This window comes from Paraburkholderia antibiotica, from assembly GCF_012927125.1.
Taxonomy (GTDB): domain Bacteria; phylum Pseudomonadota; class Gammaproteobacteria; order Burkholderiales; family Burkholderiaceae; genus Paraburkholderia; species Paraburkholderia antibiotica.
Map to the genome: position 1 here is coordinate 1 of NZ_JABBFZ010000015.1, position 57223 is coordinate 57223.

The following is a 57223-nucleotide window of genomic DNA, read 5'->3' on the forward strand; positions in this document are numbered from 1 at the left end:
CGACTTCGTTCGGGTTGATGAAGTGCGTCATGCCGAACTTCTTCGCGAGTTCGACGCGGCCCGGGTTCAGATCGACACCGATGATCTTGTCCGCGCCGACCATCTTCGCGCCCTGGATCACGTTCAGCCCGATGCCGCCGAGACCGAACACGACCACGTTCGCACCCGCCTCGACCTTCGCCGAATACACCACCGCGCCGACGCCAGTCGTCACGCCACAGCCGATGTAGCAGATCTTGTCGAACGGTGCGTCTTCACGGACCTTCGCGACCGCGATCTCCGGCACGACGATGTAGTTCGAGAACGTCGAGGTGCCCATGTAATGGAACAGCGGCTTGCCGTCGAGCGAGAAGCGCGAGGTCGCGTCGGGCATCAGACCCTTGCCTTGCGTCGAGCGGATCGCCTGACACAGGTTGGTCTTGCGCGACAGGCAGAACTTGCACTGACGGCACTCGGGCGTGTAGAGCGGAATCACGTGGTCGCCCTTCTTCAGCGTGCCGACGCCGGGACCGGTATCGACGATCACGCCCGCGCCTTCGTGGCCGAGAATCGCCGGGAAGATGCCTTCGGGATCCGCGCCCGATAGCGTGTAGTAGTCGGTGTGGCAGATGCCCGTCGCCTTCACTTCGATCAGGACTTCACCGGCGCGCGGGCCTTCGAGATCGACTTCCTCGATCGTCAACGGGGCGCCGGCTTTCCATGCGATTGCTGCTTTGGTCTTCATCGTCAATGCTCCTGTGAATCGGTGAGTCTGGGTGATTGCGTGATGCGCGTCGCGGTTCGATGGGCCGCGGCGCGCGCGTGTTCGGGTTGCCGATCGATGCCGGCGATGACTGCGGTGCTATCGATGCTGCGTGGTCTCGCGGCATCGATAGCATCGCGGCCGCGTCATGCTCGCTCGTGTCATATGCGTGTCATGCGTGCCATTCGCGCCACGCGCGTGGGCGGCAAGTTGTAGCGTCGCGCGCCGCAGAGGGCTGTGGCGCGCGGGAAGCGTAATGGTATTGCAAAGCACGGCGCGGCATTGTCTGAAACTGATAAAAGCTTGGCTAGCGCCGCGGCGCGCCGCCGAACCACGGCTCGACGCGTCCATACAGATCGACGAAGCGCGCATAGCGTTCGGCCAGCGCCGCGTCGCCGCGCGGAGCCGCGACGCGCGTCGCGCCCGGCGCGAGCGTGGCGAGATCGCGCGTCTGCCAATGACCGCACGCGAGACCGCCGAGTATCGCCGCACCGCGCGGCGCCGCGTTCGGACAATCGACCGCGTGCAGTTCGACGTCGAGCGCATCGGCGAGCAGTTGACGCCAGCGGGCATCGACGGAACCGCCGCCCGCGAGCTTGAGCGCCGTCACCGGCGCACCGCTCGCGCGAATCGCATCGAGCCCGGCGCGCAGCGAAAACGCGACGCCTTCGAATGCGGCACGCATCATCGCGCCGCGCGTGTGTTCGAGCGACAGGCCAAGCCAGCCGCCACGCGCCTGCGGGTTCAGCCACGGCGTGCGCTCGCCGGTCAGGTACGGCAGGAAGGTGAGGCTCGGCGGTGTTGGGGGTGCGGCTTGTGGTGCAGCGTCAACTCCCGCACGCGCCGGTGCACTGAACGACGCGCCAGGCACTGCCCCCATCGCTACGTTGTCCGGAATATCGAACGCTTGCCGATAAGCGTCCGCCCACTCGTACGACAGCCAGCCGCGCACCCGCTCCAACGCGATGCCGACGTTCTGCATCGCCGCCATCCGATACCAGTGATCGCTCGCCGCGCGATAGCAATGCAGGCCTTTCAGCGGCGCGGGTTCGTCGCTGGCGAGCACGACGATCTGTCCGCCCGTGCCGGTGGTCAGGAGCGCGTCGCCGGCGCGCACGAGTCCGCTGCCGAGCGCCGCGCACGGCGTGTCCGCCGCGCCGGTCGCGAGCACGATGCCGGCGCGCAGGCCGAGTGCCTGCGCGGCCTGCGCCGACAACGTGCCGGCCGCCGCATACGACGGCATCGACGGCGCGAACCAGTCGCGCGGAATCTCGAGTCGCGCAAGCAGCGCCGCGTCCCACTCGCCGGCGGGATTGGCGAGCGCGGTCGCGCAGGCATCGGACGCATCGGTGACGTACGCGCCGCCGAGCGCGACGCGCAGCCAGTCCTTCGGCTGCAATGCCCAACGCGTGCGGTGCGCGCTGCCCGGTTCGTGCAGCACGATCCAGCGCAACAGCGGGCCGGCCATGCCGGGCGAGACCGGATTCGGCTGCGGCTCGGGCCATGCGTCGAGCAGATCGACGGCGCGCGAGTCCGGCCACAGCATCGCGGGACGCACGGCCGCGCCGCTCGCGTCGAGCAGCACGACGCCGTGCATCTGGCCGGAAAAACCGATCGCGCGCACGCCGTCGCGCAACGCTTGCGGCAGCCGCGCCATCGCGTCGGCGAGCGCGGACCACCAGGTTTTCACGTCGATCTCGGCCCAGCCCGCGTGCGGCGTATCGAGCGCATAAGCGACGCTCGATACCGCCTGCTCGCGTCCCTGTTCGTCGACGATTGCCGCTTTCAGGGAGCCGGTGCCGAGGTCGATGCCGAGAAAACTCATGGGCGTTGGGTGTCGGATAAGACGTTGAAAAGAGGATGAAGAATGGCACCGGAAACGGCGCCGATCGAAACACCGCGCGAACGGCCGACGCTTTTCGCCAAACCTCGGGCTCGCGCCCGTTTCGCGGGTTAACCCCGCCCCGCCGCGCGCCGCTGCAAAACAGGACTATGTGCGAGGCCTGATACACGTCATTGATTCTCACACATATCCCCACGCGTCACGTAGCGGCGGCCTGCACGCAACGACCTGCCCGGATTCGCCGCCGCGCCGGGCTCCGCGCCGATCCACGCGCGATCGGCCGCTCACGCGCCTTGAATTCGCCTTTCAAATCGGGCACGCGCATATCGTCGCCGGGAATGCCGGAATAGCCGCGCGTGGTCTTGTTGCGCTTTTTCGTCCCCGATACCTTGGAGTCATTCCAAACGAGATGGTGGAGAGAGACGATATGCAAGCGAACGCGGTTCACCCGTGCGACGAACGCCTGCCCGCGGGCCAGTTGCTCACCCTCGGTATCCAGCACGTCCTGGTCATGTACGCCGGCGCGGTCGCGGTGCCGCTGATCATCGGCGCGGCGCTGAAGCTGCCGAAAGATCAGATCGCGTTCCTGATCAGCGCCGATCTGTTTTCCTGCGGCATCGCCACGTTGATCCAGACGCTCGGGCTGTGGATCTTCGGCATCCGGCTGCCGGTCATCATGGGCTGCACGTTCGCCGCGGTCGGGCCGATGGTCGCGATCGGCACCAATCCGTCGCTGGGCATCCTCGATATCTTCGGCTCGACGATCGCGGCCGGCGTGATCGGCATCCTGCTCGCGCCGATGGTCGGCAAGCTGTTGCGCTTCTTCCCGCCGGTCGTGATCGGCGTGGTGATCTCGGTGATCGGGCTCTCGCTGATGGAAGTCGGCATCAACTGGGCAGCCGGTGGTGTCGGTAATCCCGACTACGGCAATCCGGTCTACCTGGGCCTGTCGCTGCTCGTGCTGACCTTGATCCTGCTCATCAACAAGTTCGCCAAAGGTTTCATCGCCAATATCTCGGTGCTGCTCGGCATCGTCGCGGGCTTCGTGATCGCGCTGCTGCTCGGCCGCGTCAACATGGACGGCGTCACGCACGCACCGTGGGTCGGCATCGTGATGCCGTTCCACTTCGGCCTGCCGCACTTCGATCCGCTCGCCATCGCGACGATGGTCACCGTGATGTTCGTCACCTTCATCGAATCGACCGGGATGTTTCTCGCGGTCGGCGACATGGTAGACCGGCCGGTCGATCAGAAGACGCTGGTGCGCGGTCTGCGCGTCGACGGGCTCGGCACGCTGATCGGCGGCATCTTCAACTCGTTTCCGCATACGTCGTTTTCGCAGAACGTCGGGCTGATCGGTGTGACCGGCGTGAAGAGCCGCTTCGTCTGCGCGATGGGCGGCGTGATTCTCGTGCTGCTCGGCCTGTTTCCGAAGATGGCGCAGGTGGTCGCGTCGGTGCCGGCGTTCGTGCTCGGCGGCGCGGGCATCGTGATGTTCGGGATGGTCGCGGCGAACGGGATCAAGGTGCTGTCGCGGGTCGACTTCGTGAGAAATCACCACAACCTGTTCATCGTCGCGGTCAGCATCGGGCTCGGGCTCGTGCCGGTCGTGTCGCCGCGCTTCTTCGCGCAACTGCCGCCGGCGCTGTCGCCGCTGCTGCATAGCGGGATTCTGCTGGCGTCGGTATCGGCGGTCGTGCTGAACCTGATCTTCAACGGCGTCAAAAGCGAGAAGAAAGCCAAGTGCGAGATTCGCCGCGCCGGCCACGATCTCGATGCGCGCGCGGGCGGCGAGCCGCAACACAACGAGATGCTGCGGGCGGCGGATTTGCATTGAGTCGCGGGGGGTGTTGTTAATGCTTTGCGATGCGGCGGGCGGGCTGCGTTGATCGGGTGGCGCAGGGGCTTGGACGAGCAGAATGACGAAGCCGAAGCCGAAGCCGAAGCCGAAGCCGAAGCCGCTGCGAAGTTTGCTCGGGTTTCGATGCGACGAGCGGGCTTCGTTAAACAGCTGGCGCAGGGGCTTAGACGAACACCAGGACGAAGACGAAGACGCCGCGAAGTCTGTCTGGGCTCTGTCCGACTGAGTTCGGCGCGACTCACCTCGATTCGCACGACACCGAACGCCACGCCTAAAAAAACGCCACGGCATGCCGTGGCGTTTTCATTTGCTTCAACGCTTTGCGCTAGCGAGACAAGCTTGCGTGTACGACACCAGCCGTCGCAAGCCCGTCACACCAGCGCGTCGCTCAGCGCTCGATCAACGACTCGAAGCTCACCCCGCCGTCGCCGCCGAAGCCGCGACCGGCGCGCTCGCCGCACCGTAGTCGACCGGCGCGTCGGCGGGACGCGGCTGGTCGCCGGTGTGCTCGATCCAGCCGCCGCCGAGCGCCTGGTACAGCGTGACCAGGTTCTGCAGGCGCTGCATGCGCGCGGTGATCAGCGACTGCTGCGACGAGTACAGATCGGTCTGCGCGGTCAGCACCGCCAGATAGCTGTCGACGCCGTTCTTGTAGCGCAGGTTCGACAGATCGAGACGACGCTGCTCGGCCGACGTGTTGCGCTCGAGCGCCTGGATCTGCTGATCGTAGGTGCCGCGCGCCGCGAGACCGTCCGCCACTTCGCGGAAGGCCGTCTGGATCGCCTTTTCGTACGTGGCGATCTGCTCCTTCTTCTGGATGTTGGCCAGATTCAGGTTCGCGATGTTCTGCCCGCCCTCGAAGATCGGCAACGTGATCGACGGCGCGAAGCTCCACGCCGCCGAACCCGGCTTGAACAGGCCGCCGAGCGTCGGGCTCAGCGTGCCGAAGCTGCCGGTCAGCGAGACCTTCGGGAAGAACGCCGCGCGCGCCGCGCCGATGTTCGCGTTGGCCGCGAGCAGGTTCTGCTCGGCCTCCATGATGTCGGGACGACGCGTCAGCAGGTCGGACGGCAGACCCGCCGGAATGTCGGTGAGCAGGTTCTGGTCGTTCAGCGGCAGGCCGCTCGGCAGATCGTCGGGCAGCGGCTCGCCGATCAGCAGCACCAGCGCATTCACCGCCTGCGCGCGCAGACGCGCCTGCGCCTGCAGGTTGGCGTTCGCGGTTTCGACCACCGTTTGCGCCTGCCGCAGATCGAGTTCCGAACCGGTGCCGTTGTCGAACTGCAGCTTCGTGATCCGGTACGACTCCTGCGCGTTCGTCAACGTGTCCTGCGTCACCTTCAGCAGGTCGTCGAGTTCGAGCAACGTCAGATACTGGTTCGCGACCTGCGAGACCAGCGAGATTTCCGCCGCCTTGCGCGCCTGGGTCGTGCCGAGGTAAGTCGCCAACGCCTGATCCTTCAGGCTTTGAATACGCCCGAAGAAGTCGATTTCCCACGACGCGTTCAAGCCCACCGAATACGTCGTGGAAATGGTCGGCGCGACGGGCGACACCAGCAGGTCGCGCGGCGTGCGCTGCCGGCTTTCCGAAGCAGCCGCGTCGAGCGTCGGGAACAGCCCCGCGCGCACGATCCGGTACTGCGCCGCCGACGCCTGCATGTTCAGCACCGACACACGCAGATCGCGGTTGTTCTTCAGCGCGATTTCGATCAGCTGCTGCAGACGCTGATCGACGAAGAAGTCGCGCCAGCCGATGTCGGCGGCGGCCTGACCGTTCGCGCTATGCGCGCCGGGCGCGCCCGGCTGCTGGTCATACACGCCGCCCGTCGGGAAGGTGGCCGTCACGGGCTCGGCCGGGCGCTCGTAATGCGGCGCCAGCGTGCAACCCGTGGCGAGCAATGTCACCGCCACTGCAATCAAAGAGTGTTTTTGCATCTCAATGCCCATCCTTGCCCGAGCCATTGCTATCCGACCCGCTGGCCGAGTCACCCGCCGCACCACCTTGCGGATCGTGCGGATGGTGCTGTTCGTAGTGGCGCAGCGCCTCATCCGGGTCTTCCTTCTCGCCGCCGAACTTCGCGCGGATCACGACGAAGAACATCGGGATCATGAAGATCGCGAGGAAGGTCGCCGTCAACATCCCGCCGATCACGCCGGTACCGATCGCGTGCTGGCTTGCCGAGCCCGCGCCGTTACTGATCGCGAGCGGCAGCACGCCGAGAATGAACGCGAGCGACGTCATCAGAATCGGCCGCAAGCGCAGACGGGCGGCTTCGAGCGCGGCCTCGATCGGCCCCATCCCTTCGCTCTGCTGCAACTCGCGTGCGAATTCGACGATCAGAATCGCGTTCTTCGCCGACAGACCCACCGTGGTCAACAGACCCACCTGGAAGAACACGTCGTTCTCGAGCCCGCGCAGCGTGGCCGCCAGCAGCGCGCCGATCACGCCGAGCGGCACCACCATGATCACCGAGAACGGGATCGACCAGCTTTCATACAGCGCTGCCAGACACAGGAACACGACGAGGATCGAGATGCCGTACAGAATCGGCGCCTGCGAACCCGACTGACGTTCCTGCAGCGACAGACCGGTCCACTCGTAGCCGACACCGGCCGGCAGCTTGGTGACGAGCGCTTCCATCGCCGCCATCGCCTGACCGGTCGACTTGCCCGGCGCGGCCGCCCCCTGGATTTCCACCGACGAGATACCGTTGTAACGCTCGAGCTTCGGCGAACCGTAAATCCACTCGGTGTTCGCGAAGGCCGAGAACGGCACCATCGCGCCCGCGCTGTTACGCACGAACCAGGCACTCACGTCTTCCGGTTTCATCCGGAACGGCGCATCGCCCTGCAGGTACACCTTCTTGATCCGGCCGTCGGTATCGAGGAAGTTGTTCACGTATGCCGACGCCCACGCGACCGAGAAGGTCGTGTTGATATCGGACACGGACACGCCGAGCGCCTGGGCCTTCTCACGATCGATATTCACCTTGAACTGCGGCGTATCGTTCAGGCCGTTCGGACGCACCTGTGCGAGCGTCGGGTCCTTCGCGGCGAGACCGAGCAGCATGTTGCGCGCTTCCATCAACTTCGCGTGGCCGAGACCCGCACGATCCTGCAACTGGAAGTCGAAACCCGCGGCGGTGCCGAGTTCAGGAATGGACGGCGGATTGACCGGGAACACCGTCGCGTTCTTGTAGCCCGCGAAGTGCATGTACAACCGGCCAACCAGCGCCTGCACCTTCTGGTCCGCATGCTGGCGTTGCCCGTAGTCCTTCATCCGCACGAACACGAGACCCGCGTTCTGACCACGACCGGCGAAGCTGAAACCGTTCACCGTGAAGGTCGACTCGACGATCGCCTTCTCGTCGTTGAGCAGGTAATCGGACACGTCCTTCAGGGCGCGCGCGGTGGTTTCCTGAGTGGAACCCGACGGCGTCTGCACCAGCACGAACATCGTGCCCTGATCTTCGTCAGGCAGGAACGACTTCGGCAGTTTGACGAACAGCAGCCCCACCGCGAAGATCACCACCATATAGATGATCAGCCAGCGGCCCGAGCGCTTGATCACGTGGTGCACGCCCGAGTGATATTTGTCGCGGCTCGAATTGAAGGTGCGGTTGAACCAGCCGAAAAAGCCGGTGGCCTTTTCGTGATGCCCCTTCGGAATCGGCTTGAGGATCGTCGCGCACAAGGCCGGCGTCAGAATCAATGCGACCAGCACGGACAGCACCATCGCCGCAACGATCGTCAACGAGAACTGCCGGTAAATCGCGCCGACCGAGCCGCCCGAGAACGCCACCGGCACGAACACCGCCGACAGCACGAGCGCGACGCCGATCAGCGCGCCGGTGATCTGGTCCATCGCCTTGCGGGTCGCTTCGCGAGGCGATAAACCCTCCTCCTGCATCACCCGCTCGACGTTTTCCACCACCACGATCGCATCGTCCACCAGCAGACCGATCGCGAGCACGAGACCGAACATCGACAGCACGTTGATCGAGAAGCCGACCACGCTCATGACCGCGAACGTGCCGAGCAGCACCACCGGCACCGCGATCGTCGGGATCAGCGTGGCGCGCAGGTTCTGCAGGAACAGGTACATGACCAGGAACACCAGCACGATACCTTCGAGCAGCGTCTTGACCACTTCTTCGATCGACAGACGCACGAACGGCGTGGTGTCGTACGGATACTGGACCACCAGACCGTGCGGGAAATACTTCGACAGTTCGGCGATCTTCGCGCGCACCGCCTTCGCGGTAGCGAGCGCGTTCGCGCCGGTGGCCAGCTGGATACCGAAGCCGGCGGTCGGCTGACCGTTGTACTTGGTGTCGAAGTTGTAGTTTTCGCCGCCGAGCTCGATGTGCGCGACATCGCGCAGACGCACCTGCGAGCCGTCCTGGTTGACCTTCAGCAGAATGTTGCCGAACTGCTCGGGCGTGTTGAGCAGCGTGGCCTGCGTGATGGTGGCCTGCAGCACCTGACCCGGCACCGACGGCGTGCCGCCGAGCGCGCCGCCCGCGATCTGCACGTTCTGCGACTGCAGCGCGGCTTCGACGTCGACCGGCGTGAGGCTGAAGTTATTCAGCTTGTTCGCGTCGAGCCAGATTCGCATCGCGTACTGCGAGCCGAACAGCGTCACCGTACCCACGCCGTCGATACGGCTGACCGGATCCTGAATGTTCGACGCCACGTAGTTCGCGAGGTCGTACTTGCTCATGCTGCCGTCTTCGGACACGAACGCCATCACCAGCAGGAAGCTGCTGCTCGACTTCGTGACCTTGGTACCGAGCTGCTGCACGACCTGCGGCAGCAGCGGCGTGGCGAGCTGCAGCTTGTTCTGCACCTGCACCTGCGCGATGTCAGGATTGGTGCCGGCCGCGAACGTCAGCGTGATGGTTGCCGTGCCCGAGTCGTCCGAAGTCGACGCGAGGTACAGCAGGTGGTCGAGACCACTCATCTGTTGCTCGATCACCTGCGTGACGGTGTTTTCCACCGTCTTCGCCGATGCGCCCGGGTACGATGCGCTGATCTGCACGGCCGGCGGCGCGATGGTCGGATACTGCGCGATCGGCAACGTGAACACCGACGCGAGACCCGCGAGCATCAGGATGATGGCGATCACCCATGCAAAAATCGGGCGATCAATAAAGAACTTTGCCATGAGGCGGGCTCCCTGTTATTACGCGCCCGACGCGGCGGAGGCAGGTTGAGCCGCGGGTTGAGCCGTCTGTGCGCCGCTCCCGGCCGGCGCGCCTTGCGCGGCCGCGTCGGAAGCCGGCGGGGCCGGCAACTGCGCCGGTACCGGCTTGACCTGCTGACCCGGGCGCGCTTTATCGGTGCCCTGCACGATCACGCGGTCGCCCGCCTTCAGGCCGTCCGAGACCACCCAGTACGAACCGAACGTGCCCGTGGTGACGAGCTGACGCAGCGCGACCTTGTTGTCGTTATCGACGACGAGCGCGGTGGGCTGACCCTTCTGGTCGTGCGTGACGCCGACCTGCGGCACGATCAGCGCGTTCTGGTTGACGCCCTCTTCGATCTTCGCGCGCACGAACATGCCCGGCAGCAGCACCCGGTTCGGGTTCTTGAAGATCGCGCGCACCGTAACCGAGCCGGTGCCCTGGTCGACGGTCACGTCGGTAAACTGCAGCTTGCCTTTCTCGGCATAGGTGCGGCCGTCTTCGAGCACGAGCGACACCTGCGCCGCGCCCGGACCGCTCGTCTTCAGACGCCCTTCCTGGATGTCGCGACGCAGCTTCAGACCGTCGAGGCTCGATTGCGTGAGGTCGACGTAGACCGGGTCGAGCTGCTGGACGGTCGCCATCAGCGTCGCCGCGCTCGCCTGCACGTACGCGCCCGGCGTGACCTGCGACACACCGATCTGGCCGGTCACGGGCGAAGTCACGTCGGTATAGCCGAGGTTGATCTGCGCGGTGTCGACCGCGGCTTTGCCAGCGGCGACGTCGGCGGCGGCCTGGCCTTGCGCGGCGACCGCGTTGTCGTAGTCCTGCTTGCTGACCGCGTTGCCCGCGACCAGCACCTTGTAGCGATTCGCCTGCGCGGTGGTCGACGCGAGGTTCGCCTGCGCCTTGGCAAGTGTCGCCTTCGCGTTGTTCAGCGACGCGATGTACGGCGCCGGATCGATCTTGTAGAGACGCTGGCCGGCCTTGACCTCGCTACCCTCGGTGAATTCGCGGCGCAGCACGATGCCGTCGACCCGCGCGCGCACTTGCGCGACGAGGAAGGCACTGGTACGGCCAGGGAGTTCGGTGACGACGGGTACCGTCGTCGGCTGGAGGGTGACGACGCCAACTTCGGGTGTTTGTGGCGGCGGGGCAGATTGTTTTGGTCCGCATGCCGCCAGCAAGATGGCAGCCGTCGCGGCACTGATTAAGCGGAATGGAACCCGTTCGACGCGCATGGAGCGACCTCTGTCAAAGACTGAGAATGAAAAAGTGCGCGCATCCCTACCCCGGGGACGACAGCGCACACAGGCGTCTTGCGACGCTCAACCGGAAACCCATCGATGCAAACCGCGCTGCAAGGGCACCCTGCTGCGAATGCGCCAACCCGGAAATGCCGCACGGCGCCGCCCTTCTGGCGGGCGCGAGAGCGTTCTGAAAGGCAACAGTGACGGATATTAACTGGTCGTCACGGCTTGGGCTATCCGATCGTGGGGTGCTATTATATATACATTCATGAATGCATGTAAAAGTGCATTTACATCTCGTGTGGCGCGGGGACTCGCAAGATTACTTCGCAATTCGCTTAAAACGCAGTCGGATTGTCATCGGGCTGACTTAATACAGCCCGGGAAAACCCCGCAATCGGCGCAGGTCATACCTATATGGTCAGAAGAACCAAAGAAGAGGCATTGGAGACGCGCAACCGGATTCTCGACGCGGCCGAACTGGTCTTCTTCGAGAAAGGCGTATCGCGCACATCGCTGGCCGACATCGCCCAGGCCGCGGGCGTGACGCGCGGCGCCATCTACTGGCACTTCGAGCACAAAAGCGATCTTTTCACCGAAATGTTCGATCGCGTGCTGCTGCCGCTCGACGAACTGAAGGCCGCCTCGCTCGATCCGAACGAAGCCGATCCGCTGGGTCGGCTGATCGAAGTCTGCGTGGTGTGCCTGCGCGATACCGTCAACGACCCGCGTCGCCGGCGCGTGTTCGACATCCTGTTTCTGAAATGCGAGCTGGTCGAGGACATGGGCCCGATGGTCGAACGCTACCAGACCAATATGCGCGAGGGGCTCACGAAGATCGAAGGCGGTCTGCGCAACGCGATCTCCAAAGGACAGATGCCCACCGATCTCGACACCCGGCTCGCGGCGGCGATGGTGCATGCGTTTGTCGGCGGCTCGCTGCGCGACATGCTGTTCCTGCCCGACGCGACCGACTTCGGCGCGCACGCGGAGCAGATGGTGGCGGGGATGTTCGACGCGCTGCGTCTGAGTCCGGCGCTGCGCAGGAAGACGGCGTCGTAGCGGTCGGAAAGGATTGGCTGGGTTCGGGAAACGGACGGCTCGGGTGAGTCGCCCGTTTTTTGTTTGTCGTTTGTCGGCTTGCGAGGGTCGCTTGATGGACTGCCTCCCGGCAGCTTCAAGCGCGATGTCGCCTACAGGCTTAAGTGGATTCAGGCGGACTTATGCGAACTCATGCGGATTCGTTCTGATTCACGCCACCGCGCGGCGCGCCCGCGCCGTCTGGTTCGACACATAGATGTTGCTGCGCTCGAGCGCCGCCCCGCTTTGCAGCGACGCAATCCATTGCGCGGTACTCGCGACCGCCGCGAAGCGCGAGTGCAGCACCACACTGAACACGCGATGAATCTCCTCCGCGCTCGCGAAGCCCGCGCTGTTCTCGTACGGTACCGAACCGGTCGCGTCGTGCAGGAACTCGACCGCCAGGCCCGCATGCACCGCGTGATTGATCGTCGACGCATCGCAGTTGTGCGTCATGTAGCCGACGACGGTCAGCGTATCGATCTGGCGCGCGGCGAGCCAGTCGGCCAGATCGGTGCCGGTGAAAGCGCTCGGCAGCGATTTCTCGACGAAGTGATCGTGCGCGCGCGAGCTCACCACCGTATGCAGCTCCGCCCCCACGCTACCGCGCGCGAACAGCGGCGAGCTGGCCGGCGCGACGTTCTGCACGACCACGACCGGCACGTTCGCGGCGCGCGCGGCGTCGATCGCGCGGCCGATGTTGGCCAGCGAAGTCTGCACGTCCGGAAATTCGATCGGCAGATCGCCGCTCACGTATTCGTTCTGCATCTGCGGCGCGCGGACCGCCAACTACGTCGCGCGCCGGCTCGTCGTGTCGCCGCACCGGCAAGGCGGCCAGGCGCAATACGTGCAGCAGCCGATGCCGCCGAATCCGCGCGGCGATCGCCTGTCCGGCCTGCTCGACTGGGTGAGCGGCAATCTCGCTGCGTCGCACACGCTCGACACCCTCGCCGCGCGCGCATTGATGAGCCGCCGCACCTTCACGCGCCGCTTCCGGCTCGCGACCGGCACGACGGTCGGCGCGTGGCTGCTCGCGCAGCGGCTGGCGCGCGCGCAGCAGCTACTGGAGAGCACCGACGAATCGGTCGAAGGGATCGCGGCGAGCGCGGGGTTCGGCTCGGCGGCATCGCTGCGTCAGCATTTCGCGGACGCGTTTCGCACGTCGCCGTCGGCGTGGCGAAGGGGGTTTCGTGGGGATTGACTGGCCGCTCGAACACGCACGTCGACGCGGCAAGGACCTGAAGTGGAAAAACGCGGGGAAAGGGAAAACGACATGCCGCGAAAGCGGGACGGCCGCGCCTGCACAAAACGAAGCGCCTTCCGACAGCAAAACCCGGAACAACCGCAACGCGCATCGCCGCCCGAATCACCGCCATCTCGTAGTGCGTCACCGAAATTTCGTAGTCGCGCGCGCACGACAATCGCAGCTCCCGATCAAGCCACGCACCTCGCTCGACGCGTCACGGTCACTGCTCGCTGATCCAGCGCACGAGGTACAACAGCAGCGCGACCACGAAAATCATCCCGGCCCACGCCCAGTACGGCACCACGTGCTGACCGGGCTGGTGGTGCGACACCCCGTGCGACCAGCTGTGCGACGCACTCGCCGCGCGCCCCGGCAACGCGTTGCCATGCTCGACGCGGGTGCGTCGTGCGATGCCGCCGAGCGTGATCGGCCGTAGAAAGACATGCTGGCGACGCGGCGCCGAGCCGCGCGCGCGGTTCGGCCCCTTGCCATGCTTGGCGCGCACGACCGCGTCGAATTCGGCGAAGAAATCGTCGGCCAGTTGACGCAGCGCGTTTTCGAGCTGACGCGTCGGCAGTTCCGCGAGCGGCCCCGACGAGGTCGCCCAGATCGTGTAATCGATGCGCGTGCCACGCTCCCGCCCGCCGCTATAGGCGCCCTCGTCCGCGCGCAGGCGCACTTCGAGCTGGCCGCGCAACGCGCCGATGCCCTCGGCGCGCGCCTTGAAGTTGATGGTGCGGCGTTGCGCGTCCGCGGGTCCGGAATCCTGACCCGCGACGTGGGCGCGCGCTTCGTAATGCGCGCGCAACGGCCCGAGCGGCACCGTCATGGTCAGCGCATATTCGCCGTGGGCGAGCTGCGTGAACGACTCGCAATTGTCGAGGCTGGCACGCAGCAACGCGAGATCCTGCAACGCGTCCCAGACTTCGGACGGTGCCAGCGGAATCCGTAACGCGTCGTTCAATTCCATGACAACCTCCCCCGATGAACGCGCCGGCTGCGAGATCAGGACGTCTGATCGATGCGGTCGACGCGCGACGTATAAAACGCGAGGTAACCCCTGATCTGCCCAACCTGCTCGAACGGCTCCTCGTAGCTCCACACCGCGTTTTCGATCAGACCGGCTTCGGTACGCAGATGGAAATACGATGCGTCGCCCTTGAACGGGCAATGCGACGTGTGAGCCGAGCGTTCGAGGCGCGCCATGTTCACGTGCTCGCGCGGGAAATAGACCACGTCGGGCAAGCCGGTTTCGGACAGCGTCAGCGCGGCCTGGGTGTCGGCCATCGTCACGCCGCCGTGGATCACGCGCACGCGGTGACCGTTGGCGCGAATCACGATGGTGTGGCCACCGGGCTTTTTCTCGGATGTCGACGCGTCGCTCATGTCCGGGCTCCATGATGGGATGGGCGCGATTCCCGCCGGCGATGACCGTATGAACGGCAAAGCCACGGGACGGGCCCGTGGCTTCATTATCGGCGAAACTCCAGCTGATTGCGCGAGCTTCCTGCGCGGGCCGCCCGGGGCGTTACTTCGCCCGTTACTTCGCGCTCCAGATAAACGCCGATTTGACGTTACCGCGCGCCGGCACCGTCACCGCGCGAGTCTGCTCGTTGTCGTTGTACTTCGCGTGCACGGTGTAGCGACCCGGGCGCAGCCGGACCAGCATGAACGGCCCGCGCGACGTAGTGTTCAGCACCTCGCCGTTTTGCGAATCGACGATCCGCACGTGCACGTCGGCGAGAAATTCGGCGTTGCGGCCGGTAAAGCGCAGCGACAGCGGCCACTGGCTTTGCGCCGCCTGCAACGCCCGCGATTCGTCGAGACCGACCCCGCCCGACACGTACGACACGTCGCCCTGCTGCTGGACTTGCGGCAGACCGCCGCCGTTGGTGTTGCCGGCGCTGGTGGTGTCCGTGGTGGAGCCGCCGGTCACGCCCGCCTGCTGCGCGTACGCACCGCCCGCCAGTCCGAGCGTGAGCGCCGCGCACAGCGCAGCGGCTACGATCTTTTGCTGATTGCGTTGGGTTTTCATCGGTTCGCTCTCCTTGTTAAAGTCCTCACCCGGTCCGTCGATGGGCCGAATCAGGAACGACGCAACCTGCGTGCCAACCGTCCGGTTGCGTCGACGGAAAAGCGCGCCCGTCGTGACCTCAAGGGCGCGGCGCGCCTCAAGCTTATCCGTTTTGTCCGCGTAGCCCGCAAGCGGGCAGGCGAAAAAAAAGCCGGTCCTTGCAGTAACTGCAAAGAACCGGCAATCGCTACTACAGCTCTCGCTGGGTTGGGCGATTCATCGTCGAATCACCCGGATACTGGATCAGCCGAGATCAACAGGCACGAAAATCTGTGCGTTGTCCCGCTGGATCAGGAGCGCAATGCTATTGCCCGCGCCCGAAATCATCTGTTTGAGCTGGTCGATGTTCGTGACCGGACGGCCGTTGACCGCCAGAATCACGTCGCCCGGCTGGATCCCGGCGCTGGCCGCCGCACCGCCTGCCTGCTGCACGAGCAGACCGTGCGACACCGACGCGCTGCTCTTCTCGTCCGGCGTGAGCGGACGCACCGCCACGCCGAGACGGCCTTGCAGCTGGGTCTGCTGATCGGCCTTGTCCGTCGAGGCGACCTTCGCGTCCGAGAACGAACCGATCGTCACCTTCACGTCCTTGCTGGCCTTGTCGCGCCACACCTTCAGCGTTGCCGTGCTGCCCGGCGTGATGCCCGCGATCTTCGCCGGCAGATCCGACGAGTCGCTGACGTCGTCACCGTTCACCGACAGAATCACGTCGCCCGGCTGCAGACCGGCCTTGGCGGCCGGACCGTTGGCGTCGACCGAGCTGACCAGCGCGCCTTGCGGCTTCTGCATGCCGAACGAATTGGCGAGCGTCTGGTTCAGGCCTTGCACCGCGACGCCGAGACGGCCGCGACTGACGTGACCGGTCTTGACGAGCTGATCCTTGACCTTGATCGCTTCATTGATCGGAATCGCGAACGACAGGCCCTGGAAGCCGCCCGTCTGCGAGTAGATCATCGAGTTGATGCCGATCACTTCGCCTTGCAGGTTGAAGAGCGGACCACCCGAGTTGCCCGGGTTCACCGGCACGTCGGTCTGGATGAACGGCGTATAGTTCTCGTGCGGCAGCGAGCGCGACTTCGCGCTGATGATGCCCGAGGTCACGGTGTTGTCGAAGCCGTACGGCGAACCGATCGCGACGACCCATTGACCGACCTTGCTCTGACGCGGATCGCCGATCTTCACGGTCGGCAGGCTGCTCGCGTCGATCTTCAGCACCGCGACGTCGGACTGCTTGTCGGCGCCGACCACCTTCGCCTTGAATTCGCGCTTGTCGGTGAGCTTCACGGTGACGACGTTCGCGCCGTCGACCACGTGCGCATTGGTCAGGATGTAACCGTCACTGCTGATGATGAAGCCGGAGCCCAGGCTCGCGCTCGGCTGATCGGGCGCATCGCCACCACCGCCGCCGTCGCCGCCCTGCATACCGGGCATGCCGCCGAAGAAACGTTTGTAGAACTGAAAGAACGGATCGTTGGGATCGATCGGCAACTGGTTGCCGTTCAGGTTGCCGCGATTGCCGCGCAGCGCGGTCTGCTTGACCACATGCTTCGCGCTGATATTGACGACGGCCGGGCCGTAGGTTTCGACCAGGCCCGAGAAATCGGGAACGCCGGTTTTGGCGGCGGCTTCGGCCGGCATCAGCGCGGCCGCTTCAGCCGGCGAGATGATCTGCGGTGCGGGCACGTCGCGATGGCCCGCCACGTAGCCAGCGGACAGCGCAACGGCAACCGCCACACCAATGGCACCGCGGGACAAGATTTTCGCGTTCATCATGAACTCCTGGCTGGAGAAGAACTTAGGATGCCGAGGAGCGTACGTGGCGTCGCTTAAACGAGTCTTAAGCAGCGCCAGATCACGGGAACCTTTATGGGATAGGCCTTCGAGGCCGATGGGACGGCGCTTGCAACCCTTTCGACAAGGCCGCGAAGCGCCGTTTTCAGAAGCGCACGGTGACCTGCAAACCGCCCGCGGGTGACTCGTCGAGCGACACATCCGCATGGTGTTGCATCGCGATGCGGCGCACGATCGCGAGCCCGAGGCCGCTGCCCGCGACATCGGTACGCGCGCGATCCGCGCCTGCATCCGCGCGATAGAAGCGGTCGAACACGCGCTCGCGATCGGCGGGATCGATACCCGGACCGCTATCGGCGATGCGCACGACCGGATGGCCGCTCTCGACGCACAGGCTAACGTCGACGCGGCCGCCGTGCGGCGTGTACTTGGTCGCGTTGTCGACGAGATTGTTGAACATCACCCGCAACGCTTCGGCGTCGCCGGTCACGCTGGCGGGCTCGCTCGCCTCGATGCCGAGATCGACGCCGCGATTCATCGCGAGCGGCGCGTAGGTCGCCACGCACTCATACAGCAACTCGCGCAGATCGAGCGTTCCGTTGACCGCCCGGTCGTCCGGCTCGGCGCGCGCGAGCGCGAGCAACTGCTCGGCGAGACGCGTCGCGCGCGTGACGCCCGCCTGCAGATCGGCGATGGCCTCGCTGCGCGCGCCGTCGTCCTTCGCGCGCGCGACCAGTTGCGCCTGGATCTGCACCGCCGCGAGCGGCGTGCGCAATTCGTGCGCGGCATCGGCGACGAACGCCTTCTGGATATCGAGCGCGGTCGCAAGCCGTTCGAGCAGGCCGTTCAGCGCACGCACGAGCGGCTGCACTTCGAGCGGCAGACGCTGATCCGGCAGCGGATCGAGCGCCTCGGGACGTCGCGTGTCGAGCGCGCTCGTCACGCGGCGCAGCGGCCGCAGCCCGCGCCCGACGATCACCCACACCGCCAGCCCGAGCAGCGGCAGCAGCACGATCAGCGGCCACAGCGTGCGCAGCGCGACGTTCGCCGCCAGCCGGTTGCGCACCGACAGCGGCTGCGCGAGCTGCACCACGTTATCGCCGACGATCGCCCCATACACGCGCCATTCGCCGCGATCCGTGCGCTCCGTCGAAAAGCCGAGCTCGGCGCGCGGCGCGAGCGGCGCGCGCGGGCGCGAGTAGTACATCAGCATGCCGTTGCGGTTCCAGATCTGCAGCACGATGCCTTCGTCGCCGGTATCGCGGCCGAGCACCTGCGAGAACGGCTCGGCCGGCAGCGCCGCGGCGATCTGCTCGAGCTGGTAGTCGAACAGTTCGTTGGCTTCGGCAAGCGCCTGCCGGTAGATCAGCCAGCCCGCGATGCCGACGCCGAGCAGCACCAGCGCGAGCAGCCAGAACAGCAACTGGCGACGAATCGAGCGCATCGGCTCAGGCGTCCTTCGCGATCATGTAGCCCAGCCCGCGCACATTGCGGATCAGATCGGCGCCGAGCTTCTTGCGCAGCGCGTGGATATAGACCTCGACGGTATTGCTGCCGATTTCCTCGCCCCAGCCATACATCTTTTCCTCGAGCTGGCTCTTCGACAGCACCGCGCCGGGCCGCGCGAGCAACGCCTCGAGCAGCGCGAATTCGCGCGCGGACAGCGCGACCGGCGCGCCATCGAGCGTGACCTGATGCGAGGCCGGATCGAGGGTCAGACTGCCGTGGCGAATCGTCGAATCGCTGCGGCCGGAATGGCGGCGGATCAGCGCGCGCATCCGCGCGCCGAGTTCGTCGAGATCGAAAGGTTTGACCAGATAATCGTCGGCGCCGGCGTCGAGACCCTTGACGCGATCGGCGATCGCGTCGCGCGCGGTGACGATCAGCACCGGCAGCGCATAGCCACGCGCGCGCAGTGTGCGCAGCACCTCGAGGCCGTCGCGCTTGGGCAGGCCGAGGTCGAGCAGCGCCAGATCGTAGGGCTGGCCGGCCACCGCGCGCAGCGCCGCTTCGCCGTCCTCGACCCAGTCGACGGCAAAGCCCTCGCCGCGCAGCGCCTTGCGCACGCCCTCGGCGATCATCTGGTCATCTTCGACTAGCAAGATGCGCATGGTTGTCCGTTCCGAAACGTTTGATTGATGCTGCATTCTAGCGCCCGCCCCTCGCCTGCGCGTCGAGCGATGCTTTTTTCAACGCAGCGCCATGGCATGTCACTACAATGGGCGCTTTGCGTCGCGCGACGGCGTTCGGGTCGTGCGCGGCGTCTACGTGGGCCGGATTCGATTGCCGCTCACGTCTCCGTCACGCGCCGCACGCCCTCAAATTTTGTTCGCTCGTTTGCTTTTTCGCCTGTTCATGACGCACGCCTTCCTGTCTTCCGTCGCCCGCCGTGTGGCGTCGCGGCCGCGCCGCCTGTCTGTGCGCGCCGCCTTCCTGTCCGACCGGCTCGCGCCGCGTCTCGCTGTCTGCCTGCTTGCCGCCGCGCTCGGCGCGGGCACGCTGCTGCCGCAACCGGCGCAGGCACGCGCGAAGGCCGCGCATCCGAGCGTCAACGTCACGACGGTGCTGCCGCAGCCGGTGATGCTCGGACTGCAACGCGCGCATGTGCCGCTGTCGTCGGTCAGCGTGGTCGTCGAGAAAGTCGGCGACCGTACACCGATCCTCGCGCTGAACGCCGGCAAGCCGATGATGCCCGCCTCGACGATGAAGCTCGTCACCACCTATTCGGGCCTCTCGATCCTCGGCCCCGACTACCGCTGGCGCACCACCGCCTACACGGACGGCACCGTCGACGCAAGCGGCGTGCTGCACGGCAACCTGTACATCCAGGGCACCGGCGACCCGAAGCTCGTCCCCGAAGAGCTGATCGATCTGGTGCAGAAGATCCGCAAGGCGGGCATCAACGGCATCGACGGCGCGCTGGTGCTCGACAAGCGCTATTTCGACCCGTCGACGCGCGACCTCCCCGCCTTCGACGACGACGTCACCGCGCCATACAACGTCGGCCCCGATCCGCTGCTGTACGCGTTCAAGTCGCTATCGTTCACGCTGACGCCATCGCCGGACGGCACGGTCGCGATCGACGTGCTGCCCGCGCTCGCGCAACTGCGCATCGACAACCAGCTGCACGCGACCAACGGCCCGTGCCGCGGCGAAACGCCGACGCCGAGCGTTACGCCGCAGCCGGACGGCACGCTCGTCGCGTCGTTCGTCGGCGACTTCCCGGCGCGCTGCGACGCACGCACGGTCAACGTCGCGGTGCTCGATCACTCGACGTTCTTCGCGGGCGGCTTCCTCGCGCTGTGGCAGCAGACCGGCGGCACCTTCCACGGCACGACCCGCGAGGGCGCGGTGCCGGCCGGCGCGAAGCTGGTCGCGACACACGAAGGGCCGGTGCTGTCCGACGTCGTGCGCGACATCAACAAGTTCAGCAACAACACGATGGCGCGCAACCTGTTCCTGACGATCGGCGCCGTCGAAGAAAAGGCCCCGGCAACGACCGCCAAAGCCGCGCGCGCGGTCCAGGATTTTCTGCGCCGCGACAGCCTGAACATGGAATACCTGACGCTCGAAAACGGCTCCGGCCTGTCGCGCGACGAGCACATCACCGCACTCTCGCTCGCCGACCTGCTGCAACGCGCGAACGCGAGCCCGGTCGCGCAGGCGTTCGTCGAGTCGCTGCCGATCGCCGGCGTCGACGGCACGATGCGCAACCGCCTGACCAACCAGGGCGCGGGCGGCAACGCGCACATCAAGACCGGCACCTTGCGCGACGTGCGCGCGATCGCCGGCTACGTCGCCTCGGCCGACGGCAACAGCTACATCGTCGTCAGTCTGATCAACGATCCGCATTCGGAAGCGGCACGCGCTGCCCACGACGCGTTGCTCGAATGGGTCTACGAAGGCCCGTCGCAGGGCTTTACGAAAGTCTCCGCGCCGCTCGAAGAGCCGCGCGCGAAGCCCAGGAAAAACCCGCGCAAACGCGCCGGCCACTGAGTATTCCTTCTAGCGAAGCCACGCGCGGCAAGCGCCTAAGCGTGTACGCTGTCGGGCAGCATGCGGCGCGCGAAACCGCGCGTGCCTCGCATGCTGCACGTGCCGCCCGGCCATCGGGACCGCGCGGCCCACACCAACGATAAAGACACCATTCGTCGCGTTGCACGCGGCGGCCAGGGACCAGGAAGGGAGACACGATGCAATTCGATGCTGAATTGCTGCTGCTCGCCATGGCGCCCGTCTTCCTCGCCTGCATCGGCTGGGAGGCGTGGCACCTGCGGCGCACGCGGGCGGCCGAGCGGCTCTACAGTTGGCCCGACACGCTGTGCAACGCCGCGCTCGCGCTGCTGCAGCAGGCCGCCGACAAGTTCGCGTGGCTCGCGATCATCCCCGTCTACGCCTTTTTCTACCAGCATTACCGCATCCATACGTGGCCAGCGACGTGGCTCTCGTTCGTCGTCCTATTCATCGCGCAGGACCTGCTCTATTACGTATTTCATCGCTGCAGCCATCGCGTGCGCTGGTTGTGGGCCGCGCACGTCGTGCATCACTCGTCGGAGCGGATGAATTTCTCGACCGCGTTCCGCCAGAGCCTGATGTACCCGATCGCCGGCATGTGGGTGTTCTGGATTCCGCTCGCGATCCTCGGCTTTCCCCCGACGCAGATCGTCGCGATCGTGCTGATCAATCTCGGCTTCCAGTTCTTCGTGCACACGCAGGTGATCGGCAAGCTCGGCTGGCTCGAATACGTGTTCAACACGCCGTCGATTCATCGCGTGCACCACGCGCGCAACGACCGCTACATCGATCGCAACTACGCGGGCGTGCTGGTGATCTGGGACCGGCTGTTCGGCAGCTTCGTCGAGGAAGATCCGCGGGACGCGCCGGTCTACGGCATCGTCGAGCCGCTGCATACGTACAACCCGCTGAAGGCGACGTTTCACGAATGGGCGTCGATGGCCGCCGACTTCGCGCGCGTGCGCGGCTGGCGCAACAAGTGGCGCGCGCTGTTCGCGCCGCCCGCGTGGGCCACCGCTTATCACGCGCAGCGCGCCGCCGGCCTGACGGAGACGGCTGCAGCGCTCGCTCCTGCGGTGGTCGAGGCGGACAACCGGCGCTCAGGCACCACGATGCGTGCGGTAACGGAGAACCTGCGGATTTGAACCCGACAAATGCGACCGCGAGTCATCGCTCACGCGGAGCGCAGAAGATTCTGTAAGCTGTCGTCACGCCGCCGACGCGGCGGGCGCTGCCTGCAACACATGGCAAAAGGGCCACACATACGAGGAGATGCAGTCAACATGAATCACACCGCTTCGAAGAAACATCAATGGATGCGTGCCACGCAGATCGCCGTGGCGAGCGCAGCGTTCGCCGCGCTGGCGGCATGCGGCGGCGGGGGCGACGACAACAATTCGGGCAGTAGCAGCACGCCGGCGGGTGGCGTCAAGTTGCAGATCGTATCGTTCGGCGACAGCCTGTCGGACGTCGGCACCTACATGGCGGCCGTCCAGGCGAACGTCGGCACCGGCGGCGGCCGCTTCACCACGAATCCGGGCGAAGTCTGGACCCAGAAGGTCGCCGAGTACTACGGCGACACGCTGACCGCCGCGAATGTGGGCGGCTTCGGCAATGCGCCGACCGCAACCGGCGGACTCGGCTACGCGCAGGGCGGTTCGCGCGTCGATCTGCAGCCGGGCCAGGGCTACGCGCCGAACAACCTGGCCGCGACCACGCTGCCGATCACGGCTCAGGTGACCCAATACATCTCCGAGCACAACAGCTTCAATGCGAACCAGCTGGTGCTGATGAACGGCGGCGCGAACGACATCTTCACCCAGGTGCAAGCCGTGTCGGCCGCGGGTACGGCCGCCGCCGCGCAGACGCTGGCGAATGGCGGCAGCGCAACCGACGCACAAACCGCCGCTGCCACCGCGATGGCGACCGCGAGCCAGACCGCGGGCGTGGCCATCGTCACGGCGGCGACCACGTTCGTCGGCACGGTGCAGAAAGTGATCGCCGCGGGCGCGACGCACGTGGTGGTGTCGGACATTCCGGACATCGCGAAGACGCCGCAAGGGCTCGCGGCCGGCGCGCAAGGCCAGGCGCTCATCGACGGGCTGGTGAAGGCGTATAACGGCGTGCTCCAGCAGGGCCTCGCGTCGAACAAGCAGGTTATCTACGTGAGCGCGTACCAGTGGCTCGATCAGATGCTGTCGAGCTATCAGTCGCTCGGCTTCACGGTCTCGAATACGGGCACCGGCTGTAACCTGACGTCGATGGTCTCCGCCGCGACCGCCTACGCGACGAAGAATCCGAGCGTGCTCGCCACCGGCCAGACGGCGGCATCTTGGGGCACGTCGTTCGGGTCGTCGCTGTTCTGCTCGCCGCAGACCTATACGGTGGCCGGTGCGGACCAAACCTACATGTTCGCGGACCTCGTGCATCCGACCACCCATCTGTACGCGCTGTTTGCGCAGCAGGTCGAAAAGCAGGTCGCCGCGAGCGGGCTCGGAAAGTAACCGACGCGTGAGCGCGGGGCCGTCGGTATAGCCGGTGACCCCGCTGCCTCACAACGCAGGGCGCAGCGAAAAAAGGCCCGGCTCGTTGAACGCGCCGGGCCTTTGTCTTTTCCAGGACTGACCGGGGATAAGTGCGGCGACAGCGCAGTGACAGCACGAGTACACCGCCGTTCATCACGCGACGCTCACCGCAACGCGTATCGCGCCTAGTTCTGCGCCTCGAAAGCCGCCGCCGCGCGCCCGAGCCGATCGTTGACCGCGATCCACTCGATCGTATCCGGCAGCTTCTCGATCAGAATCCGCGTGACGTTCGCGCGATCGAGCGCGCGCAGCAAACCGTACAGCTCGCGGGCATACGCATGCGGATCTTCCGGCGCGGCGACGAAATGCACGCCGTCGGCATCGGCCCACTGCCCCGCCCGCGACGCCCGCGCGACCAGCGCGACACGCTCGCCGGGCTCGCGCACCGCGAGCAACGGCTCGAGGTCGCCGAACGGCAGCAACGCGAGCGGCGTGCGCGGCGCGTAGTGCGCCTTCAGCGTACCCGACGCGCGCGGCGCGGTCGCATCCGAGCCATCGGGCAGACGCGGCGCCTCGCCGAGCACGTCGGCGATATCTTGCGGCGTGACGCGACCGGGGCGCAGCAATGCCGGAAAGCCGCGCGACAAATCCAGAATCGTCGACTCGATGCCGACGTCCGATGCACCGCCGTCGAGCACATGAATCGCGCCCCCGAACTCGTCGCGCACATGCTGCGCGGTGGTCGGGCTCACATGCCCGAAGCGGTTCGCCGACGGTGCCGCGACGCCGCCATGGCCGCCACGCAACGCGCTGAATGCTTCTAGCAAGGCCTGCGCGACCGGATGAGACGGACAGCGCAGCCCCACCGAATCCTGGCCGCCGCTGACCGCCGCCGGAATCCGCGCGGCGCGCTTGAGGATCAGCGTGAGCGGCCCCGGCCAGAACGCGTCGATCAGACGCTGCGCGTCCGCCGGCAAATGCTCGACCCAGTAGTTCGGGTCGCCGTGCGGCGCGAGGTGCACGATCACCGGATGATTGGCCGGCCGCCCCTTCGCCGCGTAAATGCGCGCGACCGCGTCCGGGTTCTCGGCGTCGCCGCCGAGGCCGTAGACGGTCTCGGTCGGAAACGCGACCAGCCCACCGGCGTCGAGCAAGGCCGCCGCGTGCTCGATCTGCGCGGCGCTGACGGGCAACGCGTGGGGCGCATCCGCGGCGGGTTTCTGTTGATCCGGCATGGCGCGCGCGTCAGCTGGTAGCGATATGCAGCAGCCGCGCGCAATCGCGCGCCGCCGTGCGGGCTTCTTCGAGCGTCGGCGCGGTGAAGTTCACGTGCCCCATCTTGCGGCCGCAACGCGCCTCTTCCTTGCCATACAGATGCAGGCGCGCGGCCGGCATCGCGGCGACCTCCTGCCACGGCGGCGTGCCCGCCGCGCCCTTCGGGCCGTCCGGGAACCACACGTCGCCGAGGATGTTCAGCATCACCGCCGGCGAATGCTGGCGCGTGTCGCCGAGCGGCATGCCGGTCATCGCGCGAACCTGCTGCTCGAACTGGCTGGTCGCGCACGCGTCGACCGTGTAGTGGCCGGAGTTGTGCGGACGCGGCGCCATTTCGTTGGCAACCAGCGAGCCGTCTTCGAGGATGAAGAATTCGACGCACAGCACGCCGACGTAGCCGAGCTTGTCGGCGATCTGCAGCGCTGCCTGCTGCGCCTGCTGGACCAGCACCGGCGTCGCGTCCGGCGCCGGCACGATGGTGTGCGACAGCACGCCGTCGCGATGGGTGTTCTGCGCGAGCGGATAGACGACCGACGCCCCGCTCGCCGCGCGCGCGATCAGCGCCGACACCTCGAACTTCAGCGGCAGGCGCTTTTCCAGCACGCACGGCACGCCGCCGAGCGACGCATGCGCCTCGCGCACTTCCTCGGCGTTGCGCACGCGAACCTGGCCCTTGCCGTCGTAGCCCATCCGGGCGGTCTTCAGAATGCCCGGCAGCACCGCTTCGAGTTCGGCATCGCCCAACGCCGCCAGCGCATCCGACGACTCGATCACCACGTGCGGCGCCACCGTCACGCCCGACGACGCGATAAAGCGCTTCTCGGCAATACGATCCTGCGCCACCGCGACGCAACGGCCCGCCGGGCTCACGAAGGTGGTCTTCGCGAGAAAGTCGAGGCTCGCGGCCGGCACGTTCTCGAATTCGGTCGACACCGCCGCGCACAGCCGCGCGAGTTCGGTCAGCGCCGCTTCGTCGTCGTAGGCCGCGCGCAGGTGGCGGTCGGCGACCGCGCCGGCCGGACTCGTCTCATCGGGATCGAGCACGGCGACGCGATAGCCCATCGCCTGGGCGGCAAAACAGAACATGCGGCCGAGCTGGCCGCCACCGACCATGCCAAGCCATGCGCCGGGCAGAATCGGTGAAACCGGTGTGTTGTCAGGGTTCATCTTGGTGGTCGGTCGCGGCCGGCTGCGCGTCGCGCCCAATAGAACGGGCGGCGCACCTCCGGCCGGGGGTCGAGGGTCAAACTAATGGGGACGTCTTCTAAAAAACGGCGCGCTTACAGCGCCGGCAATACCATCGCGTGAGCCGCTTCGTTCTGGCGCACGCGGAATGCTGCGAGCTTGTCGGCGTATTCGGTGCTGGTGCCGGAAAGCAGCGACACCGCGAACAGCGCCGCATTCGCCGCGCCCGCCTCGCCGATCGCAAACGTCGCGACCGGCACGCCCTTGGGCATCTGCACGATCGAATGCAGCGAATCGACGCCCTTCAGATACTTGCTCGCGACCGGCACGCCCAGCACCGGCACGGTGGTCTTCGCGGCCAGCATGCCCGGCAGATGCGCCGCGCCGCCCGCGCCCGCGATGATCGCGCGAATGCCGCGCTCGCGCGCACTTTCAGCATAGGCGAACATTTCGTCGGGCATGCGGTGCGCGGACACGACTTTCGCTTCGTACGGCACGCCGAATTCCTGCAGAATCGCCACGGCGTTTTTCATCACTTCCCAGTCGGAACTGGAGCCCATCAGCACGCCGACGACCGGCGCGCCATGCGTATGGGCGGTTTGTGCTTCACTCATCGCTTCACTCTCATCTTTACGGCTTCCTTGTTTCCGGGCGATGCGCGCCCGACACAGCGAGCGCGATCGGATCAAAGATCAGTCGAGCTTGTGGCCGGTCAGGCGCTCGAGCGCTTCCTGGTACTTCTCGCCCGTTTTCACGACCACGTCGTCCGGCAACTTCGGCGCCGGCGGCTCTTTCGCCCACGGCTGGGTTTCGAGCCAGTCGCGCACGAACTGCTTGTCGAACGACGGCGGGTTGGTGCCGACCTGGTACTGGTCCGCCGGCCAGAAACGCGACGAATCGGCGGTCAGCGCCTCGTCCATCAGGTACAGCTTGCCGTGGTTGTCCAGACCGAACTCGAACTTGGTGTCCGCGATGATGATGCCGCGCGTGGCGGCGAATTCGGCGGCTTCCTTGTACAGGCGGATCGAGATGTCGCGGATCGTGGCCGACAGCTCGGTGCCGATGCGGCGCTCCATCTCGTCGTACGTGATGTTTTCGTCGTGGTGGCCCATCTCGGCCTTGGCGGCCGGCGTGAAGATCGGCTCGGGCAGCTTCTGCGCGTTCTGCAGGCCCGGCGGCAGTTGCACGCCGCACACCGCGCCGGTGGCCTGGTAGTCTTTCCAGCCGCTACCGGCCAGATAGCCGCGCACCACCGCCTCGACGAGGATCGGCTCGAGACGCTTGACGACCACCGCGCGGCCCTTGACCTGCTCGACTTCGTCCGGCGCGACCACCGACTCGGGCGCCACGCCCGTCAGGTGGTTCGGCACCACGTGCTGCAGCTTCTCGAACCAGAAGTTCGCCATTGCGTTGAGCACGCGGCCCTTGTTCGGAATCGGCTCGCCCATGATGACGTCGAACGCCGACAGACGGTCGGTCGTGACGATCAGCAACTGGTCGTTGCCCACCGCATAGTTGTCGCGGACTTTACCGCGGCCGAGCAGCGGCAGCGAGCGGAGCGTGGATTCGTAGAGGGTAGACATCGTCGTGGTTCGCTAAAAGTGGGGCAGAAAATGTGACCGGAACAAAAGGGAAACGCCGTTCCCCCGATGATGCGGGAACGGCGATCGGACGACAACCTGGCCAGATGGCCAGGCGCGGAGCCAGAACTACAGCTTAGCGGACGACTTGCGCGAGCTCGCCCGACTTGTACTTCTCCGCGATTTTATCAAGCGAAACCGGCTTGATCTTGCCAGCCTGGCCTTCGCAGCCGAATTGCGTGTAGCGGTCGATACAGATCTTCATCGCCGCTTCGCGCGCCGGCTTCAGGTAATCGCGCGGATCGAACTTGCCCGGGTTGGTCGCCATGTAGCGGCGGATCGCACCGGTGATGGCCAGACGCAGGTCGGTGTCGATGTTGACCTTGCGCACGCCGTGACGGATACCTTCCTGGATTTCCTCGACCGGCACGCCGTAGGTTTCCTTCATGTCGCCGCCGAATTCGCGGATTTCCGCGAGCAGTTCCTGCGGCACCGACGACGAACCGTGCATCACCAGGTGCGTGTTCGGAATGCGCTGATGGATTTCCTTGATGCGCGCGATCGAAAGGATGTCTCCCGTCGGCTTCTTGCTGAACTTGTACGCGCCGTGCGAGGTGCCGATCGCGATGGCCAGCGCGTCGCACTGGGTCAGCTTGACGAAGTCGGCGGCCTGCTCCGGATCGGTCAGCAGTTGCTCGCGGGTCATCGTGCCTTCCGCGCCGTGGCCATCTTCCTTGTCGCCCTTCATCGTTTCGAGCGAACCGAGCACGCCCAGCTCCGCTTCCACGGTGACGCCGATCGAGTGCGCCGCTTCGACGACCTTGCGCGACACGTCGACGTTGTACTCGTACGACGCGACCGTCTTGCCGTCGGCTTCGAGCGAGCCGTCCATCATCACGCTGGTGAAGCCGCTGCGGATCGCCGCCATGCAGACCGCCGGCGACTGGCCGTGGTCCTGGTGCATCACGACCGGGATGTGCGGATACGACTCGACCGCCGCTTCGATCAGATGACGCAGGAACGGCTCGCCCGCGTACTTACGCGCGCCGGCCGACGCCTGCATGATGACCGGGGCGTTGACCTTGTCGGCCGCGGCCATGATCGCCTGCACCTGCTCCAGATTGTTCACGTTGAATGCCGGAAGGCCATAACCGTTTTCGGCGGCATGATCCAGCAGTTGACGCATTGATACGAGAGGCATGCTGTAACTCCATAGATTGAAACGAATTCTTTGCCGTCGGCATCTTTTGCGGCGATTTTATCGCGAAGCAGGCGGCATTCCCGCACTGGCGCCAGCGCCGTTGGTGCGCCGTCGCACATGAGCCGTGCAGATTCGCATGAAGCGGTGCCGGCCTGCTTCGCTCAATCCAGCCTGCGCCGATCGAGCTTGTCGACCCGGGTTCGCGCTCGAGCGCGACCCGGGTCCGTACAGATACAACTAAGCGATCAAATCAATACGGTTCACCCACCCGCACGATCTTCAACGTGTTGGTGCCGCCCGCCTGACCCATCGGCTCGCCGACCGTCAGCACGACCATGTCGCCGTGCGACGCGTAGCCCTTGCCGACCACCGTTTCGAGCGCCTGCTGGAGCGCGGTGTCGCGGTCGGTGTTGGTGTCCAGATGCAGCGACGTCACGTTGCGGTACAACGCCATCGCCCGTTCGCTGCCGACGCGCGGCGTCAGCGCGAAGATCGGCACGTGGGTCCAGTGGCGCGACATCCACAGCGCGGTCGAGCCCGATTCGGTCAACGCGACGATCGCCTTCGCGCCGAGGTGATAGGCGGTGAAGAGCGCGCCCATCGCGATCGACTGGTCGATCCGCGTGAACGTGCGGTCGAGGAAATCCTTGTCGAGCTCCGACTGCTCGGACTTTTCCGCTTCGACGCAGATCGCCGCCATCGTCTCGATGGTCACGACCGGGTACTTGCCCGCCGCCGATTCCGCCGACAGCATCACCGCATCCGTGCCGTCGAGCACCGCGTTGGCGACGTCCGACACTTCCGCGCGGGTCGGCACCGGCGCGTGGATCATCGACTCCATCATCTGCGTCGCGGTAATGACGAACTTGTTCGACTCGCGCGCCATCCGGATCATGCGCTTTTGCAGCGCCGGCACCGCCGCGTTGCCCACTTCCACAGCCAGATCGCCACGCGCGACCATGATGCCGTCCGACGCGTCGAGAATGCCCTGCAGCGCCGGAATCGCCTCGGCGCGCTCGATCTTCGCGATCATCTTCGGCTTGATGCCGTACGGCGCGCCGGCGATGTTCGCGAGCTGGCGGGCCATTTCCATGTCGGTCGCGTTCTTCGGGAACGACACCGCGATGAAATCGACGCCGAGCGACATCGCCGTGCGGATGTCCTCCATGTCCTTCGCGGTCAGCGCGGGCGCCGACAGGCCGCCGCCCTGACGGTTGATGCCCTTGTTGTTCGACAGTTCGCCGCCGATCTTCACGACCGTATGGATTTCGTTGCCGATCACGCGCTGCACGCTCAGCACGATCAGGCCGTCGTTGAGCAACAGCATGTCGCCCGACTTCAGATCGCGCGGCAGATCCTTGTAGTCGAGACCGACGCGGTCGTCATTGCCGAGCTCGCAGTCGGCATCGAGGATGAACGGGTTGCCGGCCACCAGCGTCGTGCGGCCGTTTTCGAATTTACCGACGCGGATCTTCGGGCCTTGCAGGTCGGCCATGATGGCGACTTCGCGACCGGCCTGACGCGCCGCCTCGCGCACGAATTCGGCGCGCTGGCGATGGTCGTCCGCGGTGCCATGGGAGAAGTTGAGCCGCACCACATCCAGCCCCGCGTGAATCATTTGCAGCAGGATTTCCGGCGTGCTGGAAGCCGGACCGATGGTAGCGACAATCTTGGTGGCGCGATGCATGAGTCTCCTCGTCTGGATAGGATCGCTGGGATGAACGCTGCGGGTCTGTTGCGGAGGCTGTGCATCGAAAGATGCCGCGGGGCGCGCGCCGGCTAGGACCGGGGTCGCTTTGTGGAGTAATTCGGGTGAAGCGGTATTCGGGGCTGGCGCTTCGCCGGCCGGTGAAGCGGTGTCCTGCGTGGAGATGTCCTGCGCGCCGGTGGGCTGTTCCGGCGATGTGGCATCGGCTTGCGCCGCGACCGCGTCCGCGGCTGGCGCCGCCGACGCGGCGCTCGCGTGCTGCGCGCGCTCCCCTGCCGTTGTCGCGTTACCGCGCGGCGCTTTCGCGCCACGCACCTTGTTCGACTTCGCGGTTGGGGAGCGCGTCGTCACGTTAAGCCCGCGATTCCAGAACTTCGACCGCCGGCAGCTTCTTGCCCTCGAGGAACTCGAGGAACGCGCCGCCGCCCGTCGAGATGTAGCTGACCTGCTGCTGGATGCCGTACTTGGCGATCGCCGCGAGCGTGTCGCCGCCGCCTGCGATCGAGAACGCCGACGAGCGCGCGATCGCGTCCGCGAGCGTCTTCGTGCCGTTGCCGAACTGGTCGAACTCGAACACGCCGACCGGGCCGTTCCACACGATCGTGCCGGCCTTTTCGAGCTGCGCGGCGAGCACCTTCGCGGTTTCCGGACCGATGTCGAGGATCATGTCGTCGTCGGCGACGTCGGCGACGGCCTTCACTTCGGCCTTCGCGGTCGGCGAGAATTCCCTGGCCGTGACCACGTCGGTCGGGATCGGCACCGAGGCGCCGCGCGCCTTGGCCGCGTCGATGATCGCCTTCGCTTCATTGACGAGATCGGCTTCCGCGAGCGACTTGCCGATCTTCAGGCCGGCCGCGAGCATGAACGTATTGGCGATGCCGCCGCCGACGATCAGCTGGTCGACCTTCTCCGCCAATGATTTCAAGATAGTCAGCTTGGTCGACACCTTCGAGCCGGCGACGATCGCCACCAGCGGACGCTTCGGCGCGCCCAGCGCCTGGCCGAGCGCTTCGAGTTCGGCCGCGAGCAGCGGACCCGCGCAGGCGACCGGCGCGTACTTCGCAATACCGTGCGTGGTGGCTTCGGCGCGGTGCGCGGTGCCGAACGCGTCGTTCACGTAGACGTCGCAGAGCTTCGCCATTTTCTGCGCGAGCTCGTCGGAATCCTTCTTTTCGCCCTTGTTGACGCGGCAGTTTTCGAGCAGCACGACCGAACCCGGCGCGACGTTCACGCCGTTTTCGACCCAGTTCGCGACCAGCGGCACATCACGGCCGAGCAGCTCGGCGAGACGTTTCGCGACCGGCGCGAGCGAGTCTTCCGGCTTGAACTCGCCTTCGGTCGGACGCCCCAGATGCGAGGTGACCATCACGGCGGCGCCGGCGTCGAGCGCGGCCTTGATGGCCGGCACGGACGCGCGGATGCGGGTGTCTTCGGTGATGTTGCCTTGATCGTCCTGCGGCACGTTCAGATCGGCGCGGATGAAGACGCGTTTGCCGGACAGCTTGCCTTCGGCGATCAGGTCGGAGAGACGCAATACCTTGTTCATGGGCTTGAGTTTCGAGTTGATGAGAAGGCGGTGGCGGACGGCGCGTGGGGCCACGCGCGGCGAACGCCGGCGCTGCGGCCCGACGGCCCCGCGGAATCGGGCGTCGGCAGCCGGGCCGCGGCGCGGTCGTGTTACTGCCGCGCGCTGAACCCGGAAAACGGCATTTTAACTGATCCAAACCGCCATCTGACCCGCGACGGGGCGAATGTCCCGTATTTGACGATCGGCTTGCCATGCTGCATCGCAAAATTGCCCGCCGCGCCTGTCGCCAGGCCGTCATAGGAAGACGCGCATCAGCGTGAAGACCGTCATCCCGGTCACGATCGTGCCGAGCATGGTGCGCCGCCACAAAAACCAGCCGAGACCGGCGAGCGTCGCGTAAAGCTCGTGATTGGACGGCGCAAACGACAGCCCTTCGGGCGTCGTCAGCACGTCGGGCACGATGACGGCGGCAAGCGCGGCGGCCGGCGCATAGCGCAGCATCTTCTGCACACGCGCGGGCAGCACCGTGCGCTCGCCGCCGATCAGGAACATCGCGCGCGTGAACGCGGTGACGAAAGTCATGCCGAAAATGGCCAGCCAGATCTGGGTCGAGGTCATCGGGAGTCTCCGGCGTTATCGCTCACGCGCCGAACGCGGCGGATGCGGCGCAGGTCCGCGCGTTCGATCATCAGGTCGGCGGCGCTGCCGGCGGCGATCGCCGCGATCACCGCGAGCGGCAAAGCAAGCCGGTACGGCAGATCGAACGCGAGCAGCGCCACGATGCCGGCGACGCTGACCGCGACCAGCGTCGAGCGCGTCGCGATCGCCGCCACCATCACCGGCAGCAGCGCGAGCGTGCCGGCGAGCGCGAGCCCCCAGTTGTCGGGAATCAGGCTCGCCAGCAGGATGCCGACGATCGACGACACCTGCCACGACAGCCAGCTCGACACCGCCATGCCCCAGAAGTACGCCTCCTTGCCCGGCACGTAGCCGGTCGCGAAGTTCTTCTTCACGAACAGCAGGTAGATCACGTCGCCGTTGAAATAGCCGAGCACGATGCGCCGCCACATCGGCAGATAGGAGAAATGCGGCGCCAGACCGACGCTGAAGATCACGAAGCGGGTATTGACCATCGCCGCGGTCAGCAACACGGTCCAGACCGGCAGCTTGGCCGCGAGGAGCGGCAGCACCGCCAGTTGCGACGAGCCGGCGTAGCACAGCAGCGACATCGTCAGCGCCTGCGGCAGCGTGAGCACGGATTTGCTCATCGCGATGCCGGTGACGAGCCCCCACGAGAAAATCGCCATCAGCGTGGGCGCATAGGCGCGCGCGCCTTCACGGAAAGCGCGGCGATCGGTATCGGACAGTCGAGCGAGCATCGGGCGAAGGACGCGGGCGCAAGGAACGCCGTCAAGTGGCCAGGTCGGCGCCAGCTCGCGAAAGATCCGCTGGCGCATGCGAATTGATTTATACGTGCGCAGGATTATAGCGTCCGCCCTGTCCGCCGAAAGCGCTCAAATGCCCGTTGTATGTGCAAATGACGCTAAAATAGCGCTCCCGGCTCTGCCCCCGCGCTCGTAGCCGCACCTCACAACGCACCTGCTGGAGAACCGTATGTCAATGGCCGACCGCGACGGCAAGATCTGGATGGATGGCAAGCTCATCGACTGGCGCGATGCCAAGATCCACGTGCTCACCCACACGCTGCACTACGGCATGGGCGTATTCGAGGGTGTGCGCGCCTACAGGACGGCCGACGGCGGCACCGCGATTTTCCGTCTGCAGGAGCACACCAGGCGTCTGCTGAACTCGGCCAAGATCTTCCAGATGGACGTGCCGTTCGACCACGAAACGCTCGCCGCCGCGCAGCGCGAGGTGGTCCGCGAAAACAAGCTCGAATCCTGCTACCTGCGCCCGATCATCTGGGTCGGCTCGGAAAAGCTCGGCGTGTCGGCCAAGGGCAACACGATCCACGTCGCGATCGCCGCGTGGCCGTGGGGCGCTTACCTCGGTGAGGACGGCATCGCCAAGGGCATCCGCGTGAAGACCTCGTCGTTCACGCGCCATCACGTGAACGTGTCGATGGTGCGCGCGAAGGCGTCGGGCTGGTACGTGAACTCGATCCTCGCGAACCAGGAAGCGATCGCCGACGGCTACGACGAAGCGCTGCTGCTCGATGTCGACGGCTACGTGTCGGAAGGCTCGGGCGAGAACTTCTTCCTCGTCAACAACGGCAAGCTGTACACGCCCGACCTGTCGTCGTGCCTCGACGGCATCACGCGCGACACCGTCATCACGCTCGCGCGCGACATGGGCATCCAGGTGATCGAAAAGCGCATCACCCGCGATGAGGTCTACACCTGCGACGAAGCGTTCTTCACCGGCACCGCCGCCGAAGTCACGCCGATCCGCGAACTCGACAACCGCACCATCGGCGCCGGCTCGCGCGGCCCGATCACCGAAAAGCTGCAGTCCGCCTTCTTCGACGTCGTGAACGGCAAGAGCGCGAAGTACGCGCACTGGCTCACGAAAATCTGAGCGACGTTTCGAGATGTGCCGCGCCGCCCGTCGGCGGCGCACTGCCCGCACCCCGCATACAACGAGAAAGTCTCATGAGCGAAATCAAGGAAATGCCGCTGGTCGAACTGTCGGCAAAAGATCTGCCGGCCTACTGCCCGAACCCCGCCATGCCGCGCTGGAGCGCGCATCCGCGCGTTTTCATCGACGTGTCGCACGGCGAAGCGCGTTGCCCGTACTGCAGCACGCGTTACAAGCTGCGCGACGGCGAAGTGATCAAGGGCCATTGATACCGCGCGTCGAGCGGCGTTGAGCCGGTTCGGTAGCGCGCGGGTCCAAAGGACGCGCGCACCACGCAACCGGCTCGCCTCGCTTGAACCACGCAACCTCGCTGCAAGCCGTGTCGCCGCCGCGGCGCGTCCGGGCAACCGGTCCCGCGCCACGCGGCTTTCAGCTTCCCCTTTTACCCATCCGAACGCCACGCGCAATGCGCGCGGTGATTCTTATCGACACCGGACCTCACTCTGATGCGTCGCGCGTTGGTTATCGCACCGAACTGGATCGGTGACGCATTGATGGCGCAGCCGCTGTTTGCGCGCCTCGTGAAACTGCATCCGCGCATCGTCATCGACGCGGTCGCGCCCAGTTGGGTCGCCCCCGTGCTCGAACGCATGCCGGAAATCCGCGACGTCTACGCGACCGATCTCGCCCACGGCAAGCTGCAGATGCTGCGCCGCTGGCAGCTTTCGAGCGATCTGCGCGACGTCGGCTACGACGCGGCCTACGTGCTGCCGAACTCGTTCAAGTCGGCGCTGATTCCGTGGCTGGCGGGCATTCCGCTGCGTATCGGCTACAGCGGCGAGAGCCGCTACGGCGTGCTCAACGTGCGTCACGCGAATCCGCGCAAGGACGAGCGCCCGCCGATGGTCGGTCATTACGCCGCGCTCGCTTACGCGCCCGGCGCCAGGATCCCCGACGATCTGCCGATGCCGCGCCTCGACACGGATCTGAACGAGGCATCGCGCGTGTCGGCACGCTTCAATCTCGACACGCGCGTGCCGCTGCTGGTGTTCTGCCCCGGCGCCGAGTACGGTCCGGCAAAGCGCTGGCCGCCCGAGCACTTCGCGTCGCTCGCGCAGATGGTCGGCCAGTCGTTCCCGTACACGCAGATCGTCGCGCTCGGCTCGCCGAAAGACGCGCCGCTCGCCCAGGCGATCGCCGAAAAGGCGCCGAACGTGCGCAACCTGTGCGGCCAGACCGCGCTCGGCGAGGCCTGCGCGCTGATCTCGCGGGCCAACGCGGTCGTCACCAACGACTCCGGTCTGATGCACGTCGCCGCCGCGCTGCGTCGCCCGCTGGTGGCCGTGTACGGCTCGACCGATCCGCGCCACACCCCGCCCTTGTCCGAGCTCGCGAAGGTACAATGGCTCCATCTCGAATGCAGCCCCTGTTTTGAGCGCGAGTGCCCGCTCGGTCATCTGAACTGCCTGAAGCAACTGAGCGCCGAGCAGGTTTTCGGCGATTTGCGCGGCATGCTGCTCGCGCAGCGCTGAGCCGACTGGTACTTGCACGCAACACCGCACGCTCCCGAGCGTCGCGTCATGTTCGCGCCTTGCGGCGCGGGCAAGCTGACGCCCGGGAGCGACGATCCGGCACACCGGACCGTCCCGCTACGCTGACCCGCAACCGCGCGCCGCGCACAAGAGACTGACGAGCCATGCCACGTTTTGCCCATATCTTCGAAGCCGCCGCCGATACCCTGAACGCCTACTATCAGGCCGTCGCCGAGGTCAATATCGACAGCTTGATGGGCTTGTGGATCGATGAGGAGTTCGTCAGCTGCATCTGCGCGGACGGCTCACACCTGCATGGTCTCGACAGCATCCGTAGCGGCCTGCAGAGCCTGCTCGAAGCGACGCCAGTGTCGATCGAGCCGCTCGATATCCGCGTCTACGACAGCCTCGGCACCGTCGTCTACGCGATTGCCGAAGCGCATCGCCCGGCCGACCCTACCGCCACGCCCGCGATGGTCTTCACGACCTACGTGATGGTCCACGAGCGCGGCGAGTGGCGCATCGCGCACATCCACGCGAGCCCGATGCCGAACGACACCGCGAGCCAGTTCGCGACCCGGATGCGGCACGGCCAGGGCCCACTGCACTGATCGTGCGGCACCCGTTCAGATTCACGCTCTTCGTTTTCATGCAGGTATGAGTTCGACGCACGACAAACCCGCTTCCGCCGGTACGGCCCCCGCCAAGGTGGCGACGGCCGTCGAGGCGACCGTCGAACTGCTGTACCGCGCGCCGCTGTGGCTGCCGAACCGGCATGCGCAGACCATCGTCCCGTCGCTGTTCGCACGCCGCCCCGCGGTGCCGTTCCGGCGCGAGCGCTGGGACACGCCGGACGGCGACTTCATCGATCTCGACTGGGTCGTGCACGCGACCCCGCCCGCCGACACAGCGCCGCTCTTCGTGCTGTTTCACGGTCTCGAAGGCAGCTCGGGCTCGCACTACGCGGCCGCGCTGATGGACGCCGCGCGCCAGTACGGCTGGCACGGCGTGGTACCGCACTTTCGTAGCTGCAGCGGTTCGCTGAACCGGCTGCCGCGCTTCTACCATCTCGCCGACAGCGACGAAGTCGACTGGATCCTGCGGCGCCTCGCCGCCGCGCATCGCGGGCCGGTAGTCGCGGCGGGCGTGTCGCTCGGCGGCAATGTGCTGCTGCGCTGGCTCGGCGAGCGGCAACAGGAGGCCGCGCAGGTAGTCGCGGCGGCCGCCGCGATTTCGACGCCGATCGACGTCCACGCGGGCGGCCGCGCGCTGTCGCAAGGCTTCGGTCTCGTCTACACGCGCAGCTTCCTGAAAACGCTCAAGCAGAAGGCCGACCGGAAACTCGAGCAGTTCCCCGGCCTGTTCGACCGCGACACGATGCTCGCGAGCCGCACGATGTACGAGTTCGACAACGTCGTGACCGCGCCGCTGCACGGCTTTCGCGATACCGACGACTACTGGAGCCGCGCGACCACCCGACCGCTGCTGCCGCACATCGAAGTGCCGACGCTCGTGCTGAACGCGCGCAACGACCCGTTCCTGCCGGCCGAGGCGCTGCCGTCGCGGCACGAGGTATCGGCGGCGGTCGAGCTGTATCAGCCCGAGCATGGCGGTCACGCCGGCTTCATGACCGGGCCATTCCCGGGCCGCATCGACTGGCTGTCGCGGCGCGTGCTCGGCTATCTGGAGCGTCACGTCGAGCATGGATGAGATCGTCAAACAGTCGCTGGTCAAATGGCCGAACGTGCCGAGCTGCACCGGCTGGCTGCTGCTCGACCGGCGCGGCAACTGGCGCATGCGCGACGAAGCGGCCCAGGCAAGCGGCGCGGCCGGCGTCGCGATCCGGCACGAGGCGCTGCTCGGCTTCATCAACCGCAATTACGAGGTCGATGAGCGCGGGCAGTGGTTCTTCCAGAACGGGCCGCAGCGCGTGTATGTCGAGCTGGGTTATACGCCGTGGGTGGTGAGGTTGTCGGTGGATGTCGATAGCGCGCTCGCGCTGCACGACCAGGGCGGCGGCGGATTCGAGCCGGCGGCGGTGTTCGTCGATGAAGACGGCGGAATTCTGTTCGCCGATCGCGCGCAGCCGGCGCGCATCGCGGTGCTGCACGATCACGATCTGGAAATCTTCTCCGATCATGCAACGCTCGCTGATCACGATGGTTCGTTGAGCGGCGAGTTTCACTGGAACGCGCAGCTCGCGCTGCCGCTGCAAGGCATTCGGCGCGATGACGTGGCCGCGCGGTTCGGTTTCGTCGCGAGTCCGGCGGCGCTGGCCTGATACGTACGAGCCTGTGTTTCGGACCTGAGGTAGAGGTCTGACGCACAGGCCGTGAAGCGAAACAGCGGTCCCGCTCCGCGCACCGACTCGCCACCAACGCACGCACGCGCGCAACGCGCGAAGCGCCCTAGCCCTTCTCGTCCAGCCGCTCTTCCTTGTAGCGGTTCTCCATCTCATGCAGACGCGCGTCGACGGTCGCGAGGTCGTAATAGCCGATCGTCTTCAGATCGCGCGCGTCTTTCAGTTGCCGGATCGCCGATGGCCACGCGCCGTCGAGCGCGAACTTCTCCGCCATCGCCCGATGCTGCGTCAACGCATCGCCGCTGCCCGCACTCGCCTGCGCGAGATACAGCCACCAGGCCGGTTGATCCGGATGCGCCTGCGTCTCGCGCTTCGCGAGCGCCTGCGCATCGGCGAAACGCTTCAGGCTCAGCAGCGTGCGGATGTGCATGTCGATCGCCGCGTTCGACTGCGGCCAGCGCTTCTGCGCCAGCTCGGCCAGACGCACGGCTTCGTCCTCGCGACCGGCGCGCCGCGCGATGTCGGCGGCAAGGACGTCGAGGCTCGGCGAATCGCGCTCCGGCTCGCCTTCCGCGCGCGCACTCGACGCGAACGTCGCGCGCGCGGTCGCCAGCGACGCCGCCGCGTCGTCGTAACGCTCGAGCAGCGTCTGCCCATACGCGATGCCGTACCAGTTCGCCGCGACGTTGAGCGCGGTGTGCTCGTCGAGCTCCGACCGCAGCCGCGAAATCTCGTCCGCGTATTCGCTGCGCGAGCGATCCTGCAACAGACGCGCGCGCGCCCGCACGAAGCCGTACTCGGGGTCCTGATGCGGCTGCCGGTACGGCGCGCGGCGCGCGCGGTCCTCCATATCGGCAATCCGCTCGCCCGTCAGCGGATGCGTGCGCGCGTAGGCCGGAATGCCGTTTTCGTTCATCGCCGCGCGATCGAGCCGGTGGAAAAACGCCGGCATCGCGTACGGGTCGTAACCGGCGCCGGCGAGCAGCAGGAAGCCGACGCGGTCCGCCTCCTGCTCGGCCGAGCGCGAAAAGCGCAACTGGCTGTCGATCGCATAGGCCTCGCCGCCGATCGCGATCGCGCTGCCGAGGTCGCCGCTATGCGCGAGCACGCCCGCCAGCACGCCGAACAGCATGCCGATCAGCGCCGCGTAGCCGCTGCGCTCACCGGTCGAGATCATCCGCGAGATATGCCGCTGCAGCACGTGACCCATTTCGTGACCGAGCACCGACGCGAGTTCGGACTCGGTCTGCGTCGTCACGATCAAGCCCGTGTTCACGCCGATGAAACCGCCCGGCAGCGAAAATGCGTTGATCTGCGGGTCGCGCACCGCGAACAGATCGAAGTCCGGACGATAGCCGCCGATGTAGAGCGCATTGGCCGCTGCCGCGAGCTTGGCCGACACCGCATTCAGGTAGTCGCGAACGAGCCAGTCGTCGAGATAGTCGGGGTCGCGGCGCACTTCGCGCATTACGCGCTCGCCGAGCTTGCGCTCGGCCTGCGGGGTCAGCGAACCGGCGCCGCCGCTGCCGAGATCGGGCAACTGCTGCGCGGCGATCGGCGCGCGCCAGCCGTTGCTGCCGGAGTTGCCTGCGGAGTTGCCTGCGGAGTTGCCAACGGGGTTGCCAACGGGGTTGCCAATATTGCCGCCGCTGCCGTTCGAAAAGCGGCTCTGCGCACCGCCGTAAGTGCCGAACACGCCTCGTGCAATGTCCGGCGGCAGGACCGGATCGGCGGAGCTGTCGACGGGACCGCTGACCAGTGGCGGCTCGGCGGCTAGCGTGTTGGTCGCGAGTCCCGTCGCACTGCCCCCGCCCGCTTGCGCAAACGCGCCCGGCGGCGCGGCGAGCGCGACGCACAACAACGCAGCGAGAAACCGTTTTGAACGCATCGCGAAAGCCGATTGGACGTCATCGAAAAGCGCCGCCCACTGGCCGGACTAACATAGCGGAGAGGGACGTCGCGCAACTCATCGGAGCGAAGCCTGAAGCAGGACTTCAGCGGCAATTGTAATCAGTCGCCGCGCCGAACCGGCACTACCCGGCACCGCGGCGAAGACCACGAACGCACGACGCAAAGCCTGCCCGGGCGCCGCGTGCACGCACCGTCGCGCGGCGAACGCACTGCTATGATAGGCGCCCTCTGAAGGAGCCAACCATGCCAGAACTCACTCATTTCGATGCCGCCGGCCAGGCGCATATGGTGGACGTCGGCGGCAAGCAGGAGACGAAACGCATCGCGGTCGCGCGCGGCTCGATTCGCATGCTGCCCGAAACGTTCGCGCTGATCCGCGACGGCAACGCCAAGAAGGGCGACGTGATCGGCATCGCGCGGATCGCGGCGATCCAGGCATCGAAGCGCACCGCCGATCTGATTCCGCTGTGCCATCCGCTCGCGCTGACGCGCGTGAAGGTCGATTTCGAACTCGACGACACGCTGCCCGGCGTGCACTGCACGGTTCAGGTGGAGACGCTCGGACGCACCGGCGTGGAGATGGAAGCGCTGACCGCCGTGCAGATCGGGCTGCTGACCGTGTACGACATGTGCAAGGCGGTGGATCGCGGGATGGTCATCACCGATGTGAAGGTGATGGAGAAGCACGGTGGGAAGTCGGGGGATTGGGTGGCGCAGGGTTGATGCAGCTCACGCTGCATCTATCGCCTCCACCTCGCGACTCTCAGGACCACGACATGACCCATCACGAACTGCTCAAGCAACTACTGGCATTTCGCGACGCACGCGACTGGCAGCAGTTTCACACGCTGCGCAATCTGATCGTCTCGACCGGCATCGAGGCCGGCGAGCTGCTGGAGACGATCCAGTGGAAGACCGACGAGCAGATCGACGCGCTGCTGAGCGATCCCGCGCAATCGACGAATCTCCGCCACGAATGCGCGGACGTGCTGATGTATCTGCTGCTGGTCGCGCACACGGCGGGGTTCGACCTCGTCGACGCGGCGGCGGAAAAGCTCAAGCTGAACGAAGCGCGTTATCCGGTGGACAAGGCGAAAGGCACGGCGACGAAGTATTCGGCGCTTTGATGGTCACCCGCGGGTCACCCGCGCCCGGCTCGCTCGCCGCAAGCTTTAGCGCCACACGGCCCGGGCAAAATCGGAACCACGGCGAACCCGACGACGCCGACGGGCTCATCGCCGTCGCTTGTCATCAATCGTCGTCGCTATCGTCGTCCTGATCGGTCGCGCCAGCGGCCGGCGTGCCATAGCGCTTGACCAGCTCTTCCTTGAAGCCCGCGAGCGACTTCTGCTCATCGACCAGCTCGTACAGGTAACCAAGCTGCGCCGGCCAGTCCTTCAGTTCCTCGGCAAAAATCCGCAAGCGTTCGACCGTATCGAGCGCTGCGGCGGTATCGCCGGTCAATGCCTGCAAGACCGCGTAACGACGCAGCACCGTTTCGCCCGGCAACAGCGCGATCGCCTGCCGATGCATCGCGAGCTTGCGTTGCAGGTTCAGAGGATTCATCGGCTGCAGCGTCGCAAGACCGTACTCGCCCCACGCGTTGAACAGGAACGACGGATCCGCGCCGTATTGTTCGGCCGGCTTCGCGCCGTAGTACAGCACCTCGGAGCGGGCGTAATCGCGATAGACCGGATACAGCGCGGCAAGGCCACCGAACACGACGACCGCAAACGCGCCCAACGAAGCGCCCGCGGGCACCATCCGCAGCGGCCGCGTCTCGAGCAGGCCGAACACGAACATCGCCGGTAGCAGGAAGAACATGTACTGCTGCGGATACTCGACCAGCGCATGCATCGTCAGCACGCCGATCAGCGCGACGCCGAACACGCGCGCCGAACTCTGCGGCGCCCGCACCACGCGCACGAGCCACGCAAGCAGCCCGAGCAGTACGATCGCGAGGCCCAGCGCGCCGGTCTTCGCGAGCAGGTCGATAAAGATGTCGTGCGAGTTGTTCGCAATTTCAACGCCGCCAAGCTGCTTGACGAGCTCGAACTGATAGTTCGGAAATTCGCCCCAGCCGACCCCGATCAGCGGATGCGCCTTGAACATCGTCAAGCCGTATTTCCACAGCGCGAGACGCGGCGCGATCTGGCCGGCGTCCTGGAAGCGCTCGGCCGCACTCTGCCCCAGTTCGAGGTGATAACGCACGTTGGCCCAGCGGATCAGCGCGTTGACCACGAAGAACAGCACCGCGAGCACGATCGGAATCAGCCATTCGCGGTTGCCGCGAGGCCGTTGCGTTTCGTTGCGCATCTGCGCAAACGCCATCCAGAAACCGGCGACGACGATCACGCCCATTTGCAGCCACGGACCGCGCGAGACCGTCAGCGCGAGACCGACCGAGAAAATCGTCGATACCAGCAGCCAGATCGGCACCGCGATGCGGCGCGTCTGCACGAGGTACAGCGCGCCCGCCATCGCGAATGCGATATAGGTTGCGAGGTGGTTCGCCTGCGCCATGTTGCCGAACGGCCGGCGCTCGACGGTCACGTTATACGCGACCACAAACGGCGCCACGCGCGTTTCGAGGTGAAACAACTGGATCACCTGGCTGAACACCGCGAACAGACCGCCGACGATCAACGCCCCCGCCGCCCAGCGCAACGCGGTTTCGTCGAGCTTCACGCGCGCGAAGCCGTAGCCCACGTGGACCGCCATGAACGCGGCGAGCAGGAAACCGGCGCCGAGCCAGTTCATCGACGGCTGCCGGACCGGCAACACGAAGGTCTGCACGACCAGCAGCAGGCCGAACAGCAGCGGCACCAGCGCAACGGTCGGCGACGCGAAGCTCACGCGCGGCCGCGTGGTCGCGACGAGCAGCACGACCGCGGCGCCGGTCAGCAGATACAGCGCGAGCGCGGTGAATTCGGCATAGAAAGTCGGGATCGGGTACGTATGGTTGGCGACCGCATAAGGCAGCACCAACGCGAGAGCCAGCAGAACGAGAGACAGGTAGCGCGCGAAAGGGGTGGGCATCGAATCAACGGTGGTGGGCGTCAGCAACCGGCGCACTATACAAAAAATTCCTTGCGCTGTGCGCCGGCCCGGCCGAAATAGACGAAAAATCAGCCTTTTACGCAACGCCTGCGGCTCATCCGGTCAAGCGTCCACGCGTCGATTCGACGCCTCCTTCACTCGTTCTTTCACCGACTTACGAACGACATTCGGGCGGCGCCAGATTGGCCGCGAGCGTCGGCGCTTCGGCGGGTGTCGGCCCCGAGCCCGGCGCCGGTAGCGACGACGCGCTCTTGCCGTTCGCGAAACATTCCCATGTCAACGCGCCCGTCTGCACCGCGTCCTTGTTCAGCGCGACGCGCGCGGTCGGCGCATCCGCGTTGTCCGGTACCGACGGCACCAGCGTCAACGTATTGGCGCCGGCCTGCGCGACGCGCGTCGAATAGCTAATGGTGATCTGGCCGGTGTCGTCGTCGATCTGGATGGACTCGACGTTGCGCGTCGCGGGCGGCGACGTGTAGCCGCCGCCGAACGCGTTGCCGCTCGCGGCGTTTTCGGCCACCGCGAGCCGCGCCGAGGCCGCCAGCGACAGCCCTTCGCCAACCCGGCTGCGCGCCAGATAGTCCTGATACGCGGGAATCGCATAGGCCGCGATCACGCCGACGATCGCCAGCACGATCATCAGTTCGATCAGCGTGAAGCCGACGCCGTAGCGGCGACACAGGCGCGCGAGCCGCGTTGACCAGCCGCTGCGCCAGCGGGTGTAGCGCGACGGGCGCGTGGCTTGGGAATAAGGGGAATACGGCAAGGTGACGGTCATCGGCAGGCTCCTGATACGAAAAACGCCTGTCCCGTGGATCGGGAACAGGCGTTTCCATCGTAGCGAGCGAGGCTCGCGCGTCACAGTCAGCCGGATGGCCAGGCTTGCGTTCAGGCGGGGTCAGTGCCTGGGTATCGGATTGCTTCGGCTTGCAGCGATTTGCATCGATTCGCGGTGGCTTGCGGTGACCTAGGCGGCCTACACGGTCCGCGCGAATCGCACCTCCAACGCGGGTTTTCTCACCTTGTTCCCGCTCAAACCGCCGCGCGTCGCGCGTTCCGTCGCTTCAACAGATAACCGACGATCACCACGAACGCCGCCCCCGCGATGCTCATCCCGTATTCGGCGACCGGCGAGTCGAGGATCGGCCAGCGGTCGCCGGCCGGGTCGTTGACCATCAGCCCGCCCGCGATCCAGCCGAGCAGCGCCGCGCCGAACAGCACGACGACCGGAAAGCGGTCGAGCAGCTTCAGAATCAGCTGACTGCCCCACACGATCAGCGGAATGCTGACGACGAGGCCGAAGATCACCAGCGCCAGCCGATGCTCGTGCTCGGCGGCCTCGGCCGCGCCGGCGATCGCGATCACGTTGTCGACGCTCATCACCGCATCCGCGACGATGATCGTCTTCACCGCCGAGATCAGCTTGTCGGCCGGCTTGACGTTGTCATGCCCGTCATGCGCCGGCGCGAGCAGACGCACGCCGATCCACAACAGCAGCACGCCGCCCGCGAACTTCAGGAACGGCACGTCGAGCAGCGTGACCGCGAACGCGATCAGCACGACGCGCAGCAGGATCGCGCCGACGGTCCCCCACACGATGCCGCGCATACGCTGCGCCTGCGGCAGGTTGCGGCAGGCGAGCGCAATCACGACCGCGTTATCGCCACCGAGCAGGATGTCGATGATGATGATCTGGAACACCGCGCCCCAATGGAGCGTCGTGAAAAATTCGAGCATGGGAAGCGATCAGAGAATCTGCCGGGTGCGTACCCGTTCGGGTACGACCTCGGCCACAGCACGGCCGCAAGTGCAGCCATCAGCGCGGACGAAAAAAAGCGGAGGAGTCTGCACTCCCCCGCTTTTCGGGACCGCCCGCTCACGAAAGGACCTCGTAAGCGTAACAAAATCGCGTGCGTGGAGCACGCGAATTCGTTTTTACAGCATCGCCTTCAGAAGACGCGCCATTTCCGACGGGTTCTTCGTGACCTTGATACCGCATGCGTCCATGATTTCCAGCTTCGCTTCAGCGGTGTCCGCGCCACCCGAGATCAGCGCGCCGGCGTGGCCCATGCGCTTGCCCGGAGGCGCCGTGACGCCAGCGATGAAGCCGACGACCGGCTTCTTCATGTTGTCCTTGATCCACTCAGCGGCGTTCGCTTCGTCCGGACCACCGATCTCGCCGATCATGATGACGGCGTCCGTATCCGGATCGTCGTTGAACATCTTCATCACGTCGATGTGCTTCAGACCGTTGATCGGGTCGCCGCCGATACCGACTGCCGACGACTGGCCGAGGCCGATCGCGGTCAGCTGGCCGACTGCTTCATACGTCAGCGTGCCCGAACGCGACACGACGCCGATGCGGCCCTTGCGGTGGATGTGACCCGGCATGATGCCGATCTTCAGTTCGTCCGGCGTGATCGTGCCCGGGCAGTTCGGTCCGAGCAGCAGCGTCTTGCTGTTCTTCGCGCGCATGCGAGCCTTGAGCTCGATCATGTCACGGACAGGAATGCCTTCCGTGATACAGATCGCGAGATCCAGGTCGGCTTCGACAGCTTCCCAGATCGCAGCAGCAGCGCCTGCCGGCGGAACGTAAATCACCGACACGGTCGCGCCCGTTTCAGCCTTGGCTTCCGCGACGCTAGCGTAGATAGGAATGCCTTCGAAATCTTCGCCGGCCCGCTTCGGGTTCACGCCTGCAACGTACGCTTCGCGGCCGTTTGCATATTCACGGCAAGCACGCGTGTGGAACTGACCGGTCTTGCCGGTGATGCCCTGCGTGATGACCTTGGTGTCTTTGTTAATCAGAATCGACATGTATAAACCTCTGTTCGTTTGGCGTCGCGGTGTCGCAGGGGGCGGCGGGATGTTCTCCGCCCGCGCCGCTCATGCATCACACACGCGCCGCCATTCGTAATCCTGGTAAACGCGCTTTGGGTTTGGCTTACGCCTTGCCCGCTGCGGCCGCGACGACCTTCTGAGCCGCTTCTTCCATGCTGTCGGCCGCGATGATCGGCAGACCGGATTCAGCGAGCATCTTCTTGCCGAGGTCTTCGTTCGTGCCCTTCATGCGGACGACGAGCGGCACCTTCAGCGACACGGCCTTCGACGCCGCGATCACGCCTTCCGCGATCACGTCGCAGCGCATGATGCCGCCGAAGATATTGACCAGGATCGCGGTCAGGTTCGGGTTCTTCAGCATGATCTTGAACGCTTCCGTGACCTTCTCGGTCGTGGCGCCACCGCCCACGTCGAGGAAGTTCGCCGGTTCGCCGCCGAACAGCTTGATGGTGTCCATCGTTGCCATCGCGAGGCCTGCGCCGTTCACGAGGCAGCCGATGTTGCCGTCGAGCGAAATGTACGCGAGGTCGAACTTCGAAGCTTCGACTTCAGCCGGATCTTCTTCGTCCAGATCACGGTACGCGACGATTTCCGGATGACGGAACAGCGCGTTCGAGTCGAAGTTGAACTTCGCGTCGAGCGCGATGACCTTGCCGTCGCCGGTCAGGATCAGCGGGTTGATTTCGGCGAGCGATGCGTCGGTTTCCCAGAATGCCTTGTACAGGCCTTGCAGGATCGCGCGTGCTTGCGGCAGCGAAGCGGCGGGCACGCCGATCTTCGTGGCCAGCTCGTCGGCTTCTGCGTCTTTCAGGCCGGTCGACGGGTCGACGGCAATCTTGTGGATCAGCTCAGGCGTCTTTTCCGCGACTTCTTCGACGTCCATGCCGCCTTCGCTCGACGCCATCACGACGATCTTCTGCGAAACGCGATCGATCACGAGACCGACATACAGTTCCTTCTTGATGTCCGCGCCTTCTTCGATCAGCAGGCGGTTCACCTTCTGGCCTTCCGGACCGGTCTGGTGCGTGACGAGCTGCATGCCGAGGATCTGGTTCGAGTATTCGCGAACCTGTTCCAGCGACTTGGCGACCTTCACGCCGCCGCCCTTGCCACGGCCACCCGCGTGGATCTGAGCCTTCACGACCCACACCGGGCCGCCGAGCTCTTCCGCGGCCTTGACCGCATCATCCACCGAGAAGACCGGCTTGCCGCGCGGTACCGCGACGCCGAATTTCCGCAGGATTTCCTTACCCTGGTACTCGTGAATCTTCATGCGTGATTCCCTTCAGTCTGAGAGTTGGATTGAACTTCGCTTCCGCCGCTGCCATTCAGGCCGACGCGTTGCCGCTTTGCTCGCGGGCCGGCGCTTCGTCTGACGAGGCCGCGCGTTCCGCCGGACGCGGTGCGTGGCCATACCAGCGCGGATAAAACTGTTTCACCGCCTCGCCGTCGAAACGCAGCGCGTGGCAGCGTCCCAACTGGAATGGCGGCTTGTCGTTGGAATGCTCGCCTGTGCCGTTAGACGATTCGTCTCCCGAACCCGCGTTCGCGCCCGGCGTGCTGCCCTCATTCGTGTTCCACACGTCGCCGGCGAACGCCTGGATCGCGGCGGTCGGCAGGATCGCGCACAACTCGGTGAGATGCGTGCAACCGGCCGTGCCGGCCAGCAAACGGGCAGCATCGCGACGGAAGTTGTGGAACAGATTGAGCCCGATGAGGGCACGGTAGGCGGGATTGCTGGCCTGGCACAACCCTGGATAGGGCACCCAGTCGGACGACGCTTCGGCGTCGACGACATTGAGCTTGCGATCGATGGTGATGCGAAGCCAGAGTTCATGGATCGGCTGACCATTGGGCCGGACCCCCGACGCAAGCTGCACATCGCGCGGCTTTTCGTCGGTCAGGCACGCTTCCACATCCCACAGGCCATCGGCTCGCTCGTAAGCTTCCGCTCTGATTGCGCGACGATGGCGCAACTGTCGGGATACTGGCGGGGAGAGCGGCATGCGGGAAGGAAAGACCGGTTTGGAAAACCTCTGGATTTTAGCATAACGGGTATTTGGGACTGCCCGGATTGCGCAAGCATGACGGGCGGACTATGGCACGGGAAGCGCCGCCCTGCCCGGCTCGTTACCGGTTCTCGTTACCGGTTCATTACCGGCTCCTTGCCCGCTGCTCACCTCGCGCGGGGCTGACACGCTCCGCGTCCTGCCTGCGGCCGACTTACCACCCGCCCGGCGAGCGGCTAGTCACCGTCCCAGATATCGTCGATACCCTTGAGGATCTTGCCGATCGTCGCGCCTGAAAACCCGCGCGACGCAAGAAAGCGCGCCTGCTTCGCGCGCTCGGCCGGCGTTTCGGGAAGCTGGCCGAACTTCTTGCTCCAGACGGCGTGCGCACGCGCGAGCTCGGTTTCGCGCAATTGTTCGGTGGCCTCTTCGACGAGGGTCGGGTTCAGCGCGTGTTGCTTCAACTCGCCGAGAATACGGCTCGTGCCAAGCTTGGACGCACGCCGATGGATCAGGCTTTCCGCGAAACGCGAGTCGGACAGCCAGTTTTCCGCTTCCAGCGAGTCGAGCACCGTGTCGAGCGAATCGGTTTCCTCGACATAAGGCTTCAGCTTGCGCGCGAGTTCCGCGCGGCTATATTCGCGGCGCGACAGATAGCCGAGTGCGCGCCCTTTCAGCGAGCGGGTTGGGCGTTGGGACTTTTTTGCGTCGCCTTCGCCGGACCGACCCGGCTGCGCTTCACCGGGCTGGCGACGCGAACGGGTGTAGGTGGCTTCGACGGCGGAATCGGAATCTGTATCGGAGCCGGGCCCAGAAAAGTCCGGACTGGCCGATGACGAAAACGATCGGGAGGATGCCGACCGGGTGCGCTGCTGCGGGCCACGGCCCGCAGCGCGATCGTGTGCATCGAAAGACTCGAACGGATCGAAGGTGTCGCCAGCGGATGAGTCGCCGACGTTGGGCGATCCATCCGCTGTGCCGCGCGGGCCATCCGGGTAATGTCCGGCGTTGGAATCGGACAGCGGCCGGCCTTTGCGGATCACGTGATGCTTACTCTTCGCCCGCGATTTCCGCGTCTGCGTCGTCGCTCGCGATGCCCGCCATCGCGGTGACGCCGAGCGATTCGCGGATACGGTTCTCGATTTCGCGAGCGATGTCCGGATTTTCGCGCAGGAATTCACGCGCGTTGTCCTTGCCCTGACCAATCCGCTCGCCGCTGTAGCTATACCAGGCGCCAGCCTTGTCGACGATCTTGGCCTGCACGCCGAGGTCGATGATTTCGCCCTGACGCGAGATACCCTCGCCGTACAGGATGTCGAAAATCGCTTCGCGGAACGGCGGCGACACCTTGTTCTTGACGACCTTCACGCGCGTTTCGTTGCCGATCACTTCGTCGTTCTTCTTGATCCCGCCGATACGACGAATGTCCAGACGCACCGACGCGTAGAACTTCAGCGCGTTACCGCCAGTGGTGGTTTCCGGGTTGCCGAACATCACACCGATCTTCATACGGATCTGGTTGATGAAGATCACGAGGCAGTTCGTGCGCTTGATCGTGCCGGTCAGCTTGCGCAGCGCCTGCGACATCAGACGTGCCTGCAGACCCGGCAGCGAGTCGCCCATTTCGCCTTCGATTTCCGCCTTCGGCACGAGTGCCGCGACCGAGTCGATCACGATCATGTCGATCGAGCCCGAGCGCACCAGCGCGTCGGCGATTTCGAGCGCCTGTTCGCCGGTGTCCGGCTGCGAGACCAGCAGGTCGGCGACGTTCACGCCGAGCTTGCCCGCGTACTGGATGTCCAGCGCGTGTTCCGCGTCGATGAACGCCGCAGTGCCGCCGAGCTTCTGCATTTCGGCGATGACCTGCAGCGTCAACGTGGTTTTACCGGACGATTCCGGACCGTAGATTTCGACCACGCGGCCGCGCGGCAAACCGCCGACGCCCAGTGCGATGTCGAGGCCGAGCGACCCGGTGGAGACCACCTGAATGTCTTCGACTGCCTCACCTGCGCCGAGCCGCATGACCGACCCTTTGCCGAACTGCTTTTCGATCTGCGCGAGCGCGGCAGCGAGGGCCTTGCTCTTTTCAGCAGTCAGTCCAGCCGAGCCTTTCTTGCTTTCTTCCATGAATCGTCCTTTGCTATGATGAACGGCGTCTGAGGCAGGTGTGCGCCCGGTTTTCAGCCACTTTTAGCGTGACGATGACGAACAGCACACGAAACGCAGACACTGTATAAAAAAACAGTAGTTTTGGCAAGCGCGATTCTCATGCGAACGCGCATTTTTACAGTCGCGCCACGCCAACTACGCACAATCAATGTTCGGAGACCGCTGCGCGCCGGGGCAAGCCCACGGTGCCGGCAAAGCCAGGCTGGCGCACCATGCGAATTCTGATTGCCGAAGACGACAGCATACTCGCGGACGGTCTGGTTCGATCACTCCGCCAATCGGCCTATGCGGTCGATCACGTCAAAAGCGGCGTGGAAGCCGATACGGCGTTGTCAATGCAGACGTTCGACCTATTGATCCTTGATCTGGGCCTGCCGCGCATGTCCGGTCTCGAGGTGTTGCGGCGCCTGCGCGCGCGCAATTCCAACCTGCCCGTGCTGATCCTGACCGCTGCGGATAGTGTCGACGAACGTGTCAAAGGCCTCGACCTCGGCGCCGACGACTACATGGCCAAACCCTTCGCGCTGAACGAACTCGAAGCACGCGTGCGCGCACTGACGCGGCGCGGCGCGGGCGGTGGCCCGACGATCACGCGACACGGCTCGCTGTCGTTCGATCAGGTGGGCCGCATCGCCTACGTGAACGACCAGGTGATCGACCTGTCGGCGCGCGAACTGGGCCTGCTCGAAGTGCTGCTGCAGCGGATCGGCCGGCTGGTGTCGAAAGAACAGCTGGTCGACCATCTGTGCGAATGGGGCGAGGAAGTCAGCAACAACGCGATCGAGGTCTACGTGCACCGGCTGCGCAAGAAGATCGAGCCGAGCGGCGTGCGCATTATCACCGTGCGCGGGCTTGGCTACTGCCTGGAAAAAGCGGCGCCGCCCGTCGCGAACGCGGCTACGCAGGCGAACGCCGCGAACGCCGTGACCGCGGCCGGAGCGGGCACAGCCGCAACGCCAGGCGCAAGCGCGGCCGCCCCGTCCGGTAGCGCGTCCGCTGCCTCGCCCCCGTCGGCCCAACCGTCTGCCGCGCCGCCGAGCGGCGCGATGCCGGCGAGCCACCACTACAAATAGAGGCCGGCGATGGCCGCACGCGCTGATCGCGCCACGGCGCACGCGGCGGACCTCGACGAGGCGCGCGACGCGCGCTACGCCAATCCGTTCGCCCCGCCCGACGAAACCGAAGCCGCCGCCGAGGCACGTCCACGTTCGCTGTTCGGCGAGATTCTCGACTGGATGCTCGCGCCGTTGCTGCTGCTGTGGCCGATGAGCCTCGCCGTCACCTATCTGGTCGCCAAATCGATCGCGAACGGGCCGTTCGATCGCGCGCTCGAAACCGACGCGTACGTGCTCGCACGCCAGATCCATCCGGTCAACGGGGTCGCGGAATTGACGCTGCCCGAGTCGACACGCGACTTCCTGCGCGCCGACAACGTCGACAGTGTGTTTTTTCAGGTGCTCGGCACGCGCGGTGAACTGGTGGCCGGCGAGCGCGACATGCCGCTGCCGCACGAGGAGGACCGCCCGCAGGCGGGCATCGTCGAATTCCGCGACGACGTGCTGCGCGGCAACGACATCCGCGTCGCCTATACGACCGTCGAGTTTCCGCAGACGCCGGGCGCGCAGCCGGTGCTCGTGCAGGTCGCCGAGACGCTCGACAAACGCAGCCAGCTCGCCAACGACATCATCAAGGGCGTGATCCTGCCGCAGTTCGTGATCCTGCCGCTCGCGATCCTGCTCGTGTGGTTTGGCCTCTCGCGCGGGCTCGAGCCGCTGCACGCGCTGCAGGCGCATATCCGCGCACGCCGCCCCGACGATCTCTCGCCGCTCGAAGCGCGCCGCGCTCCGCCCGAAATCGAGCCGCTCGTGACGTCCTTCAACGACCTGCTCACGCGCCTCGAACAGAACATGGAGCTGCAGAAACGCTTCATCGCCGATGCCGCGCATCAGATGAAAACGCCGCTCGCCGGCCTGCGCACCCAGGCGGAGTTGGCGCTGCGGCAGAACGCGTCGGCCGAGGTGCATCGCTCGCTCGAACAGATCGCGACGAGTTCGGAACAGGCGGCGCGACTCGTCACGCAGCTGCTCGCGCTCGCGCGCGCGGAAAACCGCCGCTCCGGCCACATCTTCACGCCGATCGAACTCGGCGAACTCGCGCGCAGCGCGGTGCGCGAGTGGGTGCAGCCCGCGCTTGCGAAGCAGATGGACCTCGGCTACGAAGCGCCCGACGAACCGGTCGACGTCGCCGGCAATCCGGTGATGCTGCGCGAGATGCTGTCCAACCTGATCGACAACGCGATCCGCTACACGCCGGCGGGCGGCCGCATCACCGTGCGGGTGCGGCACGAGGCGGCCGCCCGGCTCGTGCATCTGGAGGTCGAGGACACCGGCCTCGGCATTCCGGCCGCCGAGCGCTCGCGCGTGGTCGAGCGCTTCTACCGGATTCTCGGCCGCGAGGGCGACGGCAGCGGCCTGGGCCTCGCGATCGTGCGCGAGATCGCGGCGATGCACGGCGGCGAGCTCACGATCGACGACAACGTCTACCAGGCGTCGCCGCGACTCGCCGGCACCCTCGTGCGTGTCAGCCTGAATGTGCTCGAACGGGGACGGGACTTACCCTAACGCGCCCTCGCCGTCAGCTAACTCCCAGAGCTTTTTTGAGATATTTCGACGCAATTTGCACGATATTTCCTGCAGATTCACGTAATTTGGCCGCTGATTCGCCGGTGTACCGAACTACCCCAGGTCGCCCCGCTGCGTCAGAACGCCGTAAGTTTCCACTCCAATAATCGGTTGCACGGGAACGCCTGTGCCGGCGTTCGTGTGCATATCAATATTGGAGACGACATATGGCTACCGTTGGCGGGCAAATCTCGCACGTGCCGATGACGCGCGATGAGAAGCGGGTGATCTTCGCATCGTCGCTGGGTACGGTTTTCGAGTGGTACGACTTTTATCTGGCCGGCTCGCTCGCGGCCTTCATCAGCAAGAGCTTCTTCTCCGGCGTCAATCCGACCGCGGCGTTCATCTTTACGCTGCTCAGCTTCGCGGCGGGCTTCGCGGTGCGGCCGTTCGGCGCGATCGTGTTCGGCCGGCTCGGCGACATGGTCGGGCGTAAGTACACGTTCCTCGTCACGATCATCATCATGGGCCTGTCGACGTTCCTCGTCGGCTTCCTGCCCGGCTACGCGGCGATCGGTATCGCTTCGCCGGTGATCTTCATCGCGATGCGTCTGCTGCAGGGTCTCGCGCTCGGCGGCGAATACGGCGGCGCCGCGACCTACGTCGCCGAACATGCGCCGGCGGGACGACGCGGCTTCTACACCGCGTGGATCCAGACCACCGCGACGCTCGGCCTGTTCCTGTCGCTGCTGGTGATTCTCGGCGTACGCACGATGATGGGCGAAGACGCGTTCGGCGCATGGGGCTGGCGCATTCCGTTCATCGTGTCGATCCTGCTGCTCGCGGTGTCGGTGTGGATTCGCCTGCAACTGCACGAGTCGCCGGTGTTCGAGCGCATCAAGGCAGAAGGCAAGACCTCGAAGGCACCGCTCTCCGAAGCGTTCGGCCAATGGAAGAACCTGAAGGTCGTGATTCTCGCGCTGCTCGGCCTGACCGCCGGCCAGGCCGTGGTCTGGTACACGGGCCAGTTCTACACGCTGTTCTTCCTCACGCAGACGCTGAAGGTCGACGGCACCAGCGCCAACATCATGATCGCGCTCGCGCTGCTGATCGGCACGCCGTTCTTCCTGTTCTTCGGCTCGCTGTCGGACCGCATCGGCCGTAAGCCGATCATCATGGCCGGTCTGCTGATCGCCGCACTGACGTACTTCCCGCTGTTCAAGGCGCTCACGCACTATACGAACCCGGCGCTCGAAGCCGCGACCGCGAAGTCGCCGATCGTCGTGATCGCCGATCCGTCCGAGTGCTCGTTCCAGTTCAACCCGGTGGGCACCGCGAAGTTCACGAGTTCATGCGATATCGCGAAGAGCGCGCTGTCGCGAGCCGGCCTGAACTACGAAAACGTCGCGGCGCCGGCCGGCACGCTCGCGCAGATCCGCGTGGGCGACACGGTCGTCAACACGTTCGACGGCCGTGCGGCCGACGCGAAGGAGCAAGGCAAAACGTTCGATAAGACGCTGGCCGCGACGCTGAAGGCTGCCGGCTACCCGCCGAAGGCCGATCCGGCGCAGATCAACTGGCCGATGAGCATCGTGATCCTGACGATCCTCGTGATCTACGTGACGATGGTCTACGGGCCGATCGCGGCGATGCTGGTCGAGATGTTCCCGACGCGGATTCGCTACACGTCGATGTCGCTGCCGTATCACATCGGCAATGGCTGGTTCGGCGGCTTCCTGCCGGCGACCGCGTTCGCGATCGTCGCGGCGAAGGGCAACATCTACTCGGGGCTGTGGTATCCGATCATCATCGCGGTGGCGACCTTCGTGATCGGCATGCTGTTCGTGCGGGAGACCAAGGACTCGGATATCTACGCGCAGGACTGAAACGCGCGCTGATCGATGTGTCTTAAAAAGATGTGCGACGGGGGTTGACAGCCCCCGTCTTCGCCAGCATAATCTCGCTTCTTTCGGCGAATTAGCTCAGTCGGTTAGAGCGACGGAATCATAATCCGCAGGTCCGGGGTTCGAATCCCTGATTCGCCACCAAATAAAACAAGGGCTTAGCGTTCGCGCTAGGCCCTTGTCCATTTCAGAGCGTCAACAAAGCGTCAACGCATTCCAAAACAGTCGGAATGCCCTCACTTGCCAGGCTGGCTCCCTGGGAAAGCTGCCGTCGGCATGCACAACGTGAAAAAGGCCAGTCGCAATGACTGGCCTCGTGCTTCTTCCATTTCTGGATCACTCACCTTTTAGTTGTCTTCGGCTCGCACCAAGAGCTTCCAGTTTTTCGTCTTCTCCTTGCACACCGAACAAGGCGGTACCTTGTCACACGCTCGATTGAACAAATCTTCAAAACCGCACGTTTGGCACTTGTAGATACCTGCGTCATTCGGTTTATCGCCCGGACTCCATAGGCGCTGATATTTAGTGGGTTGATTGCTCAGTTTGACGTTGGCTTTGTCACCATAGAGAGCCATGTTTCCTCCTGAAAATGAAATGGCTACAGGCACGATATTTGCAATGCCCGAGCAAAATGGGGCCAGTCATATGATTATCAAGGGGGAGTAGCTTACGGAAACACCACTCCGAGTCTCGGCCCTACCCAACTCCAGCCGATACATCCCCCGCTACCGCAACCGCCTCCCCGCCGCTCTCGAGACGCGCGATAGGGTTCAGCCGCCGCGCCTCCGCAAGATGCTCGGGCGACAAATACGCATACCGCATCGTCATCGTCAGGCTGTGATGTCCCAACGCCCGCTGCAACGCCAGAATGTTCCCGCCGTTCATCATGAAGTGACTGGCAAACGTGTGACGCAAAACGTGCGTCAACTGCCCGTCAGGTAGAACCAGCCCGGCACGCTCGACCGCCTCCCGGAACGCCGACGACGAAGCCTCAAACAGACGCCCCGTATCCGAGTCACCGTAATTCCCGAAGTGCGCAATCAGCTCACGTTCAAGGGCGTCCGTGATCGGCACCGACCGGGCCTTACTCGACTTCGTTTTCACAAACTGTATCTGGCCGCCTTTGATCTGCGTGCGGCGCAGCCCTTCCGCCTCACCCCACCGCGCCCCGGTCGCAAGACACACCTTCGAAATCAGCAGCACATGGACGTTCCTGCCCTCCGCGAGCGCAGCCAGTAACGCCCTTATCTGTTGAGGCACCAGATAGGTAAGCTCCGACTCCTGAACCTTGAACGCCCGCACATGCCTCAGCGGGTTTTCCTTAGTCCAGTGCCCGAGACGACCCAGCTCATTGAACATCGCCCTCAGATAGGCGTTCATCACGCACTGAGTCGAGTCGCACTCATTGCGCGTAGCGATCCATGCGCGCTGCTCGGCGACTGCATTCGGGTTGATCGCCTTCACCTTCGCGTAGTCGTCCTCGTCGTACTCGGCGACTCTGGCGGCGACAGCCGGATCGGTGGGCGTGGATTCGTCATCGCGCCTCGTCATTGCTCAGTAGGATGCGAAGCATGCGTAACCGCGCGACGCTCACCCTCGACTCGCGTCTTGAGCAGCGGCGAGTAGAAAGCCTCCGCCCGCTCGCACCCGGATTCGATCCCGTTGCGCGTTGCCAAGACCCCAGCGAGATCGACCTCAGGCGTTCCCTCCAGATCGGCAGCCTTCTCCGCCCAGACGGAGCCAATGTCGGCGTAGCTCGCAACTGAGTCGGCGGGAGGCTGGGCAGGACCGACGCGCTCATGCAGCGAGATCGTCATCCAGATGCCCTGCGCTTCCTTCACGATGGCCGCCAGTCGGCACATCTCGCGATAGATGGCCGCCTCATCCGGCGTGAGGGGAATCGGCAGCAGCAATTCGTCCGGCAAGAACTCGCCGACCGACACGCGCAAGGCGAATAACTGCTCCGGCAAGGTCATGTCCCTCCAGACCAGCTTGCGAATCTCTGCGTCGTCCTCCCGGCATAGATGGAGGTAGCCGCTTGCTCCGATCGCCGTATCAATGCGATCCCCGACGATCAGCAGGACACGTCGCCCCGGCTGCTTGAAGATTGGTAATTCCTGTCCGCCGTTCGGGGTATTCAATATCTTCGCCATTGCCTGTACGCAATCCCAATTAGTTGTCTAGTCAATTAATTCGGCGAAAAATTAACACACCGCATGTACCTCGCGCGCGCGAGGCTGACGATAG

49 protein-coding genes, 1 tRNA gene and 1 pseudogene are annotated in these 57223 nt (G+C 65.5%); 18 read left to right on the forward strand and 33 right to left on the reverse strand.

Annotated elements, in window-relative coordinates:
• From HHL14_RS22135 to HHL14_RS22145, 3 genes are all read right to left on the reverse strand, one after another.
• On the reverse strand, window positions 1-724 hold a 724-nt coding region (locus tag HHL14_RS22135), incomplete at its 3' end, for an alcohol dehydrogenase catalytic domain-containing protein (protein WP_169499757.1).
• Window positions 725-1049: 325 nt separating this feature from the next.
• Window positions 1050-2567, reverse strand: a complete 1518-nt coding sequence (locus HHL14_RS22140; RefSeq protein WP_169499758.1) for a xylulokinase — start codon at window positions 2565-2567, stop codon at window positions 1050-1052.
• A 217-nt stretch (window positions 2568-2784) separates the two neighbouring features.
• The gene (locus tag HHL14_RS22145) at window positions 2785-3087 is read right to left on the reverse strand and encodes a hypothetical protein (RefSeq protein ID WP_169499755.1); all 303 of its coding nucleotides are present in this window, start codon (window positions 3085-3087) and stop codon (window positions 2785-2787) included.
• Here HHL14_RS22145 and HHL14_RS22150 point away from each other — a divergent pair.
• Complete coding sequence (locus tag HHL14_RS22150) at window positions 3013-4422, forward strand: nucleobase:cation symporter-2 family protein (protein WP_169499759.1); 1410 nt, start codon at window positions 3013-3015, stop codon at window positions 4420-4422. The two genes, HHL14_RS22145 and HHL14_RS22150, sit on opposite strands and share 75 nt — an antisense overlap.
• A gap of 438 nt (window positions 4423-4860) precedes the next feature.
• On the opposite strand, the gene HHL14_RS22155 is transcribed toward HHL14_RS22150, so the two are convergent.
• The 3 genes from HHL14_RS22155 to HHL14_RS22165 are packed head-to-tail and all read right to left on the reverse strand — an operon-like array spanning window position 4861 to window position 10873.
• Window positions 4861-6381: an efflux transporter outer membrane subunit gene (locus HHL14_RS22155; protein WP_169499760.1), complete on the reverse strand. Its 1521-nt coding sequence runs from the start codon at window positions 6379-6381 to the stop codon at window positions 4861-4863.
• A 1-nt stretch (window position 6382) separates the two neighbouring features.
• Complete coding sequence (locus HHL14_RS22160; protein ID WP_169499761.1) at window positions 6383-9613, reverse strand: efflux RND transporter permease subunit; 3231 nt, start codon at window positions 9611-9613, stop codon at window positions 6383-6385.
• An 18-nt stretch (window positions 9614-9631) separates the two neighbouring features.
• Window positions 9632-10873: an efflux RND transporter periplasmic adaptor subunit gene (locus tag HHL14_RS22165; RefSeq protein ID WP_169499762.1), complete on the reverse strand. Its 1242-nt coding sequence runs from the start codon at window positions 10871-10873 to the stop codon at window positions 9632-9634.
• Window positions 10874-11299: 426 nt separating this feature from the next.
• On the opposite strand from HHL14_RS22165, the gene HHL14_RS22170 reads away from it, so the two are divergent.
• Window positions 11300-11944, forward strand: a complete 645-nt coding sequence (locus HHL14_RS22170) for a TetR family transcriptional regulator (RefSeq protein ID WP_169499763.1) — start codon at window positions 11300-11302, stop codon at window positions 11942-11944.
• Between the two features lie 189 nt (window positions 11945-12133).
• Here the strand turns inward: HHL14_RS22170 and HHL14_RS22175 are convergent, their stop codons facing one another.
• Window positions 12134-12730 (reverse strand): isochorismatase family protein, encoded by a 597-nt coding sequence (locus HHL14_RS22175; protein WP_169499764.1) that lies wholly within the window; start codon window positions 12728-12730, stop codon window positions 12134-12136.
• Here HHL14_RS22175 and HHL14_RS22180 point away from each other — a divergent pair.
• Window positions 12729-13163, forward strand: a pseudogene (locus HHL14_RS22180) (helix-turn-helix domain-containing protein); the annotation flags it as partial. The gene HHL14_RS22175 and the pseudogene HHL14_RS22180 overlap by 2 nt on opposite strands.
• A 265-nt stretch (window positions 13164-13428) precedes the next feature.
• Here HHL14_RS22180 and HHL14_RS22185 read toward each other — a convergent pair.
• From HHL14_RS22185 to HHL14_RS22210, 6 genes are all read right to left on the reverse strand, one after another.
• On the reverse strand, window positions 13429-14178 hold the full coding sequence (locus tag HHL14_RS22185) for a CoxG family protein (protein WP_169499765.1): 750 nt from the start codon (window positions 14176-14178) through the stop codon (window positions 13429-13431).
• A 35-nt stretch (window positions 14179-14213) separates the two neighbouring features.
• Window positions 14214-14594 carry a DUF427 domain-containing protein gene (locus HHL14_RS22190; protein WP_169499766.1) on the reverse strand — a complete coding sequence of 127 codons (381 nt, stop codon included), beginning with the start codon at window positions 14592-14594 and terminating at the stop codon, window positions 14214-14216.
• Between the two features lie 154 nt (window positions 14595-14748).
• Window positions 14749-15243, reverse strand: coding sequence for a carboxypeptidase regulatory-like domain-containing protein (locus tag HHL14_RS22195; protein WP_169499767.1), 495 nt, complete (start codon window positions 15241-15243; stop codon window positions 14749-14751).
• Window positions 15244-15525: 282 nt separating this feature from the next.
• The gene (locus tag HHL14_RS22200) at window positions 15526-17052 is read right to left on the reverse strand and encodes a DegQ family serine endoprotease (RefSeq protein WP_169499768.1); all 1527 of its coding nucleotides are present in this window, start codon (window positions 17050-17052) and stop codon (window positions 15526-15528) included.
• Between the two features lie 166 nt (window positions 17053-17218).
• Complete coding sequence (locus HHL14_RS22205; RefSeq protein WP_169499769.1) at window positions 17219-18517, reverse strand: ATP-binding protein; 1299 nt, start codon at window positions 18515-18517, stop codon at window positions 17219-17221.
• 4 nt (window positions 18518-18521) lie between these two features.
• Window positions 18522-19184 (reverse strand): response regulator, encoded by a 663-nt coding sequence (locus HHL14_RS22210; RefSeq protein ID WP_169499770.1) that lies wholly within the window; start codon window positions 19182-19184, stop codon window positions 18522-18524.
• A gap of 244 nt (window positions 19185-19428) precedes the next feature.
• Between HHL14_RS22210 and dacB the strand changes: the two genes are divergently transcribed.
• The 3 genes from dacB to HHL14_RS22225 all read left to right on the forward strand — a co-directional run bounded on the left by dacB (window position 19429) and on the right by HHL14_RS22225 (window position 23591).
• Entirely contained in the window at window positions 19429-21069 is a 1641-nt protein-coding gene (dacB, locus tag HHL14_RS22215) for a D-alanyl-D-alanine carboxypeptidase/D-alanyl-D-alanine endopeptidase (protein ID WP_169499771.1), read from the forward strand.
• A 197-nt stretch (window positions 21070-21266) separates the two neighbouring features.
• Window positions 21267-22232 (forward strand): sterol desaturase family protein, encoded by a 966-nt coding sequence (locus tag HHL14_RS22220; RefSeq protein WP_169499772.1) that lies wholly within the window; start codon window positions 21267-21269, stop codon window positions 22230-22232.
• 138 nt (window positions 22233-22370) lie between these two features.
• Complete coding sequence (locus HHL14_RS22225; protein ID WP_169499773.1) at window positions 22371-23591, forward strand: SGNH/GDSL hydrolase family protein; 1221 nt, start codon at window positions 22371-22373, stop codon at window positions 23589-23591.
• 206 nt (window positions 23592-23797) lie between these two features.
• Here the strand turns inward: HHL14_RS22225 and HHL14_RS22230 are convergent, their stop codons facing one another.
• The 9 genes from HHL14_RS22230 to HHL14_RS22270 form a co-directional block, all read right to left on the reverse strand.
• Window positions 23798-24847 carry an L-threonylcarbamoyladenylate synthase gene (locus HHL14_RS22230; RefSeq protein WP_169499774.1) on the reverse strand — a complete coding sequence of 350 codons (1050 nt, stop codon included), beginning with the start codon at window positions 24845-24847 and terminating at the stop codon, window positions 23798-23800.
• 10 nt (window positions 24848-24857) lie between these two features.
• Window positions 24858-26054, reverse strand: a complete 1197-nt coding sequence (locus HHL14_RS22235) for a 5-(carboxyamino)imidazole ribonucleotide synthase (protein WP_169499775.1) — start codon at window positions 26052-26054, stop codon at window positions 24858-24860.
• Between the two features lie 113 nt (window positions 26055-26167).
• Window positions 26168-26686: a 5-(carboxyamino)imidazole ribonucleotide mutase gene (purE, locus tag HHL14_RS22240; protein ID WP_169499776.1), complete on the reverse strand. Its 519-nt coding sequence runs from the start codon at window positions 26684-26686 to the stop codon at window positions 26168-26170.
• Between the two features lie 78 nt (window positions 26687-26764).
• Window positions 26765-27655: a phosphoribosylaminoimidazolesuccinocarboxamide synthase gene (locus tag HHL14_RS22245; RefSeq protein ID WP_169499777.1), complete on the reverse strand. Its 891-nt coding sequence runs from the start codon at window positions 27653-27655 to the stop codon at window positions 26765-26767.
• Between the two features lie 133 nt (window positions 27656-27788).
• Entirely contained in the window at window positions 27789-28853 is a 1065-nt protein-coding gene (fba, locus tag HHL14_RS22250; protein ID WP_169499778.1) for a class II fructose-bisphosphate aldolase, read from the reverse strand.
• A 250-nt stretch (window positions 28854-29103) separates the two neighbouring features.
• A complete protein-coding gene (gene pyk / locus HHL14_RS22255) occupies window positions 29104-30540 on the reverse strand; it encodes a pyruvate kinase (RefSeq protein WP_169499779.1) in 1437 nt (478 codons plus the stop codon).
• Between the two features lie 373 nt (window positions 30541-30913).
• Window positions 30914-32107 (reverse strand): phosphoglycerate kinase, encoded by a 1194-nt coding sequence (locus HHL14_RS22260; protein WP_169499780.1) that lies wholly within the window; start codon window positions 32105-32107, stop codon window positions 30914-30916.
• A gap of 276 nt (window positions 32108-32383) precedes the next feature.
• The gene (locus HHL14_RS22265) at window positions 32384-32707 is read right to left on the reverse strand and encodes an AzlD domain-containing protein (protein WP_169499781.1); all 324 of its coding nucleotides are present in this window, start codon (window positions 32705-32707) and stop codon (window positions 32384-32386) included.
• A complete protein-coding gene (locus tag HHL14_RS22270) occupies window positions 32704-33468 on the reverse strand; it encodes an AzlC family ABC transporter permease (protein ID WP_169499782.1) in 765 nt (254 codons plus the stop codon). Before HHL14_RS22270 ends, HHL14_RS22265 begins: the two co-directional genes overlap by 4 nt.
• Before the next feature lie 235 nt (window positions 33469-33703).
• Here HHL14_RS22270 and HHL14_RS22275 point away from each other — a divergent pair, with 235 nt between their 5' ends.
• The 6 genes from HHL14_RS22275 (at window position 33704) to HHL14_RS22300 (ending at window position 38440) form a co-directional block, all read left to right on the forward strand.
• Window positions 33704-34627 carry a branched-chain amino acid transaminase gene (locus HHL14_RS22275; protein ID WP_169499783.1) on the forward strand — a complete coding sequence of 308 codons (924 nt, stop codon included), beginning with the start codon at window positions 33704-33706 and terminating at the stop codon, window positions 34625-34627.
• 74 nt (window positions 34628-34701) lie between these two features.
• A complete protein-coding gene (locus HHL14_RS22280) occupies window positions 34702-34896 on the forward strand; it encodes a zinc-finger domain-containing protein (protein WP_008920434.1) in 195 nt (64 codons plus the stop codon).
• Between the two features lie 237 nt (window positions 34897-35133).
• Window positions 35134-36159 (forward strand): lipopolysaccharide heptosyltransferase II, encoded by a 1026-nt coding sequence (waaF, locus tag HHL14_RS22285; protein WP_169499784.1) that lies wholly within the window; start codon window positions 35134-35136, stop codon window positions 36157-36159.
• A gap of 164 nt (window positions 36160-36323) precedes the next feature.
• Window positions 36324-36770: a nuclear transport factor 2 family protein gene (locus tag HHL14_RS22290; protein ID WP_169499785.1), complete on the forward strand. Its 447-nt coding sequence runs from the start codon at window positions 36324-36326 to the stop codon at window positions 36768-36770.
• A gap of 46 nt (window positions 36771-36816) precedes the next feature.
• Complete coding sequence (locus HHL14_RS22295) at window positions 36817-37869, forward strand: hydrolase (protein WP_206002458.1); 1053 nt, start codon at window positions 36817-36819, stop codon at window positions 37867-37869.
• Window positions 37862-38440 (forward strand): DUF2946 family protein, encoded by a 579-nt coding sequence (locus HHL14_RS22300; RefSeq protein WP_169499786.1) that lies wholly within the window; start codon window positions 37862-37864, stop codon window positions 38438-38440. Before HHL14_RS22295 ends, HHL14_RS22300 begins: the two co-directional genes overlap by 8 nt.
• Before the next feature lie 127 nt (window positions 38441-38567).
• Here HHL14_RS22300 and HHL14_RS22305 read toward each other — a convergent pair whose 3' ends face one another.
• Window positions 38568-40349 (reverse strand): M48 family metalloprotease, encoded by a 1782-nt coding sequence (locus tag HHL14_RS22305; protein WP_169499787.1) that lies wholly within the window; start codon window positions 40347-40349, stop codon window positions 38568-38570.
• Window positions 40350-40615: 266 nt separating this feature from the next.
• Between HHL14_RS22305 and moaC the strand changes: the two genes are divergently transcribed.
• Window positions 40616-41095, forward strand: coding sequence for a cyclic pyranopterin monophosphate synthase MoaC (gene moaC, locus HHL14_RS22310; protein WP_169499788.1), 480 nt, complete (start codon window positions 40616-40618; stop codon window positions 41093-41095).
• Window positions 41096-41148: 53 nt separating this feature from the next.
• Window positions 41149-41499, forward strand: coding sequence for a nucleotide pyrophosphohydrolase (locus HHL14_RS22315; protein WP_169499789.1), 351 nt, complete (start codon window positions 41149-41151; stop codon window positions 41497-41499).
• A gap of 124 nt (window positions 41500-41623) precedes the next feature.
• Here HHL14_RS22315 and HHL14_RS22320 read toward each other — a convergent pair whose 3' ends face one another.
• The 8 genes from HHL14_RS22320 to recA form a co-directional block, all read right to left on the reverse strand.
• The gene (locus tag HHL14_RS22320; protein WP_206002459.1) at window positions 41624-43411 is read right to left on the reverse strand and encodes a PglL family O-oligosaccharyltransferase; all 1788 of its coding nucleotides are present in this window, start codon (window positions 43409-43411) and stop codon (window positions 41624-41626) included.
• A 175-nt stretch (window positions 43412-43586) separates the two neighbouring features.
• Window positions 43587-44210, reverse strand: coding sequence for a pilin (locus HHL14_RS22325; RefSeq protein WP_169499790.1), 624 nt, complete (start codon window positions 44208-44210; stop codon window positions 43587-43589).
• A 254-nt stretch (window positions 44211-44464) separates the two neighbouring features.
• The gene (locus HHL14_RS22330; protein WP_169499791.1) at window positions 44465-45169 is read right to left on the reverse strand and encodes a TerC family protein; all 705 of its coding nucleotides are present in this window, start codon (window positions 45167-45169) and stop codon (window positions 44465-44467) included.
• 198 nt (window positions 45170-45367) lie between these two features.
• On the reverse strand, window positions 45368-46249 hold the full coding sequence (gene sucD, locus HHL14_RS22335; protein WP_169499792.1) for a succinate--CoA ligase subunit alpha: 882 nt from the start codon (window positions 46247-46249) through the stop codon (window positions 45368-45370).
• A 127-nt stretch (window positions 46250-46376) separates the two neighbouring features.
• The gene (gene sucC / locus HHL14_RS22340) at window positions 46377-47546 is read right to left on the reverse strand and encodes an ADP-forming succinate--CoA ligase subunit beta (protein ID WP_054034438.1); all 1170 of its coding nucleotides are present in this window, start codon (window positions 47544-47546) and stop codon (window positions 46377-46379) included.
• Between the two features lie 55 nt (window positions 47547-47601).
• Window positions 47602-48279, reverse strand: a complete 678-nt coding sequence (locus HHL14_RS22345; RefSeq protein WP_206002460.1) for a DUF2889 domain-containing protein — start codon at window positions 48277-48279, stop codon at window positions 47602-47604.
• 239 nt (window positions 48280-48518) lie between these two features.
• Window positions 48519-49325, reverse strand: coding sequence for a recombination regulator RecX (gene recX / locus HHL14_RS22350; protein ID WP_169499794.1), 807 nt, complete (start codon window positions 49323-49325; stop codon window positions 48519-48521).
• Window positions 49326-49332: 7 nt separating this feature from the next.
• On the reverse strand, window positions 49333-50409 hold the full coding sequence (gene recA, locus HHL14_RS22355; RefSeq protein ID WP_169499795.1) for a recombinase RecA: 1077 nt from the start codon (window positions 50407-50409) through the stop codon (window positions 49333-49335).
• A 254-nt stretch (window positions 50410-50663) separates the two neighbouring features.
• On the opposite strand from recA, the gene HHL14_RS22360 reads away from it, so the two are divergent.
• The 4 genes from HHL14_RS22360 to HHL14_RS22375 all read left to right on the forward strand — a co-directional run bounded on the left by HHL14_RS22360 (window position 50664) and on the right by HHL14_RS22375 (window position 55120).
• Window positions 50664-51524, forward strand: coding sequence for a response regulator transcription factor (locus tag HHL14_RS22360; RefSeq protein ID WP_169499796.1), 861 nt, complete (start codon window positions 50664-50666; stop codon window positions 51522-51524).
• A gap of 9 nt (window positions 51525-51533) precedes the next feature.
• On the forward strand, window positions 51534-53072 hold the full coding sequence (locus HHL14_RS22365) for a sensor histidine kinase (protein WP_169499797.1): 1539 nt from the start codon (window positions 51534-51536) through the stop codon (window positions 53070-53072).
• Between the two features lie 227 nt (window positions 53073-53299).
• Entirely contained in the window at window positions 53300-54958 is a 1659-nt protein-coding gene (locus HHL14_RS22370; RefSeq protein WP_169499798.1) for an MFS transporter, read from the forward strand.
• Between the two features lie 85 nt (window positions 54959-55043).
• Window positions 55044-55120 (forward strand) — tRNA-Met (locus tag HHL14_RS22375).
• Window positions 55121-55672: 552 nt separating this feature from the next.
• Here HHL14_RS22375 and HHL14_RS22380 read toward each other — a convergent pair.
• Both HHL14_RS22380 and HHL14_RS22385 read right to left on the reverse strand, forming a co-directional pair.
• Window positions 55673-56527 carry a phage integrase gene (locus HHL14_RS22380; RefSeq protein ID WP_230413160.1) on the reverse strand — a complete coding sequence of 285 codons (855 nt, stop codon included), beginning with the start codon at window positions 56525-56527 and terminating at the stop codon, window positions 55673-55675.
• Window positions 56524-57129 (reverse strand): hypothetical protein, encoded by a 606-nt coding sequence (locus HHL14_RS22385; protein WP_169499799.1) that lies wholly within the window; start codon window positions 57127-57129, stop codon window positions 56524-56526. Before HHL14_RS22385 ends, HHL14_RS22380 begins: the two co-directional genes overlap by 4 nt.
• Between the last annotated feature and the right edge of the window lie 94 nt (window positions 57130-57223).

What these genes read in the sequence shown, in the direction of transcription:
- HHL14_RS22260 (WP_169499780.1), bottom strand. Translation starts at nt 32,107, where the DNA reads ATGAACAAGGTATTGCGTCTCTCCGACCTGATCGCCGAAGGCAAGCTG.
- HHL14_RS22155 (WP_169499760.1), bottom strand. Translation starts at nt 6,381, where the DNA reads ATGCAAAAACACTCTTTGATTGCAGTGGCGGTGACATTGCTCGCCACG.
- moaC (WP_169499788.1), top strand. Translation starts at nt 40,616, where the DNA reads ATGCCAGAACTCACTCATTTCGATGCCGCCGGCCAGGCGCATATGGTG.
- HHL14_RS22300 (WP_169499786.1), top strand. Translation starts at nt 37,862, where the DNA reads ATGGATGAGATCGTCAAACAGTCGCTGGTCAAATGGCCGAACGTGCCG.
- HHL14_RS22220 (WP_169499772.1), top strand. Translation starts at nt 21,267, where the DNA reads ATGCAATTCGATGCTGAATTGCTGCTGCTCGCCATGGCGCCCGTCTTC.
- HHL14_RS22295 (WP_206002458.1), top strand. Translation starts at nt 36,817, where the DNA reads ATGAGTTCGACGCACGACAAACCCGCTTCCGCCGGTACGGCCCCCGCC.
- HHL14_RS22360 (WP_169499796.1), top strand. Translation starts at nt 50,664, where the DNA reads ATGCGAATTCTGATTGCCGAAGACGACAGCATACTCGCGGACGGTCTG.
- HHL14_RS22265 (WP_169499781.1), bottom strand. Translation starts at nt 32,707, where the DNA reads ATGACCTCGACCCAGATCTGGCTGGCCATTTTCGGCATGACTTTCGTC.
- purE (WP_169499776.1), bottom strand. Translation starts at nt 26,686, where the DNA reads ATGAGTGAAGCACAAACCGCCCATACGCATGGCGCGCCGGTCGTCGGC.
- HHL14_RS22150 (WP_169499759.1), top strand. Translation starts at nt 3,013, where the DNA reads ATGCAAGCGAACGCGGTTCACCCGTGCGACGAACGCCTGCCCGCGGGC.
- HHL14_RS22290 (WP_169499785.1), top strand. Translation starts at nt 36,324, where the DNA reads ATGCCACGTTTTGCCCATATCTTCGAAGCCGCCGCCGATACCCTGAAC.
- HHL14_RS22230 (WP_169499774.1), bottom strand. Translation starts at nt 24,847, where the DNA reads ATGCCGGATCAACAGAAACCCGCCGCGGATGCGCCCCACGCGTTGCCC.
- HHL14_RS22245 (WP_169499777.1), bottom strand. Translation starts at nt 27,655, where the DNA reads ATGTCTACCCTCTACGAATCCACGCTCCGCTCGCTGCCGCTGCTCGGC.
- HHL14_RS22160 (WP_169499761.1), bottom strand. Translation starts at nt 9,613, where the DNA reads ATGGCAAAGTTCTTTATTGATCGCCCGATTTTTGCATGGGTGATCGCC.
- HHL14_RS22170 (WP_169499763.1), top strand. Translation starts at nt 11,300, where the DNA reads ATGGTCAGAAGAACCAAAGAAGAGGCATTGGAGACGCGCAACCGGATT.
- HHL14_RS22190 (WP_169499766.1), bottom strand. Translation starts at nt 14,594, where the DNA reads ATGAGCGACGCGTCGACATCCGAGAAAAAGCCCGGTGGCCACACCATC.
- HHL14_RS22175 (WP_169499764.1), bottom strand. Translation starts at nt 12,730, where the DNA reads ATGCAGAACGAATACGTGAGCGGCGATCTGCCGATCGAATTTCCGGAC.
- HHL14_RS22280 (WP_008920434.1), top strand. Translation starts at nt 34,702, where the DNA reads ATGAGCGAAATCAAGGAAATGCCGCTGGTCGAACTGTCGGCAAAAGAT.
- HHL14_RS22205 (WP_169499769.1), bottom strand. Translation starts at nt 18,517, where the DNA reads ATGCGCTCGATTCGTCGCCAGTTGCTGTTCTGGCTGCTCGCGCTGGTG.
- sucD (WP_169499792.1), bottom strand. Translation starts at nt 46,249, where the DNA reads ATGTCGATTCTGATTAACAAAGACACCAAGGTCATCACGCAGGGCATC.
- HHL14_RS22165 (WP_169499762.1), bottom strand. Translation starts at nt 10,873, where the DNA reads ATGCGCGTCGAACGGGTTCCATTCCGCTTAATCAGTGCCGCGACGGCT.
- recA (WP_169499795.1), bottom strand. Translation starts at nt 50,409, where the DNA reads ATGGAAGAAAGCAAGAAAGGCTCGGCTGGACTGACTGCTGAAAAGAGC.
- sucC (WP_054034438.1), bottom strand. Translation starts at nt 47,546, where the DNA reads ATGAAGATTCACGAGTACCAGGGTAAGGAAATCCTGCGGAAATTCGGC.
- waaF (WP_169499784.1), top strand. Translation starts at nt 35,134, where the DNA reads ATGCGTCGCGCGTTGGTTATCGCACCGAACTGGATCGGTGACGCATTG.
- HHL14_RS22140 (WP_169499758.1), bottom strand. Translation starts at nt 2,567, where the DNA reads ATGAGTTTTCTCGGCATCGACCTCGGCACCGGCTCCCTGAAAGCGGCA.
- HHL14_RS22200 (WP_169499768.1), bottom strand. Translation starts at nt 17,052, where the DNA reads ATGAACGCGAAAATCTTGTCCCGCGGTGCCATTGGTGTGGCGGTTGCC.
- HHL14_RS22185 (WP_169499765.1), bottom strand. Translation starts at nt 14,178, where the DNA reads ATGGAATTGAACGACGCGTTACGGATTCCGCTGGCACCGTCCGAAGTC.
- HHL14_RS22325 (WP_169499790.1), bottom strand. Translation starts at nt 44,210, where the DNA reads ATGACCGTCACCTTGCCGTATTCCCCTTATTCCCAAGCCACGCGCCCG.
- HHL14_RS22235 (WP_169499775.1), bottom strand. Translation starts at nt 26,054, where the DNA reads ATGAACCCTGACAACACACCGGTTTCACCGATTCTGCCCGGCGCATGG.
- HHL14_RS22380 (WP_230413160.1), bottom strand. Translation starts at nt 56,527, where the DNA reads ATGACGAGGCGCGATGACGAATCCACGCCCACCGATCCGGCTGTCGCC.
- HHL14_RS22385 (WP_169499799.1), bottom strand. Translation starts at nt 57,129, where the DNA reads ATGGCGAAGATATTGAATACCCCGAACGGCGGACAGGAATTACCAATC.
- HHL14_RS22270 (WP_169499782.1), bottom strand. Translation starts at nt 33,468, where the DNA reads ATGCTCGCTCGACTGTCCGATACCGATCGCCGCGCTTTCCGTGAAGGC.
- fba (WP_169499778.1), bottom strand. Translation starts at nt 28,853, where the DNA reads ATGCCTCTCGTATCAATGCGTCAACTGCTGGATCATGCCGCCGAAAAC.
- HHL14_RS22345 (WP_206002460.1), bottom strand. Translation starts at nt 48,279, where the DNA reads ATGCCGCTCTCCCCGCCAGTATCCCGACAGTTGCGCCATCGTCGCGCA.
- dacB (WP_169499771.1), top strand. Translation starts at nt 19,429, where the DNA reads ATGACGCACGCCTTCCTGTCTTCCGTCGCCCGCCGTGTGGCGTCGCGG.
- HHL14_RS22365 (WP_169499797.1), top strand. Translation starts at nt 51,534, where the DNA reads ATGGCCGCACGCGCTGATCGCGCCACGGCGCACGCGGCGGACCTCGAC.
- HHL14_RS22275 (WP_169499783.1), top strand. Translation starts at nt 33,704, where the DNA reads ATGTCAATGGCCGACCGCGACGGCAAGATCTGGATGGATGGCAAGCTC.
- HHL14_RS22370 (WP_169499798.1), top strand. Translation starts at nt 53,300, where the DNA reads ATGGCTACCGTTGGCGGGCAAATCTCGCACGTGCCGATGACGCGCGAT.
- HHL14_RS22315 (WP_169499789.1), top strand. Translation starts at nt 41,149, where the DNA reads ATGACCCATCACGAACTGCTCAAGCAACTACTGGCATTTCGCGACGCA.
- HHL14_RS22305 (WP_169499787.1), bottom strand. Translation starts at nt 40,349, where the DNA reads ATGCGTTCAAAACGGTTTCTCGCTGCGTTGTTGTGCGTCGCGCTCGCC.
- HHL14_RS22195 (WP_169499767.1), bottom strand. Translation starts at nt 15,243, where the DNA reads ATGAAAACCCAACGCAATCAGCAAAAGATCGTAGCCGCTGCGCTGTGC.
- HHL14_RS22225 (WP_169499773.1), top strand. Translation starts at nt 22,371, where the DNA reads ATGAATCACACCGCTTCGAAGAAACATCAATGGATGCGTGCCACGCAG.
- HHL14_RS22210 (WP_169499770.1), bottom strand. Translation starts at nt 19,184, where the DNA reads ATGCGCATCTTGCTAGTCGAAGATGACCAGATGATCGCCGAGGGCGTG.
- HHL14_RS22320 (WP_206002459.1), bottom strand. Translation starts at nt 43,411, where the DNA reads ATGCCCACCCCTTTCGCGCGCTACCTGTCTCTCGTTCTGCTGGCTCTC.
- HHL14_RS22330 (WP_169499791.1), bottom strand. Translation starts at nt 45,169, where the DNA reads ATGCTCGAATTTTTCACGACGCTCCATTGGGGCGCGGTGTTCCAGATC.
- pyk (WP_169499779.1), bottom strand. Translation starts at nt 30,540, where the DNA reads ATGCATCGCGCCACCAAGATTGTCGCTACCATCGGTCCGGCTTCCAGC.